Genomic DNA, 54,812 nt, shown 5'->3' with positions numbered 1-54,812 from the left:
CTCGGCGAACCAGGATCGAACTTTACCGTCAACGACATCGAAACAACGCCCGCTGATGGCGACAACGCGACTATTAGCGCCGAGATCACGAACATCGGTATCGAGGAGGGCGACCGCACCGTGACCATCGACTTCGATGAGTATGATGTCACTGCAAGCGAGGAGTTGACCCTCGACTACGGGGCAACCGGGACAGTCACCTGGACGGTCAACAAATCCGCACTGCCCTACGAGCCAAACGAGTTCGAAGTTCGGACCGGAGACGACACTGCAACAGGGACCATCATCGGAGGGGCCACCGGAGAGGTCGAAGACGCGTTCACGGTCGTCAAGGACAACGGCGTCGGGGACGATCAGATCGTCACCGACGAGGGACCGTTCACCGTCGAAGCCGTCGTCGAGAACACGTACGCCGACGAGCAGTCACGAGATGTCACGTTGACGGTTCCGGACGCCGGAATCACTATGCCCGAACCAACGACACTCGAAAGCGGCGAGCAAGAGACGGTCTCGTTTACCGTCGATCCCGACGAACACGATCTCGAGGCCGGGACGGTCTACGAGTACAACGTCACGGCCGGCGAGGAAGGCTTGAGCGAGCCCGGATCGTTCTACGTCGGCAAGCCGGGGACGAACTTCGTGCTGTCGAACGAGAACGTCACGGTCGATGAGAACGTCACTATCACGGCCGATCTGACAAACACCGGTGTCGAGTCCGGCTCGCAGACTGTGGATCTCGATCTCGAATATCTCGACGAGATGCCAGCCGAACTCGAGGAAGGGTTCTACGATGATGTCGAAATCAATGCAAGCAATGTTGAGCGGGCGTTTGGCGAGGGTGATACCGTTGAGTTAGAATTGAACGGAAGCAACCTTATCGCTGGTGAATACAATGCCACGATTAGTACAGAAGACGACTCTACAACGGTCTCGTTCGTCGTTGAGAGTGGTATCGAATCCGGACGGGTTGGACTGGGTGGTGTAGAAGATGCAACGGCTAACGTAACGGTATTGGCGTCACAGATGTCGGGTGCACCGGCCGGTGGACCGGGAACGACGGGTGAGCCGGATCAGCACGAACTGGCACCGGTAAACCTATCGGTAGTGACAGAGCGAAACGGTGTCTCGAACAAAAAATACGAATTTAGTAATAAGTATGGCGGAGATAATATTAATACGTACGATAGCTGGCAAGAAAAGGGAGATACGGACAAGGTTCCAGACCAGAATCCGTGGGCTACATCGATTAATATCGAAGAGGAATCGACGTTGACGCTCGCTGCAACTTCATCAAATCCGATACCACAGAATGCATGTAATGACTACAGTGAAGAAGACACACACCCAGATTACACTATAGGATTATTATTTGAAAGGGAAATTGAATTCGAACACACGTGGTGTGATAAGGTCGAGGAAACTTGGATTCCGGTTGATGCCACAACCGGTAAAAGTCTACAGAACGTCCGTGTCCGAAGCGCTGAGAATAACACAGTCCCGGTGCTTCAGCCGGCGAATAATATCCAATTCAGTGCGGACGAGGTCCTCGAAAAGGAAGGCCTGTGGGATAACGAGAACCAAACGCTAGATCTAGACGAAAACGAATTCGTCTTCCTATTCGAAATGACCCAAGAACCCGTTGATGATGGCGATATCGATTCACTCTGGAACCAGGCCCAGGGGAGCGGAACTGGCGATCCGAATTTCAACGATTTGATCGTCCACGTTGAAGTTGAACGTGCAAATGTCGACCCCAGCACGCCTAGTATTACAATCATGCCCGGTGGCGGCAACTTGACCGACGTTGGTACCGGTAATGGTAGCAAGACAGGCGACAGGCCCGACGAAGTCGATCCGAGTCTCGAGGGAGACGCCGACGAAGGCGCAGGGCCCGACGTCGGAACCGGGACATCTGACAACGACGTGACGGGCGGTATGACGGGTGAAACCGGCGTTGATGTCGACGCCGACCACATCGTTATCGGCTGACGGGAGCGCTGTGGCTGTCTCCCCCGTCTTCGGCTGAAACCGAGTCTACCACCCCTATATGGTTTGATCTCGATGTCGCAGGCCACTGTCGACGAAAGCGAACAGAAGCAACCGAACCCGGCTCCAAATCAAGACACACCATGCGATCACTCAGGGCCCTCAGTCTTGGATTGATACTCATCGGCGGGCTCATACTCGCCGCACCGAACGGTGCGTTCGACTTGATGAGTGCCGATCGAGGAGTGAATGTCGAAACCGCATCCGATGAAAACGCGCTTGTCGGGATCGAAAAAGAACCGATCAGTCTGGTCGAAGAAAACGGGAATATCCAATGTGACTTGCAGGAGGGGTGCGTCTATGAATATACTGATGTCGAACTTGTCAGAATCACCGATCAAACACCCTCCTCGGAACTCGAGATTACGGATGGGGAAGTTAATATATCGACTGAAACCACTGACTATCCATCCCATCAGGAGGACGAGATTACGAGGGTCAATGATGAATATATCGTCGAGGGAACGCTTTGGTGTGATGCAACGTGGTTCTTCGGATTCTATCAGGAAAGAAGCAGCACGGATCTCTCGATGGACCTCGAGACCAGCGACGGTACGATCACCGTCGAACTCGAGCGGGAGATTCCCGTTCAATGTGAGTGACTATCTCGCTGGGGTCCTGCTTCTCACTTCGAACGACCAGAGTGTGGTTCCGGAGGCGAGTTAGCCCCTTCCCGGAATTGGCCGCAGGTCGTTGTGAGCAGTGTCCAAATGGGACACAGTTGGCAACAAGCGTTATGTATCAACGACACCGATATTCGTACTGTACAGGGGGATGGCGACAACCAGCGAGAGCAAACCGGCGACAGCGGGAGAGACAGGTCAGGACGACCAGTCGCGGGAAGGCGAAATTTTCGACCTGTTGAGCAACCAGCGTCGCCGGTATGCTATCCACTACTGCAAGCGTGAGGACGAACCGGTCACGCTCGGGGATCTCGCCGAACACGTTGCCGCCTGGGAACTCGACAAAGAGGTCGAGGAGATCACCTCCGCCGAGCGAAAGCGGGTCTACACCTCATTACAACAGACCCACCTGCCGACGCTCGAGCGGGCCGACGTCATCGAGTTCGACGATCGGACGATCGAACTCACGGACGAGGCCGACGAGTTGGACGTCTATCTGGATATCGTCCCCGGCGATTCGGTCCCGTGGGGAGTCTACTATCTGGGGCTATCGGCGGTCGGCGCGGTCGTGATAGCCGGACTGTGGCTCGAGGTGATACCGACTGAAACAGTTCCCAAACTCGGCTGGGCAACGTTAATTGTTACACTGTTTACCGTGTCAGCAGTCGTTCACGTGATACAGAACCGACGAATGCGACTCGGGGAGATGAAGCGCCCGCCATAGCGATGGTTGACAAGAAAACAATGACGCGACGTACTGCATTTGGATCGATAGCTGCTGGTTTACTCCTATTAGGAGAACAAACATTCGGTTTTTCAAGTCTACAAGCAGATCGCGGGACCACAGTTACTGCAGTCGATGATGGTACTGCGCTCCTCACTATCAATGGAAAGACCGCTGACGAAACACCAGTATTCGAAAATAGATTTGAAACAGATATGCGAATTACCTTGACAGCACCGAACGAAGACAGTGCGGAGTTCGATGTCGATGATGACGGGACTTCTGTGAGCGAAGCTGATTTCACCCTTTCCGCTGGTGAGAGTAGAATAGTTAGTATGAACGCAGATACGACGGAAATCACTGTTGCAATTGAAGCCACTTTCGACGCTGGAAAGATAACTCTTCAACGTAATTTCGAAATTCCGCAGTCGAGTCAGGTCGATATTACACCGACAGTGGCAGCTAGCGGTGGGTCCGGAAAATTTGAGTTTGGCCTTGCGAATAGAGGGAGTATTGACGCAGTAATGGAAGCGATTCGTATCAATGACACTAGCACGGATGCGGATCGGGTTGCCGAAAAAGAAATATTCGTTATTAGTGAATCGGATAACGTTAACGAGAGCCCGAGACAACTCATCTCAAGCCAACTCTATATTGGTGAGAACGAGCCACTGACTGGATTTGATAACGACGATTCGGTAACGTTGCCTGCTCCAGCAGAGGGCGAAGAAGAAGGTGACGAGATAGTATTTAAGTTTGATCGGTTTGGGAAATTGAAGAATAAAAATAAAAAGTTTAAAACTGTGAAAATGAGTGGCGCGTCTGTCAATATAGAGATCGAATTTAGTGATTCAAGCAATGCTACTTTCGAACTGACTGACGGTAATTGAATCGAGTGAGCTATTCGCCAATGCGAACCCCTTTTCACCGCTGACAACAGAGTTCGATCCATGTCGACCGAATCGATCAGCGACCGACGCGAACACATTCGCTCGGTCAGCGTCACCGCGATGTCGGCGTTGCTGGGCGTCGGCGCGGCGCTTGCGTCTACTACCTGGGTCGGAACGACCGCCGAGGCCGCCCAGAACACGCAGGCGCTCGCGTTCGTCCTCGGCGCAATTTTGCTACAGTACGTCGTCATCAACGCCGCGGGGATCTACGGCGACGACGAGTTCGGGGCGAAACACTACCTCTTCGTCGCGTTCATGACCTTCTCGCTGTGGTTCGTGACGTGGGGAATCCTGCTGACGGCGGAGGTCACGGGCTAACATGGCCGACGACAGCATCGCCGTCGTAGACCTCGATCGGTGCCAGCCCGATCGCTGTGGCTACGAGTGCAAGAACTACTGCCCGCCCAACCGGACCGGGAAGGAGTGTATCACCCTGCGGGGCGAGGAGGCAGCGGAGGGCCAGCCCGAGCAGATCCACATCTCCGAGGAGATCTGTCTGGGCGAGAGCTGTGGCATCTGTGTCGAGAAGTGTCCGTTCGACGCCATCGAGATCATCAACCTCCCTCAGGAACTACAGGACGAGCCCGTCCATCGCTACGGCGAGAACGCTTTCTCGCTGTACGGTCTGCCAGCTCCACAGGAGGGACAGGTCACCGGCATTCTCGGCCCGAACGGGATCGGGAAGACCACTGCCGTCCGCATTCTGGCCGGCGAACTCGAGCCCAACCTCGGCCGTCACGAGGAGGAACCGGGCTGGGACGAGGTGCTGGAAGCCTACCGGGGGACCGAACTGCAGGACTACATCGCGGACGTCCGGGACGGCGACGTGACGATCTCGCGAAAGCCCCAGTACGTCGACCAGATCCCCGAGAGCTTCGACGGCAACACCCGCGAGCTACTGGAGCGGACCGACGAGCGCGGTGCCCTCGACTCGCTGGTCGAGCGCCTCGAGATCGGGCCGGTCATGGACCAGTCGATCGACGACCTCTCGGGCGGGGAACTCCAGCGGGTCGCCATCGCGGCGACGCTGGCACGGGACACTGACTTCTACTTCCTCGACGAGATCACGCCGTATCTCGACATCGGCCAGCGGGTTACCGCGGCGCGGCTGATCCGGGAACTCGCCGAGGAGGAGGACAAGTCGATGCTGGTCATCGAACACGACCTCGCAATCTTGGACCTGCTGGCCGACACGCTCCACGTCGCCTACGGTGAACCCGGCGCGTACGGGGTCATCACCTCGCCGAAGTCCGTCCGCAACGGGATCAACGAGTACCTCTCGGGCTATCTCGACAACGAGAACATGCGGATCCGACCGAACCCGATCGAGTTCGAGGAACACGCACCACGGAGCGTGAGCCGTGCCGATACGCTCGTCGAGTATCCCGACCTCACCAAGAGCTACGGCGACGGCGAGTTCTCCCTCGAGGTCGAGGGCGGCACGATCCGGGAAAACGAAGTCCTGGGCGTCGTCGGTCCCAACGGGATCGGGAAGTCGACCTTCGCGAAACTGTTAACAGGGAACCTCGAGCCCGACGAAGGCGACGCCGACCTCGATCTGGACATCTCCTACAAGCCCCAGTACGTCACCATCGACCAGCACATGCGGGTCGATGCGTTCCTCTCGTCGATTACCGACCAGTTCGGCTCCTCGTACTGGAACACCGAGATCGCCCAGCCCTTGCAGTTAGAGCGGATCATGGAGCAGAACCTCTCGGACCTCTCGGGCGGGGAGCGCCAGCGGGTCGCCATCGCGGCCTGTCTCTCCGATTCGGCCGACCTCTACCTGCTCGACGAACCCTCGGCCCACCTCGACGTCGAACAGCGGGTCCAGGCCACGAAGGCGATCCGGCGCTACGCCGAACAGCAAGACGCCACCGTGCTGGTCATCGACCACGACATCTACATGATGGACCTGCTCGCCGACCGACTGATGGTCTTCGACGGCGAGCCCGCCGTCCAGGGCCGTGCCGGCCAGCCCCAGTCCATGCGCGACGGCATGAACGAGTTCCTCGCGAACCTCGAGGTCACGTTCCGCCGCGACGAGCGCACGTCCCGACCGCGGATCAACAAACCCGAGTCCCAACTGGACCGCCAGCAGAAAAGCGAGGGCGAGTACTACTACGCGCCCTGACACCGGGATTCGAAGTTCGGCCTCGAGCCGGCTGCCGGCCAAAGTGTTTATACTCCAACTATTTTGGCGGAAAGCGTGTCGAACGGCTATGGACAGGGTCCGACTCTATCGGCTCTCGATCGCCGTTACCGGCGGTCTCCTCACGTCGGTCGCGTTGCTACTGCTCGCCAGACGCGGGAGCAGTACCATCGCTGGAGTACTGTTGGTCAGCGGTGTCGGACAGACGCTGGGGGTCGCAGCCGAGTCGCTCTCGACCGACGGCGTGGCCCCCGAACCCGGTCCCGTCCCGTTCTGGACGGCGATGGCGTTTACCGGCATCGGGCTCGTCGGTGCGGCCCTGTTCGTCCTGTCGTGAGAATGGGGAGCTGAGACCGGATATCGAGAAAACGGGGCGCGAGTCGAGTCAGCCCATCAGTCGCTGACAGCTGCCACAGAGGTTCTCCTCTTTGATGTCGACCTCGCGGACGGTCGGCGAGAAGTTCATCACACAGCGGTTGTTGTCGCAGTGCTCGAGGCCGTAGGTATGGCCGATCTCGTGGACGATCTCCTTGCGGACGCGGTCCTCGAAGATGTCGGCAGCGCTCTGATTCGAGAAGCCGCCGTCGCTCGAGGTCTGGAGCCGGTAGGTCGAAACGACGCTGCCGCTGCCATCGAGATAGGCGAGTCCGAAGACGTAGTTGCGCCGCCGGTAGAAGAGGTCGTGGGGGGTGATCGCGATGTTTTTCTCGCCGCGACCGACCCGTTCGGCGAGTTGGATGAAGGTCTCGGCGGAGTACTGGTTCCGGTCGGAGTCGTAGGCACCGTTGGGGACCGACTGCGAGTCGTTGATCGAGACGTCGCAGTCGTAGACCGATCGCAACGCGGCGGAGGCCGCCCGCTTGACCTCGGCGGGGACGCTGCCGACCGGCACGATATCGACGAGCATAGCAAGGGCTATGGCCGCGGGTGGCATAAACGTCCCGCCGTGGCCCACTCTCGCCGGAATCCCGACGCGTTGCTCGAGGTCCTCGCGGACTACGATCGCGTCGTCGAGATCGGAATCGGCCGCCGGACCGATCTAGCGCGAGCGCTGGCCGACCGCGGGGTCGCCGTCACCGCGACGGATGTCCACGAGCGCGACGTGCCGACGGGCGTGGCGTTCGTTCGCGACGACATCGTCAATCCCGAGCCGTCCGTCTACGCCGACGCGGACGCGATCTACGCGCGGAACCTGCCGCCCGAACTGCATTGCCCGGCCCTCGAGGTAGCCCGGACCACCGACGCCGATTTCCTGTTTACGACGCTGGGCGGCGACCCGTCTGCAGTGCCGGTCGAACGGAAAACGATCGAGACGGGGACGCTGTACGTCGCTCGAGTCCGTGGGGAGTAGGCGGCCAGTTCGTCGACCGTCTCGAGGCGAAGAATTATACGGTTACGGGACTGTTCGGCGGTCGTGAACCCGGAGACGGTTACGTACGTCCTCGCGGCGGTCGTCGCGGTCGCGGTACTGGCGACAGTACTCCTCGGGATCGGGGCACTGGTTCGGCTTCTGCTCCGGCTGCTCGCAGCGCCGGGCGTCGTCGTCCACGAACTCGCCCACGAGACGGCCTGCCGGCTCGTCGGGGTGCCCGTCCTCGAGGTCGCGTACTTCAGACTCGGGAACCCGCCTGGGTACGTCCGCCACGGCCAGCCCGAGCGCTATCGGGAGTCGTTTGTCATCAGCGTCGCGCCGTTTCTCGTCAACAGCGCCGTCGCGTTCGGCCTGTTCGTCGGACTGGCGTCGATCGTCGCGGGGCTCGACGCCGTCGGGAGCGCCCCGCGATCGACGCTGGCCGCCGGAGTGGTGCTTGGCTGGCTCGGCCTCGCGATCGGAACGCAGGCCTTTCCGAGTACCGGGGACGCGCGGACGCTCTGGAACCGCTCGCGGGCCGAGTGGCGACGATCGCCGAGCGTCCTCGTTGGGGTGCCGATCGTCGCCGTGATCTACCTCGCGAACCTTCTCTCGCGGCTGTGGGCGGACGTCGCCTACGCCGTCGCCCTGTTCGTCGCGGCGGCGTGGAGCGTCGGGCTGGTCTGAAACCGGTCGCCTTTATCCCTGCCGGCCCGTCGGGACGGATATGAACGCAGACGCCGTCGTACTGGACATTGACGGGGTACTCGTCGACGTCGCCGACTCCTACCGCCGGGCGATCGTCGAGTCCGTCGAGGCGGTCTACGACCGGACGATCCGCAAGACAGACATCCAGCGGTTCAAGGACGCGGGCGGGTTCAACAACGACTGGGAACTAACGTACGCCGCCGCGCTCTACGTCCTCGCGACCGAGGAGGGGTACGACGAGTCGCTCGAGACCTTCACCGACGGGATCGCCGCCGCGGGCGGCGGCCTCGAGGCGGCCGAAAGCGTCGTTCGCGAGGGGATCGGCGCGCGGGCGACCCAGCGCGTGACCGACCGCTGGGATCGCCAGCGGCTGCGGGACGTCTTCCAGCAGCTGTATCTCGGCGACGAACTCTACCGCGGGCTCGAGGGCGGCGAGCCCGACCTCGAGCGGGAGACGCCCGGGTTCATCCACGACGAGCCGGTGTTGCTCGAGCCCGAGACGCGGGATCGGCTGCTCGCGTCCTGGGACGTCGGCGTGCTGACCGGCCGCCCGGCGGCCGAGGCCGAGATCGCCCTCGATCGGGTGGGCCTCGACGACGCGGTGCCGGTCGCGCATCGCTTCACGATGGACGACTGGGAGGAGGGGAAACCCCATCCCCGCGCGCTGACGACGCTGGCCGAGCGGTTCGACGCCGACGCGGTCGCGTTCGTCGGCGACACGCTGGACGACGTTCGGACGGCGGGCAACGCGAGCGACGCCGATCCGAACCGTACGTACCACGGGATCGGCGTCCTCACCGGCGGCCTGACCGGCGACGAGGGGCGACGGAAGTACGAGGACGAGGGCGCGGCGGCGGTCGCCGAGTCGATCAACGCCGTCCCGGACCTGCTCGAGTAGGCGCCTCGAGGGCGAGAGAGCCGTCAGGTGCCGTCGCCGGGTACCCGGACGAACGGCAGCCGGAGTCCGCGGTCGCTCGGGCGGTCGTGATCGATCACGGCTCGTTGCTCGGTTACGGACCGCGTTCGGCCGGCTTCGAGCGTTACTCGAGCGGCTCGTCGAGCCGTCGGCAGGAATCGAACCGGTCGTCGGTCAGGTAGACGTCGCCGTCGCGAACGGTAACGGCGGTCCTCTCGAGGGCGTCGCCCCGACAGGGACCGGCCGTACAGACGCCGTCGTCGGGCTCGAAGCGCGCGCCGTGTTCGTGACAGACCAGGTGGTCGTCCCTGACGATCGCGCCGGGGCCGGGATCGAGCCGGACCTCGGGCCTGTGTGGACAGGAGTTGCGCCACGCGAGGACGTCGTCGCCGCGTCGTCGAAGGATCAGTTCGGTCCCGCGGCGGTCCCGGCGGGCCTCACAGCGAAGCGTTCCGTCGGTCGGGACGGCCGACAGCGGCGCGACGTAGCGCGGCTCCTCGCCGTCGGCTTCGGTCGCCGTCGGTTCCTCGCCGCCGCTCGAGTCGCCGTCGACGCTGAACCGAAACGTCGCGCCGTCGGTCGAGACGTCGCCCTCGTCGTCGTAGACCCGGACCGAGGTCGTCTCGTCGTCGTCCTCGAGGGTCACCCGGACGGGATCGGTCATACGCCCTCTTTTCGGCCTGCCTAAAAATATCTTCCGGGCCGGCGACGACGGGCGTGCTCGTGTCTCGAAAACGCGCGGTACCACTTTAGGGGAGCCGGGCGAAGCGGGCGTATGGACGACGCCGAAGTCACCGTCGACGTCGAGGTCGAAGTCGAAGTGGATTCGAACGAACTCGAGATCGAGGTCGGCGACGAACGCGAGTTCGAGGGCGAACTCGAGGCCGACGGACTCTCGATCGAGGTCGAAGCGGAGATCGAAGTCGAAGGCGAAGGCGGGGAAACGACGGCCGACGAGGAAGAAGCGTCCGAAACGGACGAGGAACCCGAGGCGAGCAACGACCAAGAAGAATCCGAGGCGGACGGGGAAAGCGAAGAAGACTGATTCGGCCCCGTGGTCGCCGGCCCGTCGATCACTTCTCATTTTCGCGCGTGTCGAAAGAGGCTATGTGCTGGCCTCGGTATCACGAGCCATGAGCTGGACGGTCATGCCGGAGTTCGAGTCGTACGAGCGGGCCCGCGAATCGTTCTCGTGGGACCTCCCCGACGAGTACAACCCCGCCGTCGACTTCCTCCGGAAACACGAGGACACGAGTCAAACGGCGCTGCGGTACGAGACCCCCGAGGGCGGCCTCGAGACCTACTCCTTTGCGGACCTCGACGACCGGTCGGATCGGCTCGCCGCCGCGCTCGCCGACCTCGGCGTCGGGGCGGGCGATCGGGTCGGCGTCGTAATCCCGCAGAAACCGGGGAACCCGATCACGCACCTCGCGAACTGGAAACTCGGTGCGGTATCCGTGCCGCTGACGGTCCTGTTCGGACGCGACGCCTTACAGTACCGGCTCGCGGACAGCGAGGCGAAAGCGGTCGTCGTCGATCCGAGCGTCCGCGAGACCGTCGACGAGATCCGCGAGGAGTGTCCCGCCCTCGAGGCCGTGATCGAACTCGACGACGGCGACGCGGTACGGGGCGACGCCCACTCGTTCGAGGAGTTGATCGCAGCCCACGAGCCCGGGATCGACGTCTACGACGCGACGCCCGAGACACCGACGGCGATCATGTATACGAGCGGATCGACGGGGCCGCCGAAAGGCGTTCGACACAGCCACGCGCTCTGGCTCGGGCGGGCCGCCGCGGCCGCCAACTACTTCGACGGCGGACTGGCCGACGGCGAGGCCACGCTCTGGACGCCCGCCGACTGGGCGTGGGGCGCGGCACTGGGCGGCACGCTGTTCGCGGCCTGGCACCACGGCTGCTCGGTCGTCGGCTGGCCCCGCGACGAGTTCGATCCCGACGATGTCTACGACCTGCTCGAGCGCCACGACGTGACCGAGGCGTTCATGCCCCCGACGGCGCTCCGGTTGCTGATGGGCGTCGACGACCCCGAACGGCGGTACGATCTCTCGATCAGGACGTTCGCGTCGGCCGGCGAACCGCTCACCTCGGAGGTCGTCGACTGGGTCGCATCGACGTTCGACGACGTCGCGATCAACGAGTTCTACGGCCAGACCGAACTCAACCTCGTCGTCGGGAACGCGGCGCGGTGGTTCGATACCCGCCCCGGCAGCATGGGCAAGCCCCTACCCGGCTACGAGATCGCGGTGGTAGACCCCGAGACGGGCGAGCGCCTCGAGCGCGGCGAGGTCGGTGAACTCGCGGTGAAGCCGGCCGATCGGCGGGTCTTCTTCGACGAGTACCACGGCCTGCCGGAGAAGACGGCGAACAAGCGGACCGAAGACGTCCCCGCGAGCGGAGCGAGCGGGGAGTCGGAAGAGCAACGGTCTTCCGGAAGGTGGTTCCTGACCGACGACCTCGTCGAGCGCGACGAGGACGGCTACGTCTGGTTCCACTCGCGGGCCGACGACGTGATCCTTACCAGTGGCTACCGCGTCGGACCGACGGAGGTCGAGGACGCAGTCCTCGCCCACGAGGCCGTCGAACAGGCCGGTGTCGTCGGCGTCCCCGACGAGACCCGTGGCGAGGCGATCAAGGCCTTCGTCAAGCCGGCCGTCGACGACTACGACCCCGAGGGGCTCCGCGCGGAGATCCGTGACCTGGTCCGGGACCGCCTCGCCGAGTACGAGTATCCGAAACACATCGAGTTCGTCGAGCGGCTACCGACGACGACGACCGGCAAGATCCGCCGCCGGTCCCTGCGCGAGGGCGACGGAACCGACGAGTAACCCTCGAGCGCGGTCGAACCCATCCGGCGCGGTGACAGTCACGGCCGGTTTTATTGTTGCCGAATGCCAACCACTGCGCATGTACCGCGTGTTGATGCCCGTCGATGCCAACGAGGACCGCGCAGTCGAACAGGCCGAGTACGTCGCGTCGCTGCCCGACGCGGCGGAGTCGGTCGAAGCGTACATTCTCTTCGTCTTCACCGAAAACAGCGAGAAGCTCCCGAAGGAATTCGAGAAGTTCAAGTCCGCCTCCCGGATCGGCTCGGTCCGGCGCGCGAAGGAGCGCCTCGAGGAGGCCGGCGTCGACGTGACCCTGATCGAGGACAGTGGCGACACGGAAGACGACATCCTCGAGGAGGCCGAGGGCTACGACGTCGATTCGATCGTTCTCGGCGGCCGGAAGCGCTCGCCCGTCGGAAAGGCGATCTTCGGCAGCACCACGCAGGGCGTGATCCTCAGGTCCGATCGGCCGGTCGTCGTCACCGGCGGCGGCGGGGAGTGACGTGACAGACCGTTCCCGCTCGTAGCGTCGGCTGTTTCTGCCGGCAGCCATCTTATCCGGATCGGCGTCGACTACCCAGTATGGAGATACGGGAGCCGGAACCGGACGAGAGCGAGCGGATCCGGGACGTGGTGGAGAGTTCGATGACGACCTCGTTCAGGCTCAGCCCGGGGCAGATCGACGGGATCACCGACGAGGAGTTCGCCGACGACGCCGTCAGCGAGCGACTCGAGGACGACGAGACCGTCCTCTACGTCGTCGAGACCGGCGCGGAGATCGAGGACCGAACCATCGCCGGCGTCGTCGAGGGCCGACTCGCGGACGAGTGGGGCGAGATCGACTGGCTGTTCGTCGATCCGGAACACCGCGGCAAGGGGATCGGGACGGAACTCTACGAGTCGATGACCGAGCGTCTCCGCGACCGCGGGGCCGACCACGTCCGCGTGACCGTCCTCGAGGAAAACACCGAGGGCCACGGGTTCGTCGAACGGTTCGGCCTCGAACACGACGGCGATCGGGAGGTCGAGGTCGCCGGCGAGTCGCTCGTCAAGTACGTCTATACCGAGCCGGACATCGACGTTTCCCTCCCGACGGAATCGCGTGCGGACGACGCAACGGTCACCGCCGACACCGCCGACGAGGACCTCCCCGGGACGGAGACGACCGACGGCGATCTGACCGCGACCGACGACGGGACGACGGTCTACATCGACCGCGACGAGGCCGAGTCCGGCACCGCGGCGCCGTTTTTCCACACCTACGAGGACGAGGACCGAAAACAGCAGTACGGCTATTACTGTGCGAACTGCGGCTCGCTCGAGGTCTCGATGGACAACATGGAGCGGCTCGCCTGTCCCGACTGCGGGAACGACCACGCCGAGCGGTCCAAGGAGTCGTACGACGACTCGCGGCTCTAACCGTTCTTCGCGAAGATGCTGTCGGCCGTCGCCGCGCCGACGACGCTGAATACCGAGCCGACGCTGATGGCCTTGAACGTCGTCTGTGCGACTTCGCGGGTCGTCTTGGCATCCTCGATGAAGGTGTCGGGGGCGTCCAGTAAGAGCGCGAGTACGGTCACCGCGCCGAAGGAGACGATCATCAGCGAGATAAACCGCAACGGAATCCCGGCGACCTCCTGTTCGTCGTCCAGGTCGCGGGTCGTGTCGGCGGTGTACAGCGCGCCGTAGCCGATCGCGAACACCACGATCACGGTCCCGATCGCTTGGAAGAGGTTCATGCTCGCCGCGAGCGTCCAGACCTCCTCGGTGACCACGAACGGGCCGGCGAGCAGGAACCCCCCGACGATCTGCTGGGCCGAGTCCGCGAGCCGGAAGTCCCGCGGCCGGCGCGGCCGTCGAAGTTTCATAGCGATCGATTATAGCGGAGCGGTAAAACGCCCCTGTTTGTCGAGTGACAGCACCCGGCAGCGGAACCGTTCAGACGAACAGCAACAGCGCAGCGTACCCCGCCGCTCCGATAGCGAACGCCGGGAACCGACTCTCGCGGTCGGACGGCAGCTCCTCTTTGATCACATTGAGGACGATCCCGCCGGCCAGAAAGGGCACGAACACCGAGACGAGGAGATCGGTGTCCTCGAGGGCGTATCCGACAACGACGCCGACGAGAACCGCGGCCGACAGCACCCACCGGCCACGGTGCCGATAGGTCGGACCGTGGTGGTCCCGAAGGCCGTCGTCGGTGACGAGGAAATGCAGCGCCATCGCGACGAAGAAGGGGAACAGCCCGCCGAGTTCGGGGTCCAGAAGCAGGGCCCCGACGATCGCGTTGTAGACGGCGAAAGAGCCCACGTGAATCCAGAACACCGCGGTCCCAGACCGGTCGCCGTCCGAACCGGGATCGAGGTTCGACCGCCGGGCGAACTGCTCGAGGCCGTAGAAGGCGACGAAGCCGATCAGGGCGATCAGGTAGCCAGCCGATTCGCCGGTCGCCGCCCCGCGGGCCCCGAGTGTCGTCGCGGCCGCGCCGATCTCGGGCAGGAGGTGGACGAACACGTACGCGACCGAGACGCCGCCGGCGAGAGAGAGCCACCGGCTCCGCGGGATCCGCCCGCCGACGCTCAGTCGGCCGGCGAACAGATGCACCAGCGCGAGGGCGACCGCGAGCGCGGGAGCGAGTGCCGCATCGGCGGGAAGCGGGCCGATCGAGGACACGCCACGAGGGTGTCACCACCTCCGGCCCCGTATGTCTATGGCCGGCCGGTTCAGTCGTCGGCGCTGTGGGGTTGGTCGTCGCCGGTCGACATCGCGTCGCCGACGGTCCCCGCGGTTCGGCGAACGAGGCTGCCGAGCGCCCGCCGACGGCGGACGAACAGCGCCGTCCCGAGAACGAGGTAAAGCCCGCTGTAGAGCAACAGGAGGTCGGTACTCGAGACCGGTAGCGTCACCAACTCACGGATGAGGGCGAACTCGAGCAGTACCTGCGAGAGAAACAGCGTCAACAGCGTGACCGCTTCTTTCACGGAGATCTCGAAGCGGATCAGCAGGGAGATCGCGAAGAACGATTGGGCGGCGGTCAGCCAGATCTCCGCGGACTGTTTGAAGTCGAACGCGAGGACGCCATAGCTGCCAAGCGCCAGCGAGTGAACGACCACGAGGGTCCCCGATCAGCAGCGTCCACTGGTTGAGCTTCGAGGAGATCAGGGCGTTGAAACCCGCCGTCGAGCGGGCCTTGTTGACGAGGTAGACGACGACGATCAGTTCCGGCGCTTCGGAGGCCAGCGGCGCGATCCACTGAATCATGAAAAAGGAGGGGATCCCGACGCTTTCGCCGAGCGACTCGAGGCCGTGGGCGAAGGGTTCGACGGCGGTGAAGATCATCACGCCGGAGTAAGCAAACAGCAGGAGGACGGTCGCGATCCGGGCTGGCTTCGGGAACGACTGGAGGTACGCCGGAACGCCGACGTGGTCCATGTCGGGTTCGACCTCGCCCCGAAGGATGACCGCGATGTAACAGACGTAGAGCCCGACCAGAAACAGCATGTCGAAAATATCGATCCCGTCGTTGAGCGGGACGAGAAAGGCCCACAGGGTGGCGAACAGTAGGAAGACGATCTCGAGGCCGATCTCCCGGTCGAGGACGACGACGTCCGAGAGGACCCCGTCGCGTCGCTCGACGGCGGGGTCGGTCGACGCGCCGCTCCGGTAGATCGTAAAGAGGGCGATGCCGGCCCAGCCGAGGCCGATGAGGATGCGGTTCGCGCCGGTCATATTGGCGACGGCCAAGTTGCCGGCTTCCATCCCGCGTTCGGTCCCGGCGAACACGCCAGCGTTCCAGGCATAGAGCGCGTCGACGGCGTACTCGGGTGCGACGGCCAACACGGCGAGGACGGCGATCGCGAACGCCTGTGGAACGTCTTTCTCGGCGGTTTCGGCGGCCCACGCGAGCAGGAACGCAGCACCGAGGACGGCAAGCCCTGTGAGAATCACCGTCGCGAGCGTCGAGAGCGTTCGGAGCGCAGCCGGTGCTTCGTACCCGGCCCCGACCATCGTCGCAACCCAGGAGAGGAGGTCGGTTGCCCCCACAACGGCGACCCAGGGGAGCGTGAGTGCGACCGCGACCGAAATCGCGCCGAGCGCTCGTCGGTTCATGGAAGTCGTCTAGGAACGCGTACCGATCCACCGGTGATACGTGGGACGGTGTGATGCCGGTGGTGCCTGCTATTGCTGTGGCGTCCGCTCCTCGTAGGGCTGGACGACGACGAACCCCTCGGATCCCGTAAACTCGAGCTGGTAGGTCTCGCCGGAGGACTGCCCGATCATGTTCGAGAACGCCTTGTCGACGTGGCTGCCGGGCGTCGTCCCGCTCCAGGCGACGGTCGCGCTGGGGTCGGTCCTGACCGGCGGTCGCAAGACCAGGGGCTCCCCGTGGGTGGTGATCGCGACGGTCCCCGGCCCCTCGAGGAAGACGTTGGTCAACCCACCGGCCGAGAAGCCGGCGATGCTCTCGACGGTCCTGATCTCGTAGTCGACGCTCGGCTCGAACGCGAGGACGTCGTTGCCGTTGACCGAGATCGACTGGCCGGCATCGAGTTCCAGCAGTTGGATCTTCTTCTCCTGATCGGCGAGATAGAGGTGGCCGGTGCCGGTCGCCTCCATGACCGGCGTCCCCTCCCCGGTCGCCTTCTCCTTGAGGAAGCCGGTAATGCCGCCCTCGGCCGAGGAGATCCCCTCGAAGGAGAGGTCCCCGTCGTAGGCAATCATCGATCCTGCCTTGGCGATCACGGAGCCGTCGACGGCGACGTCGAGCAGCTTGTCGCTCTCGAGTTGGAAGGCCTCGCCGCCGGCTTTCGGTTCGTTCTCGGTGACGAATTCGTCGACATCCATAGTCACTCGAGGGTTCGGAGGGGACGGTAAAATAGTTACTCATCCATCAATTCCGTGCCGCGGGACGACCGTCGACGGCACTCGAGCGATCGGCTCAGCCGTCGGTTCGAACGAGGTCGGCGGCCCTCTCCGCGATCATCGTCGTGGGCGCGTCGGTGTTGCCGCTCGTGATCGTCGGCATCACCGACGCGTCGACGACGCGCAGTCCCTCGACGCCCCGTACCCGGAGCCGGTCGTCGACGACCGCCAGCTCGTCGTCGCCCATCTTGCAGGTGCCGACGGGGTGGTACAGCGTCTCGGCGGTCTCGCGAATGTACTCGATCAATGCCTCGTCGCTTTGGACGTCCGATCCCGGCAACACCTCTTCGCCGCGGTACTCGTCGAACGGCTCGGCCCGCAGGATCTCCCGGACCAGCTTGAGCCCCTCGAGCAACACCTCGAGGTCGTCGCCCTCGGTCAGGTACTGTGGATCGATGGCCGGCTCGTCGAAGGGGTCGGCCGAGCGGAGCGTGATCCGGCCGCGGCTGTCGGGACGCAGGCGAAGGGCACCGAGCGAGAAGCCGTGACCGTCGGGGTTGTCGAAGCCGTGTTCGACGAAGTACGACGGCCCGAAGTGAAACTGGATCTCGGGGCGGTCGGCGTCGTCGGTAACGGTCGCGAAGCCGCCGGCCTCCGCGACGTTCGAGGTCAACGGCCCCCGTTTCAGGAGGAAGAACTTCGCGAGGTTCAGCAAGGAGTCCGCGTCGGCGAGGCTGATCGGTTTCTCGCACTCGTAGTTGACCCCGACCTGCAGATGGTCCTGCAGGTTCCGGCCGACGCCCGGGCGGTCCGCGACGACGTCGATGTCGTGGCGCTCGAGGTGGTCGGCCGGGCCGACGCCCGAGAGCATGAGCAACTGCGGGGAGTTGATCGCACCGGCCGCACAGATCACCTCCTCGCTCGCGTCGACCGTCGCGGGGCTGCCGTCGCCGTCGTCGCGGGCGTACTCGACGCCGACGGCCGTTTGGCCGTCGAACCGGATCCGCGTGACCCGTGCCCCCGTCACCGCGGTCAGGTTCGGCCGATCGAGGACGGGCTTCAGATAGGCGTCGGCGGCGCTGTGGCGGCGACCGTCCTCCTGGGTCACCTGATAGAAGCCGACTCCCTCCTGGTCGCCGGCGTTGAAGTCCTCGTTGTGGGACAGGCCGACCGCCTGCCCCGCTTTCACGAAGGCCTCGCTGAGTTCGTTCGGCGACCGAATATCGTCGACGTGTCGCGGGCCGCCGACTCCGTGGGAGGCCGACGGACCGCGGGCGTTGTCCTCGGCCCGCTTGAAGTACGGCAACACGTCCTCGTAGCCCCACCCCTCGTTGCCCAGTTCCGCCCAGCGGTCGTAGTCCGCGGACTGACCCCGCACGTAGATCATCGCGTTGATCGAACTCGAGCCGCCGAGCGTCTTCCCGCGGGGCCAGTAGAGTTCCCGATCGTCGAGTTCCGACTGGGGCTCGGTGTGGTAGTTCCAGTCGACATCGGACTGAAAGAGGTCCGAAAACGCCACCGGGATCGAGATTTCGCGTTGCTCGTCGGGCTCGCCCGCCTCGAGCAGCAGTACCTCGTCGCCGTCGGCCGATAGCCGATTCGCGAGTACACAGCCCGCGGGCCCCGCGCCGACGATCACGTAGTCGTAGCCGTCCCCGCTTCCCGTCATGCTACCACACACCATACAACGGAGACCTAATAGTAGTATCCCCGACGGCGGACCACGACGTGGGACGGCGGGCTCGGTCTCTCGAGCCGTTCCTGGCGGCCCTCGAGGACGGCCCCGACGCACTCGAGTGACGACCCGAGTCGAACAGCGGGGTCGAGCTTTTTCAGTCTGCTCTCCGAAGCGGTTCCGTATGACCGAGTTCCGCGGCGCGTGGGACGAAGACGACGTCGAAGCGTTCCTTCAGGAGGCGACCATCCCGATCCGGCTCGCGACCCACAGGCCCGACGGGTCGCTGTGGCCGGTCGCGCTGTGGTATCGCTACCGCGACGGTGCCCTCGAGTGTGCGACGGGTGCAAACGCCGCCGTCGTTCGGTTCCTCCGCCGCGAGCCGGCGGTTGGCTTCGACATCTCGACGAACGACGTGCCCTACCGCGGGATCAGGGGGACCGGCACCGCCGAGATCGCGCCCGACGAGGACAAAGCCGTCCTCCGGGCACTGATCGAACGCTACCTCGGCGACACGGACTCACCGCTGGCGACGCGGCTGCTCGACGACGACCGCGAGGAGGTCCGCGTTCGGATCGAGCCCCGGGAGATCTACAGCTGGGACTACAGCAAGCGGATGGGACGGGAAGCGGGCGAAGAGACGGCGTAGCGCGGGCTCGAGGCTGCAATCACGACTCGCGCCCGTTCGCGGAAACGGCGGTGACGATGCGAGCCGCGGTCGGCCGACCGCCGCCGAGGAGATCACGAACCAGTCAGTACGGCTGTCAGTTCGGTCGGCGATGACACAGCTATATTTCGATTGGTACCGTATCCCAAGCGGGCCGATGAGTTCCGACACAGCCACGCGAAAACAGCGAACGACCTGCGAGGAGTGTGGCCTGCCGTACTACGGCAGCGAGACGGATACCTGCCCGTATTGTGACCGTGCGGCCGGCGGAGTACGAGCCGACTCGTCATCGGTGGCGACCGCTCGAGACGACGACTCGTCGGTTTTCGAACGGCTATCGAACAGGATCCGAGCGGTACTCGGCTAGCGGGCCAGACGGACTGTCGGAAGTCGTTTCCAGCGCGACCGCGACGTGTGCAGTTGCACCGGGAACCCGTTCCGACGGACCGTCTCAGTCGTCCGCGCCGGGCGCGGCGACTTTCTTGCCGGCCGAATCGTCGCCACGGGGGAAGTTGTCGATCGTCTCCTCGCGGAACGCTTCCTCATCGAACTCGTAGTCGCCCTCGAGGAAGTCAAGCAGCGTGTGCGTGTCCCGCATGGCGTTCTTGAGACAGGTCGAGGCGCCCGGCGAGGGCGTGATGTTGAAGATGACGTCGTCGCCGACGATCTTGGCCTCGCCCATGTCCAGGGACTTGTTCTTCGTATCGACGATCTGGGGTCGGACGCCGCCATAGCCTTTCGCGCGTTCGATGTCCTCGAGTTCGACGCTCGGAACGACCTTTTGGACGTGGGGCAGGAACTGCTTCCGGCCGACGTTCGGGAGGTCGTAGACGAGGTTCTGGAGGACGTAGGGCAGCAGGACCCGATCCGAGAGGATGTTCGCGTAGCTGAGGAAGGCGGCCGCGTTCAGCCCGAAGACGTCGAGGAAGTCCTTGACCGTCGAGATGCGACCGCGCTCGAGGGCGGGGACGAGCTTGGCGGTCGGGCCGAACCGGGTGATCGAGTCGTCGTGGACGTCGGCGTCGCCGTGGACGGCCGCGAAGGGCAGTTTCTTCATCTGGAGCGTGTAGACCTTCCCGTTCAGGAGATCGTCGGCGAGGAAGAAACTCCCCGCGATGGGCAACAAGACCTTGTCCTGGCCGTAGCCCAGTTCCTTGGCCATCTGGAGGCTGTGGGAACCGGCGGCGACGACCGTCGCGTCACAGTCGAACCGGCCCGCGTCGGTCTCGATCGTGTAGCCGTCCAGCGTCGGCGTGATGTCCGTGACTTCGGTCCCGGTGAAGACGTCGACGTTGGCCTCCTCCTCGGCCTCCTCGACGAAGGACTTGGTCGTCTGACCGTAGTCGACGACGTAGCCGTCCGGCGTCTGCAGCGCGAGCATCTCCGTCGAGGGGTCGCGGCCCTCGACGACCTTGGGTTCGATCTCGCCGATCTCCTCGCGGTCGATCGGGCGGAGCTTCGGGAAGAGGTCGCCGAAGCCCTCGTCGTGGTATCGCTCCTCGAGTTCGGCGACTTCGTCCTCGCCGACGCCGAGTACCATCTTGCTGCGCTTGTCGTGCATCTCCCGGTCGGGGTCGTAGTTCTCGAGGTAGCCGGCGAGCAGCTCCGCGCCCTCCTTGACCTCCTCGGCTTTCTCGAGCGTGTAGTTGGTCTCGATGTCCCCGAAGTGCAGCGTCTGGGAGTTGTTCGTGTGATGCGAGTTGATCGCCGCGACCTCCGACTCCTTCTCGATCAGGGCGATCGAGTCGATGTCAGTGAACTTCGCGGTCGTGTAGAGCAGCGATGCGCCACTGATACCCCCACCGACGATGACGAGATCGTATTTACCAGACATTATTGAATCGTGTGAGTCCGTATTGCATCCCCTCGACTCCAGACGTATAACTCATATTTTTTCGATCCGTATCTCGACAGTCGTCGATATGCGTATCGACGTGGCCGGCGTTCGGTTCTATCGGCCGACCGTGCTGACACAGTATGTCGCGATAGGCCCGCCGTATCGAGTGTTTTTACCAGGTATGCATCCGCCGATACCAGGCCACTCCGCCGGCACAGCCCGTTCGTTTCGTCCCGATTCGCCCGTGAGTCCCCGACTATTCTATCGACAGTCGACGTATCGGTTCGGTCGTCGATGCCCGAGCGGTGATCCTCTCACGACGGTCACGACGGGCAGCCGTCGGGACGGGTTGGCGAACCGGGCGGAAACGACGCCGGAGTTTTATCCCGACCTGACGGGCTACTCGCTCGAGTCGACCTCCTGATAGATGATGTGACCGCAGGCCTTGCAGTGGGAGGCGTCCCGGTCGTGTGAGGACAGCCCACAGATCGGGCACGTGACGTCGACTTTCTCCCTGTGGCTCCACTCGCGGACGATCTTGCTCGCCTGCCACGGGAGGACGATGATGCCGGCCAGGATCGATGCAACCGTTATCCACCGCCCAGCGGTCGTGGTCGGGACGATGTCGCCGAATCCGACCGTCGACAGCGCCACCACGACGTAGTAGAACGCGTCGCCGAACGTGGCGACGTCGGGGTTGGCCGCCTGTTCCGCGCTGTAGAACAGCCCGGCGGAAACGAACAGCAGCACCAGTACCGTCAACAGCAACTTCAGCGCACGCAGGGCGTTGTCCGAGACCGTCCCGAAGAAGAACTCCGCGTCCTGCGTAAACCGATAGAACCGGAGGACCCGAACCACTCGAACCACCCGAAGGAACCCGATGCCGGCGACCGTCCCGACCCCCGGCAGGAGGACGACCAGCAGCGTCGGGAGGATCGCGAGCAGGTCGACCACGGTGTAGGGGTTCGTCGCCTCCGCGAGGCGGTCTTTGGCACCGTACAGCCGCAGGACGTACTCGACTACGAAGACGCCCGCGATCGCGACCTCGAGCCCCCAAAGTCGTGTCCGTAGCTCCGCGGGGAGCGGATACGTCTCGGCGACGAAGACGGCGACGAAGGCGAGGTTCAACGCGAGCAGCGCAATATCAATCGCTTTCCCCAGCAGTGTCCGGTGATCCAGCAGGTAGAACCGGACGGTCTCGCGGCGGTCGCGGCTCCCGGGCGCGGCGTCAGTAGGCATCCGACAGTCACATTCCACGAGCGAGACACGTAGGCCCTCGGATCCGCGAGGACCATCAGTTTCGATCGGAGGACCGATCCGCGATCGAGGGCGTGTCGCCTCGAGCGGGTCGTTCGTCCTCGTTTCGGCCCGGTACGGGACTGCTCGGCCTGCGTTTGCGGGGCCCACTGACAAACGACCGGTCGGTGAACGTCGCGACGGAACTAATGAGGCGATCCCTTCTTACACGGAACGAGAGGGCGTGTCCGGGCAGATCGGAGGACCGACGGCCGACGACGGGGCGACGCCGCCAGCGCCGACGAACCGACCAGCGGAGCCGTCCGGAGGTGAGCGGCTCGTGGCAGCCGATCGCCAGAACGTAACGATCGCGGAGCCGCGGCTCCCGGAATCGGGCCCGTCGCGGCGGTCACTGGGCCGGGGCGGCCGACTCGCCGCAGCGACCGCCGGCGGCACCCTGCTGGTGCTTGGGCTCAGGCGACGATCGGTCGGCGGCGTCACGGCGGCAGTCGCCGGCGGCTGGCTCCTCTATCGGGGACTCGTCGGTGGCCGAGCCGACAGCGATGCGGAGGGGACGCGTTCTGCCGGCGAGGCCGATCGAGAGGACGCGACGGCCGCGGTGGAAACGACCCGCTCCGTCACGATCGGCGCGTCGCCCGAGGCGGTCTCCGAGCGCTGGCGCGACCCCGAGACGATGTCGCGTCTCTACGGCGGCCTGCTCGAGGTCGAAGCCCGGAGCGAGGACCGGTGGCACTGGATCGCGAGCGGTCCGCTCGGCGCGAGCGTCTCGTGGGACACGCGGGTCATCGAGGACCGCCCCGGCGAGTACCTGCGCTGGGAGTCGCTCGGGAACGCGCCCGTCGACAGCGAGGGGGCGGTCCGCTTCCGCGAGGCACCGGCCGGCCGCGGGACGGAAGTGACCTTCCGCTTTCGGTTCGAGCCCCCGGGTGGCGCCGTCGGCACCGCGGTGACCGACCGCCTCGGGATCGTCCCGGAGTCGCTCGCGGCGGTCGTCCTCGACCGGTTCAAGAGCCTCGTCGAGACGGGCGAGATACCCACGCTCGAGTCGAACCCCTCCGCCCGCGGCGCGGGTGATGCCCTATGAGGGCGCTGTGCTGGCACGGCGAAGAGGACGTCCGGGTCGAGGAAGTCCCCGATCCGGAGATCGCCAACCCCCACGACGCGATCGTCGAGATCACCGCCACGGCGATCTGTGGCTCCGATCTGCACCTGTACGACGGCTACGTCCCCTCGATGCGGGAGGGCGACATCGTCGGCCACGAGCCGATGGGGGAAGTCGTCGCGGTCGGCGAGGACGTCGACACGCTCGAGGAAGGCGACCGCGTCGTGGTTCCCTTCACGATCAGCTGCGGCTCCTGTTGGTTCTGCGAGCAGGACATGTACTCGCTGTGTGATAACTCGAACCCGAACGCCGAGATGGCCCGAAAGGTGATGGGGCAGTCGCCGGCCGGGCTGTTCGGCTACTCGCACATGCTGGGCGGTTACGCCGGCGCGCAGGCGGAGTACCTACGGGTGCCCTTCGCCGACGTCGGCCCGATCACGGTCGACTCGGACCTCCCCGACGAGCAGGTGCTGCTGCTCTCGGACGTGTTCCCGACGGGATACATGGCCGCCGAGAACGCCGAGATCGACGAAGACGACACCGTCGCGGTCTGGGGCTGTGGCCCGGTCGGCCAGTTCGCCATCCAGAGCGCGTGGCTGTTCGACGCCGGCCGCGTCATCGCGATCGACCGCGTCCCCGAACGGCTCGCCATGGCCCGCGAACACGGGGACGCCGAGACGATCCACTTCGAGGAGGCGGACGTCTACGACCGGCTGCTGGCCATGACCGGCGGCCGCGGCCCGGACCGCTGTATCGACGCGGTCGGCACCGAGGCCCACGGGACCGGTCTCATGGGCCTCACGGACAAGGCCAAACAGCAGGTGAACCTCGAGGCCGATCGGCCCCACGTCCTCCGACAGGCGATCAAGTGCTGCCGGAAGGGCGGGACGCTCTCGGTCCCCGGCGTCTACGTCGGCCACGCGGACAACGTTCCCGTCGGCCCGCTGATGAACAAGGGCCTGACCGTGAATACGGGGCAAACGCACGTCCAGCGGTATCTCGAGCCGCTGCTCGCGAAGATCGAGGACGGCGAAATCGATCCCTCGTTCGTCGTCACGCATCGGGAACCGCTCGAGAAGGGACCCGAAATGTACGAGACCTTCCGCGACAAGGAGGACGGCTGTATCAAGGTCGTATTGGATCCCTGACTGGAGACGGAGTCGGCGACCGCTCGGGAAGTGCGACGAGACGGTGGGGCTGTTTCTCACCGATCGCGTCGCGCTCGGGTACCCCGCCGGATCGGCTCGTTCCTCGACGACGTCCGCCGGAATGACTACGGCCTGTTCAGCAACTGCACGGATGAGGAGTACCGTCAGCGGCATCGCCGACCGCCGCCGGCCGGTGATACTCCAGCGGCCAAGACGTATCAGCTCGGACCGAACGCAACTTATGATCCTGCTTACGGTATGACAGTCCTATGTCCGGGCCGACGAGACACGACAGCGGAGAGACTCGAGGAGAATCGTAGATGTGTACGCGACTGGTGTATCTCGGCCCCGAAGACATCGTCCTCACCGGCCGGTCGATGGACTGGCACGGCGAAATCGGGACCAACATCTGGGTCTTCCCGCGCGGCATGGAGCGAACGGGTGAAGTCGGTCCGTCATCGATGGAGTGGACCGCCGAGTACGGCAGTGTCATCGCCTCCGCGTACGATATCGCGACGACCGATGGGATGAACGAAGCCGGGCTGGTCGCGAACGTCCTGTGGCTCACCGAGTCCAACTACCCCGAGTGGGACGACGAGACACCCGGACTGTCGATCTCGCTGTGGGCGCAGTACGTCCTCGATAACTTCGCGACGGTCGCGGAGGCGGTCGAGAACCACCGGAACGAGGAGTTCACCGTCGTATCCGACGAGATCCCGGACGAGGGCCGGTTCGCGACCCTGCATCTGTCCATCTCGGACGCGACGGGTGATAGCGCCGTCCTCGAGTACGTCGACGGCGAATTAGTGATCCATCACGACCGAGAGTATCAGGTGATGACGAACTCCCCACCGTTCGACCAGCAACTCGCACTCGACGCGTACTGGTCGGCGATCGGTGGCACGGTCATGTTACCGGGAACGAATCGCCCGGCCGACCGGTTCGCTCGTGCGAGTTTCTACGTGGACGCGATCCCACAGACAGAGGACCGTCGAACTGCGACAGCGAGCGTCTTCGGCGCGATCCGCAACGTCTCCGTCCCCTACGGAATCAGTACGCCGAACGAACCGCATATCTCCTCGACACGCTGGCGCACGGTGGCCGATCATCGGGACCGACGCTACTACTTCGAGTCGGCGCTCTCACCGAACGTCTTCTGGCTGGACCTCGACGAGGTCGAGTTCGAGACCGATGCCGGCGTTCGATCGCTGTCGCTCGGTGAGAACCAGACGAACGTCTTCGCCGGCGACGTCGCCGACGACCTCGTCGAGACCGACCCGTTCGATTTTCTCGGCGTCCCCGCATCCTCGAGCTAATCCCGATTTCCAGCGCGTTGGGGGCGGGGCCGTCGACAGTCAGTCGCGGAGACGATCGACTTCGCCAGTGGGAGACTCACTCGAGGGGACAGCAGTACCACGACGGTCTCGAAGAAGTCACTCGTACTCGACTGACCCAACGTTTTGGGTCGTCACGTCCTACGTACCAGTAGATGGACGCCGAGCGCTGGTGGCCACCCTTCGTCGAGGTCGTGGCGCTGGTGTGGATCACCCTGTTCGTCGTCGACGTCGCGATCAGCGTCGACGTACTCGTCGTCTCCGACCCGGTCGCGGCGACGGTTCGCGGCGTCCTCCGATGGCTCCTCGTCGTCTTCCTCCTCGACCTCGCCGTTCTCTACCGGTGGTCGGACGAGGACCTGCGGGCGTTCGTCCGCTCGAACTGGTTCCTGATCCTCACCGTCGTCCCCTGGTTCCGCCCGTTTCGGTTGCTTCGAATCGGGCGGTCGGTCCGCGCGCTCCGACTCCTCTCCGGGTCACGCCGGGTCGGCTCGTTGCTCAACAAGGTCCGCGGGAAGTGCCGCGACCTGTGGCGCCGACTGCGCGACTGAGGGACTCGTCGCGGTCGGCAGCCACTCGTCGATCGGCCACCACGCGCTCCGCTCGTCGTCGCTGCCGACCGCCGCCGCGCGCTGATACTCGACGAACCGAACGTCGACGCTGACGGCCCGGCTCGTCCGAGCATCGATTTCGGTCTGCAAGTCGTCCGCCAGCCCCTCGTGTTCGAGGGCGCTCGAGCGTCCGACGGTCACCGTCACCGAGACCTCGTCGCTGAACACGCTCCCGTCGTTGTACTCGGTCTCGACGCCGGCGAGTTCCAGCGAGCCGTACTCCGGTTCCTCGAGGACGTCCTGCACTTCGCCGTTGACCCGCTGTTCGAAGACGAGGTGCTGGTAGGTCCCGACGGCGGTCAGCGCGACGACGACGAAGAAGACAAGGACGATGACGGCGTACGCGCCCGTACGCAGCGAGACGGTCGCGTTCTCGCGGACGTTGCGTATCACCGACGAGCGGTAGCCGAGCGCGATGAGCGTCAGATACGCGGTGAGGTTGATGAACACGATGTTCATCAGGAGCAAGACGAGTCCGCCAGCGACGATGATCGGCTCGCCCCAGGCCGTCCCGATGCCGGCCGCAGCAGCGGCGGGAACGATGGCCGCCGCGACGGCGACGCCGGCCAGCGAGACGGGGAGGTCGGTCGCGAGCGCGAGCGCGCCGGCGAACCCGGCCGCGATGGCGATGACCAGCGTCAGGAGGTTCGGCGTGGCGAAGGCGCCCACCTGCCCGACGCGACCGACGTCCAGCGTCGGCTGGAGGAACCCCGATCGTTGCAGAAACACGCTCATCGCGACCGCACCCAGGTAGGCGACGACGAGCCTCGTCACCTGCGACGTTGCGCTGTCGACGACCATCTCGCGGTCGCTGATGACCGCGCCGGCACTCGCGGAGAGCGTCGACCCCGCGAAGGGCGCGATCACCATCGCACCGACGATGACGATGGCGGAGTCCAGCAGGAGGCCGCCGACCGCCACGATCGCGCTCGCGATCGCGAACGCGAGGTAGGTGGCGGTGTCGGGGGTCAGGTCCGCGGCGCGCTCCCGGATCTCGGCGTGGGACGCACCGCGCTCCCCTTTCGGCCCCTCGACGTAGCGGTCCGTCAACTCGTCGGCGTTCGGAACGGTGGCTCGATCGACCTCCGTGACGACGGTGTAGGTGTCCTCGTCGAGTCCGGCGTCGTACAGTCGCTCGAGGACCGCGTCCACGGCCCCCGCCGGAACCGGGACGTTCGCCAGACTCCCGTCCCGGTGATCGGCCGCGTCGCTGAAGACGAATTCCACTCCATCTCGGCGAGCGTCTCCCGCACCGCGGCGCGGTCCTCGCTGGGAACGAAGACCTGCACGAGTCGCATACCGCTCGGTGGACGGACGCGCCATTTACTAACGGCCGACTACTGGCCGTACCAGGAGCGTATGGGGCCGGTACATGTTCCGGCAGTGACAGCGCCGACCGCGTGACGAGCCGGGCGAGTGTCGGTTCGGTTTTGCAGACTGTCCGCTCCGGACGAAGAGGGTTTACACCCCCTGACGCGGTAGCTAGTCGCGATGGCCGGACTCCTCCAACGCACCGCGGCGGGAATCGACAGCCTCTCGAGATCGGTCTGGGACGACTCGAGTACGCTCGAGAAGGCGATCGTCGCCGTCGTCCTCATCGCGACGGGGTTGGTGATCCCGGTCCTGCCGATCGTCCTCTTGGCTCGATACATCGCCAACTGAGTGTGGACGCCGTTGGGATGGACTGTCCGCAGAGACGTGGTCTCGACAGCCGAACAGAAACGGCGGACGAGCGTCACTGACCCAGAACCGCCTAGAAATCGACGTTGTGCTGCTCGAGACGGGACCTCTCGGTTCTGGCGGCGAGTGATAGATAGTAGCAGCCCCCAGTCGAGGTGACCAGTCTCCGGACACCGCCCCCACATTTTTATTGAGGCACGTTACCAAGCATCACACATGAACCGGAGGCGCTTTCTCACGACATCCGTGACCGCCACAACGGTTGCCGTTGCTGGATGTAGTAATCCGGACGACGATGACGATGGTGGCGGTGGTGGCGGATACGATCTCGATGAACCGAAGTAGTTTCTCTCTCGGGATCACTCCTGAGCCTCGAGGTGACAAGCATCCGCGACGCGCCCCTAGTTGCTCCCCCCTAGCTGTGACTTCTCGAAGTGTCTCAGATACCGTGAAAGTGGAGGAATCGTACGGTAAATCGATGGCCTCGGCACTCATAGGGCTCGTCACCACCGGGTGCCGAGTCCGGTTCGGAGCGAGTGGATCGTCATCGGCCACGCGAGGCTACGCGCGTCGCTTCAAAGACGGTTTGGATTAGGGTTCGCTCGAGCGGTTACGCCGCTTCGTCGCCGCCGGCGTTGGCAAAGGCCGAGTTCCACTCGTCGATCAGGTTCTCGAGTCGGCCCCCGTCGCGGTGGGAGAACGTCCGCGGGGCGCGGTCGGTCGCGGTCCGGGGGTCCTCGAGCGTACTCGAGGGTGTGGGTCGGGTGCGGTTGGGCGTCGGTTCGGCGTCGGGTTGGGTGAGGTGTTGGGTACTCATGTCGGTCGGGTGTTGGATGTCGTCGAAAATCGGTACTCGTCGGCAGCGACTGATTCAGGCGCGTACGTGTACGACCGACATTGCTTACCCCACCATACCAACCCCATGATTATAAAAGTTCGTGATAGACCTGCTCTCCGGGAGCCGAAGAGTGAAATCAACCCTCGAGGGGCGTGTTCCCAGGGCACTCACTGGGCGATCGGACTCCGATAGCTTGAGAAGCCGCCCCAGAGAGGGCTCGAGTAGCACGATGACGGGCGCTGGAGACGACGCGGTCGATGTCAGTTTCGTGGTACCGGCGCGAAACGAGGGCGACTACCTTCGGGGAGCCCTCGCGAGTCTGGCCGCGCTGGACACCGCCTACGAGTACGAGGTGTTGGTCGTCGACGGCGACTCGAGCGACGACACCCGCGAGATCGCCCGCGAGTACGACGCGGCGGTGCTACAGGAGGGCGGCGACAGCATCGCCGCGGCCCGGAACCTCGGGGCCGAGCGCGCCGCCGGCGAGTGGCTGGCCTTCATCGACGCCGACACGCGGGTCCGGGCGACGTATCTGACCGAGCTATTGGGATTCGCCGAACGCGAGGGATTGGCGGCGGCCAGTTCCTACTGCCGGATCACCGGGCCGCGGCGGGCGAAGCTCATGGAAGCGACGATCAACCACGGCTTCTCGCGGCTCGAGCGACCGATCCTGCCCGGGTTCAGCTGTCTGGTCCACCGGCGGGCGTTCGAGGACGTCGGCGGTTTTCCCGACGTCCCAAACGAGGACACGGCGTTCAGCCGGCTGCTGGCCGCCCGCTATCCGATCGGCTACCGGCGGACCGTGCTGGTCGAGAACTCCGGCCGCCGGATCGCCGACCTGGGGCTGACCGGGACGCTGGGCCACTACCTGCGACTCGACCTCGAGCGGCTCCGGGCGGCCTACTGAACGAGAACGACTCGGCGGCCAACCCGGCGTCTCAACGCGAGCCGTCGGCCCGCGGATCGGCGTAGCAGACGGCGATCTCGTCGGTCGCTGGCTCCGCCTCGGCCGCGGCGACAGTCGGTCGGGTCATGGCAGGGACGAGGCGCTAACGAGCGGTGTGGCAGCCGGGGCACGAGTGGGACGTGACCGGCACGATCATGTGGGTTCCTTATATTTCCCTCCGTGGGTACTGCAAGCGTGTCCACCGTTCCACCGGCGGCCGAGCGATTGCTCGAGGACGAGCCGTTGATGGCCCACTTCGGGACCTGCGCCGACGGGCGGCCCCACGTCGCGCCGGTCTGGTACCGCTACCTCGCCGACGAGGACGTCGTCGAAGTCGTCACGACGGGCCGGAAGTTGGCGAACGTCAGGGCGAATCCTCGGGTCGCGCTCTCGATCCAGAAAGACGACGCGGGACACGCCCGATGGACGGTGACGCTGCTGGGGACGGCGACGGTCGTCGACGACGAGGGCGAAACCGACGCGGCCCGCCGCCGGATCAACGCGAAGTACGACGCCGAGCAGGACGCCTACGCCGACAACCGGCTGGTCCGGATCGACGTCGGCTCGGCGACCTACCGAACCTACGACGACGCCCTCGAGTGAGACGGGGGCGCGTGATTAGGCCTCGAGCCGTTCTCGAGCCGCCGCCACGACCAGCGGGAGCGTGATCGTCGCGTCGGCGTAGACCGAGACGTTGTCGGCGTCCTTCTCGAGTTTGCCCCACGAGCGGGCCTCGTCTAACGTCGCGCCGGAGAGGCCGCCGGTCTGTTTGGGGTCCATCGTGAGTTGGACGGCGTAGTCGTAGGCGTCGGGCGAGACCAGCATCGTCTGGAGGGTGAAATTCTTCGGGACGCCGCCGCCGACGACGAACGCGCCGGCCTCCTCGGCCTCGAAGGCGATGTCGGTCAACGGCGTCATGTCGGCAAGCGCGTCCAAGGTGAACGCACCGGTCTGGGAGTACATCCACGCCTGCAGTCCCAGCACGGAGTCCTGGACAGCCGGACAGTAGATCGGCACGTCGTTCTCGGAGGCCGCGGCGGCGATGCCAGCGTCTTCGTCGACGTCCTCTCGCTCGTTGATCTCGGCGTTGGCCCGACCGAGTTCCTCGGTGAGCCGCTGGATCGAGACGGCCCCCTCCTCCTCGCACTCGGCCTCGAGGACGGGGAAGACCTCCTCGCGGAGATGCGACTCGAAGTCGGCGAAGAACTCCTGTGGGAGATAGACGTTGTAGATGCGGTCGACGCCCTCGTCGCGCAGGGTCTCGTCGTGTTCGCGCTCGGTTTTGCCCTCGGCGTGGACCGCGCCGTGGTGGTGTTTGCCGCCGATGGCCTCGATGGAATCGTGGGTGAGGTTCGCGCCGGTCGTCACGAGGACGTCGATGTAACCGTCCCGGATCAGGTCGGCGACGATCGCGCGCATCCCCGTCGGAACCATCGCGCCCGCGAGGCCGAAGAAGACGGTCACGTCGTCGTCGAACATCGACTCGGTGACGTCGACGGCCTCGTGGAGGTCGGCCGCGCCGACGCCGGCGTCCCCGTACTCGTCGGCGAGTTCGCCGACGGTCATCCCTGCCCGGACCTCGGCGTGGCCGACAGGGTCGTGCGAGAACGTCTCCCGCTCGGGCTCGTGGTGACCGTCGGCGTCGCCGTCGTGATCGTGGTCGTCGCTCATGTCCACGCGTCCGCGGGCCAGCGGTTTCAACGTCGCGATTCGCGTCGTTTCGTGGGCCGTCGACGGCTCGAGAGGTGGCCGCAATTTCCCTTTAGCGGTCCACGGACTCGAGGGGCTACGCGGCGACCCGCTGCCAGTAGTCGACGGTGCGATACAGGAGATAGAGAACGGCGTTGAGCAGTCCGGTCAGCGCGAAGAGCGCACCGAGTTGCGGGCCGATCGCCGTGAAGAGGCTGCCGGGGCCGCCGACGTTGCCGATTCCGTAGGCGAAAACGGCGGCGATAGCGCCCCAAACGAGGAGGATCGCGGCGATTCTGGCACCGTCTTCCACGTAGGTCGAAACCGAGAGTGGCGTCGATGGTGAAGTCACGAGGCGTCGTTTCGACGGTCGTGACATAACGGTAGGATACCTGAAAGAGGTATTTTACCCATCACGGACGCGTCGACCGGCCTCGAGTCGAATCACGACAGCAGCGAGCGTAGCGCCGTCGCGATCAGCGCGACGAGCAGCACGATCGCCGTTACCCGGAGGACGATCGCGGGTCGCCGTCGGTTCGTCGGCAACAGTTCCGCGATACCAGACAGCGCCGTCGCGCCACCGAGAACCAGCAACGGGAGCGAACCGCTGTCGTACAGGAGTTCGAAGCACGCATAGATCCCGAAGAAGGCGAGCGAACTACCGATGGATACCCGCGCCTCCTCCCAGCCGCCCGGTTCGGAAAAGAACTCTTCGATATGAATCTCCATAGACACGAATGCCGGCCGCTCGAACGAAAAAGTATGGCCGCGTCCGCGTTCGCAACTGCCGATTGGGATCGGTTCGTCGGCTCACGCATTGGTTCCGACAGGTGCGGGTCTCCTATCGACGGACGGCGGTCAGAGCCCCGTCGGGACCTCGAGGTACGTCGTCTCGAGACCCCACTCCCCGACGAGTTCCTGCAGCGATCGCACGCCGAAGGTCTCGGTCGCGTAGTGACCCGCGAGGAAGACGTGGATGCCGGCCTCTCGGGCTTCGTGGTAGACCTTCCCTTTCCCCTCGCCGGTCACGAGCGCGTCCGCGCCGGCGGCGACGGCCTCGTCGAGCCAGTCGGTGCCGCTGCCGGTGACGATCGCCACGTCCGCGATCTCGTCGGGGCCGAAGTCGAGGTGCTGGACCGACTGGCCGCCGGTCTCGAGGGCCGACTCGAGGCGGTCCCGCAGGTCAGCAGGCGCGTAGGGGTCGGCCGCCGTCCCGCGCTGGCCGATATGCTCGGGCCCGAGTTCGCCGAAGGGCGCGCGGTTCTCGAGGTCGAGCAGGTCGGCGACGCCGGCGGCGTTGCCCAGTTCCGGGTGGCCGTCCAGCGGGAGATGCGAGACGTACAGCTCGAGGTCGTTCTCGATCAGGGGGGCGATCCGGTCGTAGGTCCGGCCGGTCACGCGGTCGAAGCCGCCCCACGAGAGCCCGTGGTGGACGACCAGCAGGTCCGCGTCGGCGTCGATCGCCCGATCGAACGTCTCCTGGACGCCGTCGACGGCGAACGCGACCCGTTCGATCTCGGCTTCCTCGGGGCCGATCTGGAGTCCGTTCGCGCTGGCGTCGACGTCGGCGTAGTCGGCGGTGCGCAGTTCCTCGTCGAGTCGATCGACGACGCTCGAGAGTTGCATAGCCGTTCGTTCGGCGGTGATCGCCTTGTATCCGGCTGGTTCCGACCGTCCCACAGCGGACCCCGACTCGAGTCGGACGGATCGGGAGTGGATCGAAAACAGCGAGCGAGGACCGCTACATTAGGTAGAAGATCGGGAACAGGAACACCCAGACGATGTCGACGAAGTGCCAGTAGAGCCCGAAGTACTCCACCGGCCGGTGATCCGTGAGGTAGGCGTCGACCGAGAGGGTCCGATAGATCATGAACGCGGCAATGAGCAGCCCGAGGATGACGTGGAAGGCGTGCAGCCCGGTCGTGACGAAATACAGCGAGTACTCGAGATCGGAGAACCAGTAGATCCCGTGGGAGAACTCGTAGCTCCACTCGTAGCCCTTGATGCCGAGAAACAGGAGCCCGAGCGCGAGCGTGGCACCCATCGACGCCAGCAGGCCGCGCTTGTTCTCGCGTTCGGCCATCACCAGCGCCAGCACGACCGTGAAACTCGAGGTCAGCAGGACGTAGGTGTTGACCAGGCCGATGGTCGCCGACGGCGGGACGGTCTCGAAGCTCCCCCAGCCGTTGTGGATCCGCATGAAGATATACGCCCCGATGACGGCACCGAAGACGACCACGTCCGAGGCGAGGAAGAACCAGACGCCGGTCTTGGTCGTCCCGACGCCCTCGAACGGCCAGCGTTCGGCGATCACCATCTCGGGTGCGTCGAACCGCTCGCGGCCGTACTCGAAGAGCGAGTAGCCGAGGATCGCGACGCCGATCACCGAGACCACGGGGTAGATGACGGTCTGTGAGCCGGCAACCGAACCGGAAAACTCCGCCCCGCGTTCGGCCGCGAACGAGGCCACATACGGCGTCAGCCCGGACAATCCCAGGAACGTGACGAACATCCCGAGGCCGATTCCGAACGGCCAGATGCTCGCGTGGTCCTCGTGATCCCCCTCGAGCGAGTCGATCTGATCGGCCCGTTCGTGGGTGGCTGCCCCGCCATCGGCCGCCGTCGTGTCGTCGACGAACTCGAGCGTGCCGGAGGCGTAGCTGGGGCGGTCGGGCCAGTTCTCGAGCGGCGGCGGCGAGGTCGTCGCCCACTCGGCGGTCCGGGCGTACGCCCACGGGTTATCGGGCGCGTCGGGCCCCGAGATCAGACTCTTCCCGAGCGTGACGAGAACCAACAGGACCGACGTCCCGAGGACGAACGCGCCGACGGTCGCCAGCTGGTGATAGAGCTGTGCGCCCTCGCCGTAGTGAAAGACCCGCCGGGGCGTCTCCCAGGCGATGAACATCGGGAAATACAGCAGGTTGAAGCCGAAGAAGTAGACGGCGAAGCTGAGTTTCCCGAGTCGCTCGGAGTACATCTTCCCGGTCATCTTCGGCCACCAGTAGTAGAGGCCGCCGATCAGCGCCGTGACTCCGGCGACCATCACGTAGTGGAAGTGGGCGACGACCCAGTAGGTGCCACGGAACTCGTAGTCTAACACGACCGCACCGAGGAACACGCCCGTGATGCCGCCGATGATGAACAACACGAGCGCCCCCATCGTGAAGAGAAACGGCGTGGTAAACCGCACGCGGCCCTTGACCATGGTGTAGATCAACGAAAACACCATCAGATCGAACGGCAGCGAAATCCCGATGGTCGTGGCCATAAACAGCGTCTTGATCGGGAGGTTGATCGTCGTCAGGAACATGTGATGCATCCAGACGAGAAAGGACTGGACCGCGACCAGCACCATCGCGATGATGACCCACTTGCGGCCGACTAACCGCCGGCCCGTAAACGTCTGGACGGTCTCGAACATGATCCCCAGCGCGGGGAAGAAGACGATGTACACCTCCGGATGGCCGAAGAACCAAAAGATGTGGCCCCACAGCAGGCTCGAGCCCTGATCGGTGCCGAAATATTGGGTCAACAGGAGCCGGTCGGTCAACAGCAGAATCAGCGCGGCCAACAGCGCCGCGAAGGCAAACAGCATCATCCAGACCGTCAGGAGCGTCCCCCACGTGAACAGCGGCATGTTCCAGAGCCCGAGCCCCTCGGCGCGACGGGTGTGGATCGTCGTCAGGAAGTTCACCGTGCTAAGAGTCGTCGACATGACGAACAGCGTCAGGGCGAGGATCGTCGTGTTCCCACCCATCGTCAGCGTGTAGCCGGGGTTGTAGATCGGGACGTTCAGCGGGGCATACATATACCAGCCGTTGGCCCACGTCGTCCCCTGGAAGAACGAGAACAGGACGAGAAGTCCCGAGAACAGGTAAAACCAGTAGCTCAACGCGTTCAGCCGGGGAAACGCCAGATCGTTCGCGCCGATCTGTAAGGGGACGAGGTAGTTCGCGAACGCGAAGCCGAGCGGCGAGATGAACCAGAACACCATCAGGAGGCCGTGGATCGAGACCGACTGATTGTACTGGGTGTTCGTCAGGAGGCCGGTACCGCCGGCTTTCCACAGGTGTGCGCGGAACAGCAACGCGAGGATCCCGCCAGCCAGGAGGAAGAAAATCGCCGTCACCAGATAGAGGATGCCGACGTCCTTGTGGTTGGTCGTAACCAGCCACCGCTTGACCGTCGTTCGCGGCGGGAAATCGCTCATCGGGTCACCTCCCGATCGATCCGTCGGGCGGTATCACTGACGGCGACGTGATCGAAAACGGTCGCGACGTGCCGGAACCGACGAAACGGCGAGGGCGCGACGGAGACCATACCGCTACCTCAGTACGATTCGTCGTATCAAGGTGTCCGGTGCGCCTGCAGGCGATACTTGTATCCGCCGACGGCCGTTCGCGTGACGGCGGCGCTATCGGTCGCCGGCAACCGGCCCCAGCCGCGGGTAGTCGGCGATGATCCCGTCGACGCCGGCGGCCGCGAGCCGGTCGAACTGGACCCAGGTTCGCACCGTCCAGACGTTGACCGCCCGCCCCGCCTCGTGGGCCCGCTCGAGGAGGGCGACCCCGGAGCCGTCGTTCGCGTCCCCGACCGTCGCCGGCTCGTCCGACTCGGGGTCGAGAATCGCGGTGTGGGGCGGGTGAATCGCTTCGCAGTCGTATCGGCTCGCGATCTCGAGGCCGGCCGCGAGGTCCGTGCCGACCAGCGGGGCGGCGGCGTAGTCGGCGACCTCGCGCAGCGCCGCGATCGCGCCCTCACAGAACGAGGAAAACAGCAGGTCGCCGCCGAAGGCCTCGCAGTCGGCGACGACGCGTTCGACGAACGGCCGCCACGTCCGGCGACGCTGGTCGCGATCGTCCGGAGGCAGTGCCTCGCCGGTTCGCAGATCGGCGGTGCCCGGACTCTTCAGTTCGACGTTGACCCCGACCGACTCGGGGACCGCCTCGAGCAGGGCGGCGAGAGAGGGGATCGTCGCGTCGGTTCCCAGCACTCGCGTCGCTCGGAGGTCCTCGAGCGGCGTCTCCCGGACGAGACCGGTCGCGTCGGTCAGGGGGCGGCCGTCGCGGGTCCCGTCGAGGCGCTCGTCGTGGACGACGACCGGGGTCCCACAGGCGGCCGGTCGGACGTCGATCTCGAGCATTGCCGTCCCGTCGCGTTCGGCGGCGCGTTCGGCAGCAGCGATCGTGTTTTCGGGCGCGACGCCGGCGTAGCCGCGGTGGGCAATGACGGCAGGGCGGACCATACCGAATCGTGAACGGGGCGGCTAATGTAAACTGCGCTACGGGACGACGTGGCAGTTCCCGGCCCGGCGTTGATGCGTGTGCCCCGCCAATCGCCGGTATGACCGAACCCACGCTTGCGGACGTCGAACGCGCGCTGGAGCGCGCCGCCGACCTCGAGACCGAGGACGCCGTGTCGGTCCTGCGGACCGCCCGGCAAGACGTCCGGGACCTGGCGAACAACCCCGATATCGACGAGGACCGGCGGACGGCCCTCGAGCGCCGCCTCGCACAGCGGATCCGCGAGGTGCGAGAGCGCGACGCCTACGACGGCGGGCTGGGGTCGGCGATGAACCCGGCAGAAGACGACGCGCCGTAGCGGTGCGATTGCGGCCGTCTACGGCGGACTCGCCGGCGTCCGAGAACCCGGCGAGATCGGCCGCGCTCCGGCCCTTTTATTCGGGTGCCGTCCGGAGGCGTTGGTATGCGAATCGCACTACTTGGCGGCACGGGCGACATCGGCGAAGGACTCGCGTTGCGCTTTGCACGCGATACGAGCCACGAGATCCTCATCGGCTCGCGCGACCCCGAAAAGGCCCGCGACGCGGTCGCGGACTACGAAGCCGAACTCGAAGCCCGCGATGCCGACGCCGAGCTGAAGGGCTTCGACAACGAGATGGCGGCCGACCGCGCCGATATCGTCATCCTCAGCGTCCCGCCGTACTACGTCGGTGACACCGTCGAGGCGGTCGCGGACAGCCTCGATTCGGACTCGATCCTCGTGACTCCCGCGGTCGGGATGCAGGGCGACGAGGACGGCCTGCACTACCACCCGCCCGACACCGGCAGCGTCACCGAACTCGTCGCACAGCGAGCGCCCGACGAGGTGCCGGTCGTCGGTGCCTTCCACAACCTCGCGGCCGACGCCCTCTCGAACCTCGAGGACGATCTGGACCTCGATACGCTCGTCGTCGCCGACGACGACGACGCCAAAGCGACCGTCCTGACGGTCGCCAACGAGATCGACGGCCTGCGCGCGCTCGAGGCCGGGCCGCTTGCCAACGCCGCGGAGGTCGAGAGCGTCACGCCGCTTGTCATCAACATCGCGAAGTACAACGAGGACATGCACGACGTCGGCGTCAAGTGGATCTGAGCTGGGCCGCCAGCGGCTCGGTGTGACGCCTGGATTCGACCGAGACGAGCGGAGAGTCGGAACTATCGGCGGTCGAAGCCGCGAGAAACCGGTGATCGTCCCTACGCGCCGGCCGACTCGAGGGCGTCCTCGATGTCGTCGCGCTGGGTGACGCCGACGAAGCGCTCGACGATGCCGTCGTCGTTCTCGATGATCAGGGTCGGGAGCGAGCGAACCTGGTACTCGTTGGCGACGTCCTGTTGTTCGTCGACGTTTACCTTCTCGACTTCGAATCGGCCCTCCCAGTCGTCCTCGAGCTCTTCGAGGATCGGGTCCTGGGTCTTGCAGGGGCCACACCAGTCCGCGTAGAAATCCTTCAGTGTGACAGTCATGCGGTCATCGCTAGTTGCCACGCGCCGCGCATAAGGGTTTCCCACCGATAACCGATTGCCGGGATCGGTGACGCGAGCGAGGACGACACCGGCCGGAACCGGAGCGGGCAGCCGCCGAGAGACGGAATTCCTGCCTCGAGCGAACCCGCCCGAAAGCGCGGGCCGGAGTCGGTCGAAAGGTTTAGTTCCGGGGGGGACATAGGAACGGGTATGGACAAAGGACAGAACACCGGCGGGCTGATGTCCAGTGCCGGATTGGTCCGGTACTTCGACTCCGAGGACTCGAACGCCATCCGAATCGACCCGAAGACGGTCATCGCCTTCGGCGTCATGCTGGGCGTCGTGGTCCAGTTGCTGACGCTCGTCTCGTAACGCATCTCCCGCGTTCTTCCAGCATCGCCTCGAACAGCGACCGCACTGTCGGAGCCCCTCGCAGGGAGGGGGTCGGTAGCGGATCGGCCACAGTCGCCAAACCGGAATCGGCAGTCCGAATCGGTGCTATCGCTGGGAGTCACGGAGGACCAGCGGTTCGATGGCGAGCGTTCGCTTGGCGACCGTCACGATGCGGATGACGTAGGCCGCAAACAGCAGAAACGGCACGAGTGTCGCGGTAAACGCCGCGCCGATCGCCCACGTGATGTTCGCCACGCCGATCGTTCTCCCGGGGAACGTGCCCGCGTCGACGACCGTGAGCATGACCCCCGCGATGACCAGCGCCGGAATCGCCGCGTAGAGGATCATCTGTGAGAGCGTGATGAGTTCCCACTCGAAGTACAGCGTCTTGACGTGTTCTCGCGCCGGTCCGAACAGGCTGAGCGACGTCTTCAGCTCCTCCAGATCGGACAGCGATTCGTCGCTCAGGCTGTCTTCGAACTCGTTTGCGATCCGTTCGACCTGAAAGATCTTCCAACCGTAGTTGAAGTTCAACGCGGCGGAGAGGACGTCGAAGCCCCCGAACGTCGCGCCCTCGAGCTGATCGGTGACCAGTTCGGCATTGCCGACGAGACTGTCGGTGAACTCCTCGACCTCCGCACGGAGTCGATCGTCGTCGCTGTCGGCGACACTGTCGCGAAGCGTCTTCGCTCGCAGTTCGGCCACGAAGACGAGCTGGCGGAGGAACTCCGACGGATCCGCCGGACTGGGCGACCCGATGAGTTCCTCGGTGTAATCGCGGAAGTCCATCGCATTCTCCATCCGGTCGCGCTGGTCGCCGAGCGGACCGTTCTCCTGGGAGAGTACCAGCTGGCCGATGGTGACGACGAGCGTGGTACCGGTGATGATCGCCCCGATCATCGTCGAGAACATCGTCTCGATAGTGTCGCCGGTCTGCAGCTGTGGGTGCAGGGGCGACGGCGTGAGGGTGACGAACGCCACGAACGAGACGAACACGCCCAGTGCCAGGACGGCGGTCACCTGCAGCCGAGAGGCACCGAGCAGGAGCCAGATTTTGAGCCGACTTTCGCCGGCGCGTTCGCGCATCGTGTTCGCCGTCCCGATGTCGGAGTCGCCGGCCGTCTCGACGTCGGAGACGCCGGCCATTCCGTTCTCGGCGTCATCGGTGCCGGTCACGGCGAGTCACCCGTCATCGGCACCGGTAGTCGTCTCGGCGGGGCGTTTGAATACCAGATACTTGGTCCCGCCACCCGTGTAGTCGATCGTCTCGACGAGTTCCCAGCCGTCAGCGCCGTACTCGTTCAGCGCCGCTTGCGGGTCCTCGGCCTCCTTTTTCGTTTCGCCGCGGGACGGCCTGAGCGTCCTGTACTCCCATCGGCGCGCGTCGGATCGGCTCATCTCCGGTTCGTCACACGTGTCCGAGGGCAGTAAGGATGGGGCAGACATGTCACGATCGGTCGAAGCGGACGCCGCGGCCGAGTCGGTGGCGCGACGTTTTTGACTCCCCCCTCCGTAGCCGCGGCCATGTCACTGACTGCGGGCGTCGTCGCGGTCCAGGGCGACGTCGAGGAACACGCGGCCGCCATCGAACGCACCGCGCGGGCCCACGACCGCGAGGTCACCGTCCGCGAGATCCGCGAGTCGGGGATCGTCCCCGATTGCGACCTGCTCGCGATGCCCGGCGGCGAGTCGACGACCATCTCCCGACTGATCCGGAACGAGGGGATCGCCCCCGAGATTCGTGACCACGTCGCCGCCGGGAAGCCGCTACTGGCGACCTGTGCCGGCCTGATCGTCGCCTCGAGCGACCCGAACGACGACCGGGTCGACCAGCTCGGCCTGCTCGACGTGAGCGTCGAGCGCAACGCCTTCGGCCGCCAGAAGGACAGCTTCGAAGCGCCCCTCGAGGTCGCGGGGCTCGACGAGCCGTATCCGGCGGTGTTCATCCGCGCGCCGGCCATCGATTCGGTCGGCGACGCCGAGGTCTTGGCCTCGTGGAACGACCGGCCGGTCGCCGTGCGACAGGGGCCGGTCGTCGGTACCGCGTTCCATCCGGAACTGACCCCCGATAGCCGGATTCACGGCCTCGCGTTCTTCGAGAACGAGGGCGCAAGGGTGCCGGGCATCGAGGAGGCACAGTAGCCGTCCGGGTCCCGGTGGCGCTCGCGTCCGGTGTCGCCCGTTTCGGCCGCCGTTGACGGTCCCGCGTGCATGCATTCGCGACCGGACCTGTTTTCTCCCTCCTACCCGAGGGTAGGGGTATGCAGGCATCCATCGACGCGGTTCGGGTCGCGGGGACCCCGGAGGGACCGGTCCCGGTCGTCGTCCTTACCGTCGAGGGCGAAGACGACGTCGTCCCGATCTTCATCGGGTTCAGTGAGGCGACCAGCATCGCCCGCGGGCTCGAGGCCGAGGATATCGGACGGCCCCTGACCCACGACCTCCTGCTCGATGTCATGGAGGAACTGGGTAGCCGAATCGACCGCGTCGTCGTCACCGAGATCGAACAACGCGAGAGCGGGCAGGGCGGGACCTACATCGCCGACCTCCACCTCGAGACGCCACGGGGGGAGACGGTCGTCGATGCCCGGCCGAGCGACTCGCTTGCGCTTGCGGCCCGGACCGACGCCGGCATCGAGATCACCGAGGACGTGTTCGCGGACAGCCGAGACGACAGGGAGAAGTTCGCCGACCTCGAAGACATCCGCAACGTGTCGGGTGAGATGTAGATGGAGGAGACGCTCGAGGAGTTGTTCGCCGTGATCGAGGACCGCAAGGAAACGTTGCCCGAGGACTCCTACACCGCCTCGCTGTTCACTCACGAGAAAGGCGAGAACGCGGTCTTGGAGAAGCTCGGCGAGGAGACGACCGAACTCGTGCTGGCTGCGAAAGACGACGACCACGAGGAGATCGCCCACGAGAGCGCCGACATCGTCTATCACCTGCTTGTCCTGCTGGCGATGAAGGACGTGGAGCTGTCGGACCTCGAGGCGGAACTCGAGGCGCGGCGCTGAGCCCGCGACCGCGCCATCGCCGGTTACTTGCATTCGCCGAACACAGCTTCATTCTCCTGTCCGGTGTCCGTTTGATCGATGGCGCTCCAACAACTACAGAACGCGCACTCGGACGACCAGATGCAGGAATGTATCGACAACTGCCTCGAGGCCGCGCAGGTCTGTGAGTGGTGTGCCGACGCCTGTGCGGGCGAGGGCGATGACATGGCCCGCTGTATCCGACTCTGTCGGGACGTGGCCGATATCGCCTCGCTGCACGCACGCTTTATGGCCCGCAACTCCGGCTACCACGGGGAGCTTGGCGAGATCTGTGCGGACCTCTGCGAGGAGTGTGCCGAGGAGTGCGAACAGCACGACCACGACCACTGTCAGGCCTGTGCGGAGGTCCTGCCGAAGTGTGCCGAGAGCTGCCGGGAGATGGCCGCGGCCTGAAGCGGGAGTCGAGACGGCTTTTTTCAGTTACTGACCGCGGCCCCGACCACGCCGGCGATCGCGCTCTCGATGGCCATCACGAGCGAGACGGCGACGGCGAGCGCGAAGATCCCGATCCCGGCGGCCCCCGAGATCGCGCCGCCGACGGGACCGAGCGCCAGCCCGGCCAGACCGACGGCGACGCCGATCAACAGGCCGCCGATGATTCCGCCCAGCGAGCCGGCGAGCAGACCGTGCCAGAAGCCACGTCCCAGCCCGCCGCCGGCCATGTAGCCGGCGACGAACCCGCCGGCCAGCCCCGCGACAATCTGGCCGATCCCGGGGACCACGAGGCCGACGATTCCCACCACCGTCACGACGACGAAGCCGACGAACACCGCGCGCCAATCTGTCATGGCTCCCCGTAGGCAGGCGGCAGGGATAAGCTGACGGCGGCCAACGGACGCCCTTTTATGGTCGCGGCTCCTACTGCTGCCCATGATTTTCGAAGACCTTCCGACGACGCCCACGTCGGAAGAGTTGATCGACAAGGCGTTCTCGCGGGCGGCGCGGGCCGGCAAGGCCAAGGGCGGCCTCGAGGCCCAGCAGTCGATGCTCCAGACGGCGGCGAACATCATCTCGGACAACTTAGAGAACGTGGTGACGGCGTGGCCGGACTTCGAGTACGACGCCCACCCGTTCTACTACGAGCTGGCGGACGCGATCGTCGACGTCGACCGGCTCCGACAGGCGCTATCGGAAGTGATGTGGGCCAGCCGGAAGGCCCGCGAGATCCACGAGGAGTACCAGCCGCGGCTGCGCAAGACCGACGTGGACACTGCGCGCAAGCACCGGAAACAGGCCTTCGCCCGACTCGCCGACATCGTCGAACAGGTCGAGGACCACCTGCTCTACATCAACGAGTCGCGCAACGACCTGCGGGACCTGCCCGAGATCAACCCCGACGAGCCGACGATCGTCGTCGCCGGTTACCCCAACGTCGGCAAGTCCTCGTTCGTCAACGACGTTACCAGCGCCCGCGGCGAGACCGCCTCCTACCCGTTCACGACGAAGGGGATCGGCGTCGGTCACTTCGAACGGGACCACATCCGCTACCAGATCGTCGACACTCCCGGGCTGCTCGACCGGCCGCCGGAGGAGCGCAACGAGATCGAATCGCAGGCGGTCAGCGCCATCGAACACCTCGCTGACTGTATGCTCGTCATGCTCGATCCCTCGGGGGAGTGTGGCTACCCGATCGGCTCACAGCTCGAGCTACGGGACGCGATCGCGGCCCGGTTCGAGGAGATCCCCGTCCTCACGGTCGCGAACAAGATCGATCGGAAGGAAGTCTGGAACGAGTCGCTCGAGGCCCTCGACGCCGACTACACCATGAGCGTCGAAACCGGCGACGACGTCGAGACGGTCCTCGACGCAGCCGTCGCCGCGATCGACTACGAGCCCGAACTGCCGTTCGACGGGTAGCGCGGGGACCGATCTTCGACTGCACGTCCCTCGACTCGGTGAACCGTGAGCGAACGGCTCGCTCGAGAACGGACCCGTCGTGACGACGGTCGCGGCGTCGCCGCGGACCCCGGTCACGAGCAGCCGGGTTCGTCGGGCGACCACTCGCAGGCGTCGCCCGCCGTCAGGTCGTTCTCTTCGATGTGTGCCGAGAGACAGGCGTAGTTACAGAAGTGAGTCGGCGAGCCGCAGTCGTCGGTGCAGTCGCGGACGCAGATCGGATCGTGATCGAAGATCCGCGAGCCACAGTAGGCACACTCCTCGTTCGCGTCCGGCGTCGTGACGGTCGTGGGCATATTCGCGCTACGAGAGCGAGTACCGAAAGGGTTTCCAGCACTCGAACTCGCCAGCGGTTCCCGCCTCGCCGCCCGTCAGCCGGTGCCCCGTTCGGTGACTTCGACGTACCTGACTTCGACGGCGACCGAGCCGTCGGCGTGGTCGTTGATCCGCTCGTGGAGGGTATCGGCCAGTGCGGGCGCGGACTCGCCAGGTGGCCCGCCGATGGTGACGATCACCCGTTCTGGATTCCGGAACGGGTAATTATCGTCCATCACGACTTCGAACTCGAGCAGCTGATAGTCCTCGTATTGCTCCTGGGAGAGGACTCCCTCGACCTCGTCGCGGGCGTCCTGTTCGAAGTTCCCCGACTCGTAGGAGGCGTAGGTGATGCCGCCGAGAAAGACCGCGAAGACGAGGACGATGACGACGAGCCCGGCGATCCGCTTACGGAGTCGCTGTTCGGTCTCGCCGAGCGAGAACAGGTTCTCCGGACGGTAGCCGGCGTACCACAGCGTCACCAGCCCGGCGAGATTGACCGACAGCAGATTGACCAACACCAGCACCGTCGCACCGATCGCCGATGTCGGCTGACCCCACGCGATAGCGATGCCCGCGACGCCGGCCGGCGGGATCAACGCCGCCGCGATCATGACGCCGACGAGGGCGACCGCAGTCCCCGTCGCGATGCTGACGACCCCCGCGACACCGGCCCCGAGCGCGATCGCCAGCGACAGCAGGTCCGGCGCGAGCCGCTCGGAGATCTCCCCGACGCTCGAGAGGACGAGGTCCGGCGGCACGATGTTCAGCGACCGGACGACCAACGCGAAGATCGCCGCGGCCACGATCGCGACGACGACGCCGATGATCTGATAGGTGACGCTCTCGACGAACATGTCCTCGTCGTCGATTACCGTCCCGACGCTCGCGCCGAGCGCCGGCCCGATTAGGGGCGCGATCACCATCGAGCCGACGACGACCGCCGGCGAATCGAGCAAGAGCCCGGCGGTCGCGACGACGGCGCTGATGACCGTCATCACCACGTAGACGGGAAAACTCGGCGTCAGATCGTCGGCTTCGGCCTGCAGTTCCTGCCGGGAGATGCGGTCCGAACCGACATCGCCGTTCTCGTACTCGTCACGCAACGCCTGAAACCGCCGCGAGACGACCGTCTCGGCGTCGACGACGACGGTGTAGGCGTCCTCCTCGATCCCCGCATCCTGAATCTCGTCCAACACCGGCTCGACGGCCGCGTCCGGCAGCGGGAAGTACATGACTCCCGTATACGACCGGCTGCTGGTCTCGTCGGTCACGACGTAGTCGATCCCCCGATCGTCGAGGATCGAGAGGATCGTCTCCCGCTTGCCCGTCGGGATCGTCAACTGTACGAGCCGCACGGGAGGCTCTGACGAACCCCGGCCTCATAACTCCGGGCATTCCGCCCTATCTCGTCGGTCGGATCGACTCGAGCGACGGCCCGATCACCGCAAAAGGTTATTGTAGGACAGCCAACAATCTCCGGTATGAAGCGCCGGATGGCCCTCCCGCTGGGCATCGTCATGCTCGGGCTTGTCAGTGCATACGTTGCCGCGTTCGGTCCGCGCGTGTTCACCGGACCGCTCGCCGGGGCCCTCCTGGCCGGCTTCGTCCTCTCGGCGGTTCTCATGATCGTCGGCGGTCTCGTCGACTCCGCGTCGGTCGGCGGCCGAGCCGTCCCGTGGAACGCCTTCGTCGGCGTCGGCGACGTCCTCCTCGCGGCCGTCGTCACGCTGTCGGCGGTTCGATCCGCCCTCGTCGACGGCGACACGGCGTCGTGGATCTTCGCCGCGGCGATGCTGGCCGGCGGCACGTCGATGGCCTGGTTCGGCGTCCAGACCGCCCGCGACAGTCGCCACGTCGACCTCGAGGCGACGCCCTCGAGTCGCCGACTCGTCGCGATCGCCGCCCTCGTCGCCGTCTCGGTCGGCATCGGGGCGTTCGTTGCGACGAGCGTGTAGTCTCGACCATTACGCCTCGGACGGGTCCCGAGAGCGGCCGGGCCCAGTTACAACGCCTATAAACGTCACACCGGCCTACGGATGGCCATGATCGAGTTCGATACGCGACCGAACCGGGACGCCGAGGTGGCCCTCGTCGGTCGTTCGAACGTGGGCAAGTCCACGCTCATGCGCGAACTGACCGGCCACAGCTTCGACACCGGCGGCAAACCCGGCGTCACCCGCTCGCCCAACCACTACGACTGGGCCCCCGAGGACTTCGTCATCACCGACCTCCCCGGCTTCGGCTTCATGAGCGGCGTCGACGAGGACCTCCGCGAGGAGATCAAAACCGAGATCGTCCACTACTTAGAGGACTACGCCGACAACATCCTCGTCGCCGTCCTCGTCGTCGACGGCAAAAGCGTCATCGACATCATCGACCGCCACTCCGGCCCCGACGAGATCCCCTACGACGTCGAGATGTTTCACTTCCTGCGCGATCTCGATATCCCCACCGTCGTCGCCGTCAACAAGATGGACAAGGTCGACGACGAGGACGAGCGCCTCGACGCGCTCTGTGATCGGCTCGGCCTCTACCCGCCGTGGAAACAGTGGCAAGACACCATCGCCCCCATCAGTGCGAAAAAGGGCCAACTCGAGCCGCTCAACGACGCCGTCCGGAACCAGCTCCACGAGCAACAGCGGGACGACCTGTTCAAGTTTTTCTGACCAACCTTTTGCTCTGCGTGCGGTCGCAAAGCGACCGCACTCGGCAAAACGTTGATGAAAAGCACTCCTCCTTCCGTTCGTTCCTTTCAGTCACTCACATCAGTCGTCGGCCCGCTCGCTCACCCTTCGGGTTCGCTCACGGTGGGTATCGGGTAAGCGCCTGCCCTCCCCCGGATCACGCGACTCTCGCAGTCGCTCGAGCCGCGCTCTCGGCCATCGACCTCGTAATCGCGATCAGACCACGCGGTTGTGGAACGCCTCGCCGGTCTCGAGCCGATCGACGTTCTCGCGGACGATATCGCCGATGTCCCGGAAGTAGTCGCGGGTATAGGCCGCACAGTGGGGTGAGATGATCACCTCGTCCATCCCCCACAGCGGGGACGACTCGGGCAGCGGCTCCTCCTCGAAGACGTCCAGCGCTGCGCCGGCGAGGGCATCTGCCTCGAGCGCGTCGATCAGCGCCGGTTCGTCGACGACCGACCCACGGGCCACGTTCACGAAATAGGCGTCGTCGCGCATAGCGTCGAACGCCGCGGCGTCGAAGAGGTGGTGCGTTTCGTCGGTCAGCGGGACGGTGACGATCACGAACTCGACGTCCGCGATCGCCTCGAGCAGCCGGTCGTTGGCGTAGACCTCGTCGAAACCGGGGACCGGATCGCCCGAGCGCCGGACCCCCCGCAGGTCCACGCCGAGCGCACCCAGCGTCTCCGCGACGCCTTTGCCGAGGGTGCCGGTGCCGACGACGCAGGCCGTCGATCCCGGCAGCGTGAAGGCCGCATCCCATTCGGGGCGGTCCCAGCGACGCTCCCGCTGGTTCGCGACGTGAACGTGCAACCGGCGGGCGAACATGAGGAGATAGCCCGCGACCGTCTCGCCGACCGTCCGGTCGTGGATCCCCGTGCTGTTGGTCAGGACTACGCCCGCATCCTCGAAGGCGTCGAACGGGAACCGATCGACCCCCGCCTGGATCGAATGAACCCAGTCAACCTCGAGGACGGCCTCGCGATACTCGAGGGTGACGACCGCGTCGCAGGCGGTGATCCCGTCGTCGCCGATCACCGACACCGCGACCGGCAGGTCGGCGAGGTAGTCGGCCAACTCCGCCGGCGGAAAGACCTGCGCGACGGACTCGTGAATCCCGAGCCGCTCGAGTTCGAACTTCATGGGCGTCGCTACGTGAGAATCGGGGTTGAACGTTTGGCACCCGGAAGGCGGTTCGGAACGAATGAGTGGCGGCTCGGGGAAAAACCCTCGTCACAAGGGGCTCGGAGGGGGTAACTTTTCGTCACGGCCGCCGGTGGGGACTACTCAACCGAGTGGTTTCGGTCTGTCGTTTCCCGCGCCGCCGGGCCACCGCCGTCGCGCCAGGTCTCGAGATCGCGCAACTCCGTTGCGACGGCCTCGATTTCGGCGGGCTCGAGTACCCCGCGCTCGGTCACCACCTCGGTCACGCAGTCGGCCGGCGTCACGTCGAAGGTCGGGTTCAGGGCGTCGATCGGGGCGTCGCCGTCGTACACGGCCGAGCGGTCGCCGGACTCGAGGTTGACGGCCTCGCTGGTCGAGACCTTGGCCGTGGCGGCGACGACCGACACCGGGACCCCCTCGCGAGCGGCGGCGACCGCGAGCGTGCGGGTCCCGGTCTTGTTCACCACCGAGCCGTCGGGGAGGACGGTGTCGGCACCGACGACGACCCGGTCGACGTCTTCACGCGCGAGGACGGCCGCGACGGCCGCGTCGGTATGGACCGTCACGGTGCAATCGGTCGTCGCCGCCAGCCGTTCGGCGACGTCGATCCCCTCGCGGGCGGGGCGGGACTCCGCGACGAAGATCCGGGATGGATCGCCCGTCTCGAGCGCTTCGAGGACGGTCCCCGACCGCGAGAGGGTCGCGACGCTACCGCCGAGCCGATCGGCGGCGATCGCCGCGGTTTCGGTATCGGCCGCGAGGGCACGGTCGATCGTCGACAGCGCCGACTCGAGGACGGCGGGCGCGCCCCAGTCGTCGCCGTCGGCCCCGGTAGCGCCGGCCATCGCCCGGTTGACCCGGTTCCGGAGGACGGCCATCGACGGGCGGGCTTCGAGCAGTCGGCCGGCGAGTTCGGCGAGTTCGTCCCGCTCGCCCACGGGATCCGCTCCGGATTCCCCCCGTTCCGCGACGAGCAGCCCCGCGCGATCGCGCAGTACCTCGAGCGCGCGCAGCGAGAGGGCAGCGGCCCCGTGTTCGTCGTCGGCCGCGATCGACCGGACCGTCGGTGCGACCCGCTCGTAGGCGGTCCACAGTTTCGGGACCGGCTCGCGGTCGTCCTCGAGGATCGCAGTCGCCGGGACCCACTCGGCGGCGTCGTGTTCCTCGCTCAACTCGACCTCGCGGGTGTCACAGTCGAACAGGTACGGGTGGACGACCCACTCGCGCTCGAGATCGGAATCCTCGAACTCGACCGGCCGTCCGGACCGAACGAACGAGACCGTCTCGCCGGGCTCGAGGCCGGTCTCCTCGCAGATCTCCGTGCGGACCTGTTCGTCGGGGTCGCCCTCCGCGAACCCGGAGACGCCGCCCCACTGGCCCCGGTAGGTGCCGACGGCGTCGCTGCGGCGCAAGCAAAGAACGTCACTCCGATGGCGGAGGAACGCGGTGACGACGTGAGCCGGGTCGTCGCTCGGGGTATCGGTGTCCGGGCACATACGATGGCCCACGGCGACCGGGAACGTGTCGCTTTCGAACGCGCCACTGGGACCGCGAGGGACTCGCCCCGAACCCGTCCGCGAGGCGAGCGGCGACTCAGCACGACTCGAGCGGGACGGACGACGGGTCGGCCGCTGACGAACGCTTTTCTGAACTGGCGGCCGAACGGACGGCCATGACGCGTCTCGCAATCGTTTCCGATACCCACGTCCCCACTCGAGAGTCGGAGGTTCCCGCATGGGTCGTCACCGAGATCGAGGCCGCCGACCACACCATCCACGCCGGCGATTTCGAGTCGGTCGGGGCCTACGAGCGGTTCGTCGACCTCGCGGGTGGCGAGTTGACTGCCGTGCTGGGAAACGTGGATCCGGCGACGCTCGACGTGCCGAGGACGGCCACCCTCGAGGTCGACGGTGTGACGTTCGTCGTCACCCACGGCGACGGATCGTCGGGTAGCTGGCGGGAACGAGTCGTCGAGACGGCCCGCGAGAAAGCGGGCGCGGACGCCGACACGACGCTCGTCGCCGTCGCCGGTCACACCCACGCAGTAGTCGACGAGACCGTCACGTTCGACGAGTCTCGCCCGGCCGACGAGGATCGCGTCCGGATACTCAATCCGGGGAGCGCCACCGGCGCTGCGCCCACGACTCGCGAGACGATGTTCGTCGCCACCGTGACCGACGGCACCCTTGCGATCGAGCATCGAACCGGAGCGGTCGGTTCGTCTCGAGAACGGGAGCGGGAGTATCGAACGATGGACGAACTATAAACCGACGGCAGCACAATCCGACGCGTATCGATGGGACCTCCCGAACGAACAGCCGCCGACTCCGGATCGGACACCCGGATCGGCGTCGACGTCGGCGGCACCTTCACCGACGTGGCGCTCTCGCTCGACGACCGGCTCGTCACCGCGAAGGTACCCTCGACCGACCCCCAGCACGTCGGCGTCCTCGAGGGGATCGAGAAGGCCTGCGACGACGCCGGCATCGAGCCCGGCGAGATCGACGGCTTCGCCCACGCGATGACCGTCTCGGTCAACGCCCTCCTCGAGCGCGGCGGCGCGGAGACGGCGCTCGTGACCACCGAGGGGTTCCGTGACGTCCTCGAGATCGGCCGGCAGGACCGGCCCGATCTGTACGATCTCGAGGCCGAGAAGCCGGAGCCGCTGGTGCCCCGCGACCGGCGGTTCGAGATCGACGAACGGACGACCGCCGATGGGCTCGAGCGACCGGTCGACGAAAGCGAGGTCCGCGAACTGGCGGCGACGCTGCGCGAGCGCAACGTCGAGGCGGTCGCAGTCGCACTGTTGCACGCCTACGCGGATCCCGAAAACGAGCGGGTGGTCGCCGAGACGCTGCGCGAGGAACTTGCCGTGCCGGTTTCGGCGTCCCACGAAGTACTCGCGGAGTTTCGCGAGTTCGAGCGGACGTCGACGACCGCGGTCGACGCCTACGTCCGCCCGGCGATCGATACCTACGTCGGCCAGCTGGTCGACGAGGCCGGCGACGCCGGCATCCCCGCACCGCGGATCATGCAGGCCAACGGTGGGATCGCCGATCCCGAAACCGTGTGCGAACATGCCGTCACGACGACGCTGTCAGGCCCCGCCGCCGGCGTCGTCGGTGCCGCGGCGACCGTCGACGACGACGACGTCGAGGGGCTCGTGACCTTCGACATGGGCGGCACCTCGAGCGACGTGAGCCTCGTCCGGGACGGTCGGGCAGAACGGACGACCGATGCCGAAATCGATGGACTGCCGATCCGGACCCCGATGGTCGACGTCAACACCGTCGGCGCGGGCGGCGGCTCGATCGCGTGGATCGATTCGGGCGGCGCGCTCCGTGTCGGCCCGGAATCGTCGGGCTCCCGGCCCGGCCCCGCCTGCTACGGCCGTGGCGGGACTGAACCGACCGTCACGGACGCCAACGTCGTACTGGGTTACATCGGCCCCGAGACCGCACTGGGCGGCGAGATGACCCTCGACGTCGAGGCAGCCCGCGATGCGCTCGGCCGACTGGCCGACGAAGCGGGCCTCGAGGGACCCCTCGAGGCGGCACAGGGCGTCTACCGGGTGGCGAACGCGACGATGACGCGGACGATCCGCTCGGTGACCGTCGAGCGCGGCCACGACCCCCGCGAGTTCGCGCTCGTGGCCTTCGGTGGTGCGGGACCGATGCACGCCGCGGCACTGGCCGATTCGCTGTCGGTCGATCGCGTCGTCGTTCCGCGACCGGGCGGGGTGCTGTCGGCCTTTGGCCTGCTCGCGGCCGACGAGAGCTACGACGCCGTACGAACGGTCGGCGTCGACCTCGAGGGCGCGGACCCGACGATGCTCGAGGCCGTCTACGACGACCTCGTGGCCGACGTCCTCGCGGACGCGTCCGATCGGGACGCGGCACGAGTCGAGCGGGCCGCCGACTGCCGGTATGCGGGCCAGAGCTTCGAGTTGACGGTCCCCGTCGGCGAGACGTTCGACGCGGCGGCGGTCACAGACCGCTTCCACGAGGCCCACGAGCGGACCTACGGCTACGCGATGGACGAATCGATCGAGGTCGTCAACCTCCGTACGACGGCGACGATTCCGGGGAGCGAACCGGGGATCAGCCACGAGGGCAGCGGTGCTGCCGTCGTCGGCACCCGAGAGGCACACTTCCCCGAGGCCGGCGCACGCGAGACGACGGTGTACGACTGGGAGCGACTCGAGACCGGCGCGTCGGTCCCGGGGCCGGCGGTACTCGAGCAGGCGGAGAGTACGACGGTCGTCCCCCCGAACTGGGACGGCGAGATCCTCGCCGACGGAACGCTCGTCATGACAAGCGGAGGTGAGTCGCGATGACGGACGTGAGCGGGGGTATCGATCCGGTGACTCTCGAGGTCCTGCGTAACCAACTCGAGAGCGTCGCCGAGGAGATGGGCCAGACGCTGATCCGGGGCGCGTACTCGCCGAACATCAAGGAACGGCGGGACTGCTCGACGGCGCTGTTCGACGCCGAGGGCCGGATGGTCGCGCAGGCCGAACACATCCCGGTCCACCTGGGCGCGATGCCGGCCGCCGTCGCGGCCGTCCGCGAACACGACCCACAGCCCGGAGACGTGTTCGTCCTCAACGACCCCTTCACCGGCGGGACGCACCTGCCGGACGTGACGATGGTTTCGCCGATCGCCCCCGGTCGGGATGACGACGAGGACGGGGACTCCGACGGTGAGATCGTCGGCTACGCCGTCTCTCGAGCCCACCACGCCGACGTGGGCGGGATGACTCCCGGCAGCATGCCCGCCGGCGCGGAAGAGATCTACCAGGAGGGGCTGCGGCTCCCGCCGACCCGGCTCGTCGCCGGCGGCGAGCCCCGGGAGGAGGTCCGCTCGCTCGTCCTCGCGAACGTCCGCGACCCCGACGAGCGCCGGGCGGACCTGCGCGCCCAACAGGCCGCCAACGAACGGGCCGCGGAACGGCTCGCCGACCTCTTCGACGACCACGGCCGCGAGACGGTTCTCTCAGGGTTCGACGCCGTGATCGATTACTCCCGCGAGCGGCTCGCAGACGAGATCGCGGCCCTACCAGACGGCACCTACGAGGCGACCGACGTCCTCGAGGGCGACGGCGTGACCGACGAGGACGTCGAAATCGCGGTCGCGGTGACGATCGACGGCGAGTCGATCGATGTCGACTTCTCGGGAACGGCCGCGCAGGTCGCGGGCAACCTCAACGCACCGCTGGCGGTCGCGACGAGCGCCGTCTATTTCGTGGTGCGCTGTCTCACCGACCCCGAGATCCCGCCGAACCACGGCTGTTACGAGCCGGTGCGCGTCAGCGCGCCCGAGGGATCGCTACTGAATCCGACCGCGCCGGCCGCCGTGGTCGGCGGCAACGTCGAGACCAGCCAGCGGGTCACCGACGTGGTCTTCACCGCGCTGGCCGAGGCCGCCCCCGATCGCGTCCCCGCGCAGGGACAGGGCACGATGAACAACCTCACCATCGGCGCGCGGGACGGCTCCTTCGCCTACTACGAGACGATCGGCGGCGGCTTCGGCGCGCGCCCCGAGCGCGACGGCATGGACGGCGTCCAGGTCGGCATGACCAACACGCTCAACACGCCCGTCGAGTCCCTCGAGACGGAGTATCCGCTCCGGGTCGAGCGCTACGCGCTCCGTGAGGGCAGCGGCGGTCGCGGCCGCCATCGGGGCGGCGAGGGCCTCGAGCGTTCGGTGACCGTCGAAACGCCGGCGACGGTGTCGCTGCTGACCGAGCGCCGCCGCCACGCGCCGAAGGGCGTCGCCGGCGGCGAGGACGGCGCGACCGGCGAGAACCTGATCGATGGCGAAGCGGTGCCCGCGAAGACGACGGTCGACGTCGACGCCGGGACGACTGTCACCGTACGGACGCCCGGCGGCGGCGGGCACGGCGACCCCGAGGAGCGCGAGGAGTAGGGGTTCGAGTATCGTACGCCTCCAAGCGGTCGGAAAGTCGAACGGCAGCCCGACCGCTGTCACCGCGTTCGCGGAGGCAGGGGATTCCGAGAGGGAGGTCAAGCGGACGACCGGTTCGCGTCGGAACTGCGCTTCAGAGCGTCCCGTCCCAACTTTATCGCATATGCACCGACTACGAGAGAGAGAAGAGCATATACCGCTGGTAATTCGTCCGTGTAGAGAATGACGCCGCCGGATAGTACGACGGGAATTCCCAATGAGAAATGCATGTGATGTTTTTTCGGCCCCTCTATTGCGAGCAGGAGAGACGAGATCACCAGCCCCGAATACAGCAGTTTGAGAGAGAGCGGTTGTGACGGCTCGTAGAGAATAGCGGTACTCGCTAGAAGGAACAGGGAAGCCAAGATCTGAGGGACGCGTACCGCGTTCGGAACCATCTTTTTGATATTGATGTCGTACTTTCAAATATTAAACCGCTCCTATAGAGAATGTCGATTATTCTATCAGCAGTATAGCGGTGAGACCGGAGAGCGCGCCGACGGTGTCAGCTTCCCCGTGGAAAATGTCAGAATCGCCCTCGAGCCAGCCATCAGTGACTCCATTCTCCGGTGACGGTGCCCTTTTGACGCCGCTTCCCCACCCACCGGTATGGAACTCAACGGCGTGG

Annotated in this window: 61 protein-coding genes and 2 pseudogenes (2 of these 63 cut by a window edge); 37 read left to right on the top strand and 26 right to left on the bottom strand. The window is 65.7% G+C overall.

What is annotated here, in order from left to right; translation table 11 throughout:
* The 7 genes from NP511_RS11825 to NP511_RS11795 form a co-directional block, all read left to right on the top strand.
* Positions 1–1,989, top strand: the 3' portion of a protein-coding gene (locus NP511_RS11825; protein ID WP_233274337.1) for a DUF7289 family protein. It extends 1,164 nt beyond the left edge of the window; only the last 1,989 of its 3,153 coding nucleotides appear in the window; its start codon lies beyond the left edge, outside the window; the stop codon is at positions 1,987–1,989.
* 140 nt (positions 1,990–2,129) lie between these two features.
* Positions 2,130–2,648 carry a hypothetical protein gene (locus tag NP511_RS11820; RefSeq protein ID WP_049965642.1) on the top strand — a complete coding sequence of 173 codons (519 nt, stop codon included), beginning with the start codon at positions 2,130–2,132 and terminating at the stop codon, positions 2,646–2,648.
* A gap of 172 nt (positions 2,649–2,820) precedes the next feature.
* A complete protein-coding gene (locus tag NP511_RS11815) occupies positions 2,821–3,393 on the top strand; it encodes a DUF7344 domain-containing protein (RefSeq protein WP_049965641.1) in 573 nt (190 codons plus the stop codon).
* A gap of 2 nt (positions 3,394–3,395) precedes the next feature.
* Positions 3,396–4,283 carry a hypothetical protein gene (locus tag NP511_RS11810; RefSeq protein ID WP_136396890.1) on the top strand — a complete coding sequence of 296 codons (888 nt, stop codon included), beginning with the start codon at positions 3,396–3,398 and terminating at the stop codon, positions 4,281–4,283.
* Between the two features lie 60 nt (positions 4,284–4,343).
* Positions 4,344–4,661: an EMC6-like membrane protein gene (locus tag NP511_RS11805; RefSeq protein ID WP_006648039.1), complete on the top strand. Its 318-nt coding sequence runs from the start codon at positions 4,344–4,346 to the stop codon at positions 4,659–4,661.
* A 1-nt stretch (position 4,662) separates the two neighbouring features.
* Complete coding sequence (locus tag NP511_RS11800; RefSeq protein ID WP_049965640.1) at positions 4,663–6,477, top strand: ribosome biogenesis/translation initiation ATPase RLI; 1,815 nt, start codon at positions 4,663–4,665, stop codon at positions 6,475–6,477.
* 88 nt (positions 6,478–6,565) lie between these two features.
* A complete protein-coding gene (locus NP511_RS11795; protein WP_049965638.1) occupies positions 6,566–6,832 on the top strand; it encodes a hypothetical protein in 267 nt (88 codons plus the stop codon).
* 48 nt (positions 6,833–6,880) lie between these two features.
* Here the strand turns inward: NP511_RS11795 and NP511_RS11790 are convergent, their stop codons facing one another.
* Complete coding sequence (locus NP511_RS11790) at positions 6,881–7,402, bottom strand: archaemetzincin family Zn-dependent metalloprotease (RefSeq protein ID WP_006648042.1); 522 nt, start codon at positions 7,400–7,402, stop codon at positions 6,881–6,883.
* Positions 7,403–7,441: 39 nt separating this feature from the next.
* On the opposite strand from NP511_RS11790, the gene NP511_RS11785 reads away from it, so the two are divergent.
* The 3 genes from NP511_RS11785 to NP511_RS11775 all read left to right on the top strand — a co-directional run bounded on the left by NP511_RS11785 (position 7,442) and on the right by NP511_RS11775 (position 9,452).
* On the top strand, positions 7,442–7,846 hold the full coding sequence (locus NP511_RS11785; RefSeq protein WP_211249109.1) for a UPF0146 family protein: 405 nt from the start codon (positions 7,442–7,444) through the stop codon (positions 7,844–7,846).
* 63 nt (positions 7,847–7,909) lie between these two features.
* Positions 7,910–8,533 (top strand): metalloprotease family protein, encoded by a 624-nt coding sequence (locus NP511_RS11780; RefSeq protein WP_084158278.1) that lies wholly within the window; start codon positions 7,910–7,912, stop codon positions 8,531–8,533.
* Positions 8,534–8,573: 40 nt separating this feature from the next.
* Positions 8,574–9,452, top strand: coding sequence for a TIGR01548 family HAD-type hydrolase (locus NP511_RS11775; protein WP_049965636.1), 879 nt, complete (start codon positions 8,574–8,576; stop codon positions 9,450–9,452).
* A gap of 142 nt (positions 9,453–9,594) precedes the next feature.
* On the opposite strand, the gene NP511_RS11770 is transcribed toward NP511_RS11775, so the two are convergent.
* Positions 9,595–10,134, bottom strand: coding sequence for a Rieske (2Fe-2S) protein (locus tag NP511_RS11770; RefSeq protein WP_049965635.1), 540 nt, complete (start codon positions 10,132–10,134; stop codon positions 9,595–9,597).
* A gap of 111 nt (positions 10,135–10,245) precedes the next feature.
* Between NP511_RS11770 and NP511_RS11765 the strand changes: the two genes are divergently transcribed.
* The 4 genes from NP511_RS11765 to NP511_RS11750 all read left to right on the top strand — a co-directional run bounded on the left by NP511_RS11765 (position 10,246) and on the right by NP511_RS11750 (position 13,732).
* On the top strand, positions 10,246–10,515 hold the full coding sequence (locus NP511_RS11765) for a hypothetical protein (protein ID WP_049965634.1): 270 nt from the start codon (positions 10,246–10,248) through the stop codon (positions 10,513–10,515).
* Positions 10,516–10,603: 88 nt separating this feature from the next.
* The gene (locus NP511_RS11760; protein WP_049965633.1) at positions 10,604–12,313 is read left to right on the top strand and encodes an acetate--CoA ligase; all 1,710 of its coding nucleotides are present in this window, start codon (positions 10,604–10,606) and stop codon (positions 12,311–12,313) included.
* Positions 12,314–12,392: 79 nt separating this feature from the next.
* Positions 12,393–12,815: a universal stress protein gene (locus NP511_RS11755; protein ID WP_006648050.1), complete on the top strand. Its 423-nt coding sequence runs from the start codon at positions 12,393–12,395 to the stop codon at positions 12,813–12,815.
* A gap of 80 nt (positions 12,816–12,895) precedes the next feature.
* Positions 12,896–13,732, top strand: coding sequence for a GNAT family N-acetyltransferase (locus tag NP511_RS11750; RefSeq protein ID WP_049965632.1), 837 nt, complete (start codon positions 12,896–12,898; stop codon positions 13,730–13,732).
* On the opposite strand, the gene NP511_RS11745 is transcribed toward NP511_RS11750, so the two are convergent.
* The 5 genes and pseudogenes from NP511_RS11745 to NP511_RS11725 form a co-directional block, all read right to left on the bottom strand.
* The gene (locus NP511_RS11745; RefSeq protein ID WP_049965631.1) at positions 13,729–14,181 is read right to left on the bottom strand and encodes a DUF2391 family protein; all 453 of its coding nucleotides are present in this window, start codon (positions 14,179–14,181) and stop codon (positions 13,729–13,731) included. The genes NP511_RS11750 and NP511_RS11745 overlap by 4 nt on opposite strands.
* A 70-nt stretch (positions 14,182–14,251) precedes the next feature.
* Positions 14,252–14,986 (bottom strand): hypothetical protein, encoded by a 735-nt coding sequence (locus NP511_RS11740; protein ID WP_049965629.1) that lies wholly within the window; start codon positions 14,984–14,986, stop codon positions 14,252–14,254.
* Positions 14,987–15,036: 50 nt separating this feature from the next.
* Positions 15,037–16,423 (bottom strand): annotated as a pseudogene (locus tag NP511_RS11735) (sodium:calcium antiporter).
* Positions 16,424–16,492: 69 nt separating this feature from the next.
* The gene (locus tag NP511_RS11730) at positions 16,493–17,158 is read right to left on the bottom strand and encodes an AIM24 family protein (protein ID WP_006180382.1); all 666 of its coding nucleotides are present in this window, start codon (positions 17,156–17,158) and stop codon (positions 16,493–16,495) included.
* Between the two features lie 94 nt (positions 17,159–17,252).
* The gene (locus NP511_RS11725) at positions 17,253–18,845 is read right to left on the bottom strand and encodes a GMC family oxidoreductase (RefSeq protein ID WP_049965628.1); all 1,593 of its coding nucleotides are present in this window, start codon (positions 18,843–18,845) and stop codon (positions 17,253–17,255) included.
* Between the two features lie 190 nt (positions 18,846–19,035).
* Between NP511_RS11725 and NP511_RS11720 the strand changes: the two genes are divergently transcribed.
* Together NP511_RS11720 and NP511_RS11715 are read left to right on the top strand one after the other, a co-directional pair.
* A complete protein-coding gene (locus NP511_RS11720; protein ID WP_049965627.1) occupies positions 19,036–19,500 on the top strand; it encodes a pyridoxamine 5'-phosphate oxidase family protein in 465 nt (154 codons plus the stop codon).
* A gap of 175 nt (positions 19,501–19,675) precedes the next feature.
* Positions 19,676–19,885: a hypothetical protein gene (locus NP511_RS11715; protein ID WP_049965626.1), complete on the top strand. Its 210-nt coding sequence runs from the start codon at positions 19,676–19,678 to the stop codon at positions 19,883–19,885.
* A gap of 84 nt (positions 19,886–19,969) precedes the next feature.
* Here NP511_RS11715 and NP511_RS11710 read toward each other — a convergent pair whose 3' ends face one another.
* Positions 19,970–21,352, bottom strand: a complete 1,383-nt coding sequence (locus NP511_RS11710) for an FAD-dependent oxidoreductase (RefSeq protein WP_006180386.1) — start codon at positions 21,350–21,352, stop codon at positions 19,970–19,972.
* 402 nt (positions 21,353–21,754) lie between these two features.
* The gene (locus tag NP511_RS11705; protein WP_049965624.1) at positions 21,755–22,594 is read right to left on the bottom strand and encodes a potassium channel family protein; all 840 of its coding nucleotides are present in this window, start codon (positions 22,592–22,594) and stop codon (positions 21,755–21,757) included.
* Positions 22,595–22,931: 337 nt separating this feature from the next.
* Between NP511_RS11705 and NP511_RS11700 the strand changes: the two genes are divergently transcribed.
* The 4 genes from NP511_RS11700 to NP511_RS11685 all read left to right on the top strand — a co-directional run bounded on the left by NP511_RS11700 (position 22,932) and on the right by NP511_RS11685 (position 26,747).
* Positions 22,932–23,696 (top strand): SRPBCC family protein, encoded by a 765-nt coding sequence (locus NP511_RS11700; RefSeq protein ID WP_233274336.1) that lies wholly within the window; start codon positions 22,932–22,934, stop codon positions 23,694–23,696.
* Positions 23,693–24,862 (top strand): zinc-dependent alcohol dehydrogenase, encoded by a 1,170-nt coding sequence (locus tag NP511_RS11695; protein ID WP_049965622.1) that lies wholly within the window; start codon positions 23,693–23,695, stop codon positions 24,860–24,862. The genes NP511_RS11700 and NP511_RS11695 overlap by 4 nt, the downstream gene beginning before the upstream one ends.
* A 320-nt stretch (positions 24,863–25,182) precedes the next feature.
* On the top strand, positions 25,183–26,178 hold the full coding sequence (locus tag NP511_RS11690; RefSeq protein ID WP_049965621.1) for a linear amide C-N hydrolase: 996 nt from the start codon (positions 25,183–25,185) through the stop codon (positions 26,176–26,178).
* Between the two features lie 173 nt (positions 26,179–26,351).
* The gene (locus tag NP511_RS11685; RefSeq protein ID WP_049965619.1) at positions 26,352–26,747 is read left to right on the top strand and encodes a hypothetical protein; all 396 of its coding nucleotides are present in this window, start codon (positions 26,352–26,354) and stop codon (positions 26,745–26,747) included.
* Here the strand turns inward: NP511_RS11685 and NP511_RS11680 are convergent.
* A pseudogene (locus NP511_RS11680) lies at positions 26,673–28,105 on the bottom strand (DUF389 domain-containing protein). The gene NP511_RS11685 and the pseudogene NP511_RS11680 overlap by 75 nt on opposite strands.
* 193 nt (positions 28,106–28,298) lie before the next feature.
* Between NP511_RS11680 and NP511_RS11675 the strand changes: the two are divergent.
* Entirely contained in the window at positions 28,299–28,469 is a 171-nt protein-coding gene (locus NP511_RS11675; RefSeq protein ID WP_162834894.1) for a hypothetical protein, read from the top strand.
* A 628-nt stretch (positions 28,470–29,097) separates the two neighbouring features.
* Here the strand turns inward: NP511_RS11675 and NP511_RS11670 are convergent.
* On the bottom strand, positions 29,098–29,304 hold the full coding sequence (locus tag NP511_RS11670) for a hypothetical protein (RefSeq protein ID WP_006180396.1): 207 nt from the start codon (positions 29,302–29,304) through the stop codon (positions 29,098–29,100).
* Positions 29,305–29,554: 250 nt separating this feature from the next.
* Here NP511_RS11670 and NP511_RS11665 point away from each other — a divergent pair, with 250 nt between their 5' ends.
* Together NP511_RS11665 and NP511_RS11660 are read left to right on the top strand one after the other, a co-directional pair.
* The gene (locus NP511_RS11665; RefSeq protein WP_049965618.1) at positions 29,555–30,232 is read left to right on the top strand and encodes a glycosyltransferase family 2 protein; all 678 of its coding nucleotides are present in this window, start codon (positions 29,555–29,557) and stop codon (positions 30,230–30,232) included.
* A gap of 234 nt (positions 30,233–30,466) precedes the next feature.
* Positions 30,467–30,874: a pyridoxamine 5'-phosphate oxidase family protein gene (locus NP511_RS11660; RefSeq protein ID WP_049965617.1), complete on the top strand. Its 408-nt coding sequence runs from the start codon at positions 30,467–30,469 to the stop codon at positions 30,872–30,874.
* A 15-nt stretch (positions 30,875–30,889) separates the two neighbouring features.
* Here the strand turns inward: NP511_RS11660 and NP511_RS11655 are convergent, their stop codons facing one another.
* From NP511_RS11655 to NP511_RS11630, 6 genes are all read right to left on the bottom strand, one after another.
* Complete coding sequence (locus NP511_RS11655; protein ID WP_049965616.1) at positions 30,890–31,942, bottom strand: deoxyhypusine synthase; 1,053 nt, start codon at positions 31,940–31,942, stop codon at positions 30,890–30,892.
* A 115-nt stretch (positions 31,943–32,057) separates the two neighbouring features.
* Entirely contained in the window at positions 32,058–32,312 is a 255-nt protein-coding gene (locus NP511_RS11650; protein WP_136396888.1) for a hypothetical protein, read from the bottom strand.
* A 92-nt stretch (positions 32,313–32,404) separates the two neighbouring features.
* The gene (locus NP511_RS11645; RefSeq protein WP_049965614.1) at positions 32,405–32,689 is read right to left on the bottom strand and encodes a DUF8011 family protein; all 285 of its coding nucleotides are present in this window, start codon (positions 32,687–32,689) and stop codon (positions 32,405–32,407) included.
* A gap of 129 nt (positions 32,690–32,818) precedes the next feature.
* On the bottom strand, positions 32,819–33,586 hold the full coding sequence (locus NP511_RS11640) for a Nif3-like dinuclear metal center hexameric protein (RefSeq protein WP_049965613.1): 768 nt from the start codon (positions 33,584–33,586) through the stop codon (positions 32,819–32,821).
* 115 nt (positions 33,587–33,701) lie between these two features.
* Positions 33,702–36,170 carry a cbb3-type cytochrome c oxidase subunit I gene (locus NP511_RS11635; RefSeq protein WP_006648074.1) on the bottom strand — a complete coding sequence of 823 codons (2,469 nt, stop codon included), beginning with the start codon at positions 36,168–36,170 and terminating at the stop codon, positions 33,702–33,704.
* A 204-nt stretch (positions 36,171–36,374) separates the two neighbouring features.
* Positions 36,375–37,205: a glycerophosphodiester phosphodiesterase gene (locus tag NP511_RS11630; protein ID WP_049965611.1), complete on the bottom strand. Its 831-nt coding sequence runs from the start codon at positions 37,203–37,205 to the stop codon at positions 36,375–36,377.
* Between the two features lie 98 nt (positions 37,206–37,303).
* Here NP511_RS11630 and NP511_RS11625 point away from each other — a divergent pair, with 98 nt between their 5' ends.
* Both NP511_RS11625 and npdG read left to right on the top strand, forming a co-directional pair.
* Positions 37,304–37,561 (top strand): hypothetical protein, encoded by a 258-nt coding sequence (locus tag NP511_RS11625; protein ID WP_049965610.1) that lies wholly within the window; start codon positions 37,304–37,306, stop codon positions 37,559–37,561.
* A 105-nt stretch (positions 37,562–37,666) separates the two neighbouring features.
* Complete coding sequence (gene npdG, locus NP511_RS11620; RefSeq protein ID WP_049965609.1) at positions 37,667–38,335, top strand: NADPH-dependent F420 reductase; 669 nt, start codon at positions 37,667–37,669, stop codon at positions 38,333–38,335.
* A 101-nt stretch (positions 38,336–38,436) separates the two neighbouring features.
* Here the strand turns inward: npdG and NP511_RS11615 are convergent, their stop codons facing one another.
* Entirely contained in the window at positions 38,437–38,706 is a 270-nt protein-coding gene (locus NP511_RS11615; protein WP_006648078.1) for a thioredoxin family protein, read from the bottom strand.
* 210 nt (positions 38,707–38,916) lie between these two features.
* Between NP511_RS11615 and NP511_RS11610 the strand changes: the two genes are divergently transcribed.
* Entirely contained in the window at positions 38,917–39,078 is a 162-nt protein-coding gene (locus NP511_RS11610; protein ID WP_006180413.1) for a preprotein translocase subunit Sec61beta, read from the top strand.
* A gap of 126 nt (positions 39,079–39,204) precedes the next feature.
* Here the strand turns inward: NP511_RS11610 and NP511_RS11605 are convergent, their stop codons facing one another.
* Positions 39,205–40,245, bottom strand: a complete 1,041-nt coding sequence (locus NP511_RS11605) for a DUF7972 family membrane protein (protein ID WP_049966878.1) — start codon at positions 40,243–40,245, stop codon at positions 39,205–39,207.
* A gap of 36 nt (positions 40,246–40,281) precedes the next feature.
* Positions 40,282–40,497, bottom strand: coding sequence for a Sp36 family protein (sp36, locus tag NP511_RS11600; RefSeq protein ID WP_006180416.1), 216 nt, complete (start codon positions 40,495–40,497; stop codon positions 40,282–40,284).
* 126 nt (positions 40,498–40,623) lie between these two features.
* Between sp36 and pdxT the strand changes: the two genes are divergently transcribed.
* The 4 genes from pdxT (at position 40,624) to NP511_RS11580 (ending at position 42,545) form a co-directional block, all read left to right on the top strand.
* On the top strand, positions 40,624–41,241 hold the full coding sequence (pdxT, locus tag NP511_RS11595; RefSeq protein ID WP_049965608.1) for a pyridoxal 5'-phosphate synthase glutaminase subunit PdxT: 618 nt from the start codon (positions 40,624–40,626) through the stop codon (positions 41,239–41,241).
* A gap of 119 nt (positions 41,242–41,360) precedes the next feature.
* Positions 41,361–41,828, top strand: coding sequence for a bifunctional nuclease family protein (locus NP511_RS11590; protein WP_015298668.1), 468 nt, complete (start codon positions 41,361–41,363; stop codon positions 41,826–41,828).
* The gene (gene hisE, locus NP511_RS11585; protein WP_049965607.1) at positions 41,829–42,113 is read left to right on the top strand and encodes a phosphoribosyl-ATP diphosphatase; all 285 of its coding nucleotides are present in this window, start codon (positions 41,829–41,831) and stop codon (positions 42,111–42,113) included.
* A 78-nt stretch (positions 42,114–42,191) separates the two neighbouring features.
* Positions 42,192–42,545 carry a four-helix bundle copper-binding protein gene (locus NP511_RS11580; protein WP_049965606.1) on the top strand — a complete coding sequence of 118 codons (354 nt, stop codon included), beginning with the start codon at positions 42,192–42,194 and terminating at the stop codon, positions 42,543–42,545.
* A gap of 23 nt (positions 42,546–42,568) precedes the next feature.
* Here the strand turns inward: NP511_RS11580 and NP511_RS11575 are convergent, their stop codons facing one another.
* Positions 42,569–42,940, bottom strand: a complete 372-nt coding sequence (locus tag NP511_RS11575) for a DUF5518 domain-containing protein (protein ID WP_049965605.1) — start codon at positions 42,938–42,940, stop codon at positions 42,569–42,571.
* An 82-nt stretch (positions 42,941–43,022) separates the two neighbouring features.
* Between NP511_RS11575 and NP511_RS11570 the strand changes: the two genes are divergently transcribed.
* On the top strand, positions 43,023–44,009 hold the full coding sequence (locus NP511_RS11570) for an NOG1 family protein (protein WP_006648089.1): 987 nt from the start codon (positions 43,023–43,025) through the stop codon (positions 44,007–44,009).
* Between the two features lie 113 nt (positions 44,010–44,122).
* On the opposite strand, the gene NP511_RS11565 is transcribed toward NP511_RS11570, so the two are convergent.
* Together NP511_RS11565 and NP511_RS11560 are read right to left on the bottom strand one after the other, a co-directional pair.
* Positions 44,123–44,344, bottom strand: coding sequence for a hypothetical protein (locus NP511_RS11565; RefSeq protein ID WP_006648090.1), 222 nt, complete (start codon positions 44,342–44,344; stop codon positions 44,123–44,125).
* A gap of 75 nt (positions 44,345–44,419) precedes the next feature.
* On the bottom strand, positions 44,420–45,721 hold the full coding sequence (locus NP511_RS11560) for a TIGR00341 family protein (protein WP_049965604.1): 1,302 nt from the start codon (positions 45,719–45,721) through the stop codon (positions 44,420–44,422).
* A 126-nt stretch (positions 45,722–45,847) separates the two neighbouring features.
* On the opposite strand from NP511_RS11560, the gene NP511_RS11555 reads away from it, so the two are divergent.
* Both NP511_RS11555 and engB read left to right on the top strand, forming a co-directional pair.
* The gene (locus NP511_RS11555) at positions 45,848–46,321 is read left to right on the top strand and encodes a DUF7994 family protein (protein ID WP_049965603.1); all 474 of its coding nucleotides are present in this window, start codon (positions 45,848–45,850) and stop codon (positions 46,319–46,321) included.
* A gap of 87 nt (positions 46,322–46,408) precedes the next feature.
* Positions 46,409–47,032 carry a GTP-binding protein EngB gene (engB, locus tag NP511_RS11550; RefSeq protein ID WP_049966877.1) on the top strand — a complete coding sequence of 208 codons (624 nt, stop codon included), beginning with the start codon at positions 46,409–46,411 and terminating at the stop codon, positions 47,030–47,032.
* 234 nt (positions 47,033–47,266) lie between these two features.
* On the opposite strand, the gene ddh is transcribed toward engB, so the two are convergent.
* Both ddh and NP511_RS11540 read right to left on the bottom strand, forming a co-directional pair.
* A complete protein-coding gene (gene ddh / locus NP511_RS11545; RefSeq protein WP_049965602.1) occupies positions 47,267–48,196 on the bottom strand; it encodes a D-2-hydroxyacid dehydrogenase in 930 nt (309 codons plus the stop codon).
* Positions 48,197–48,336: 140 nt separating this feature from the next.
* Entirely contained in the window at positions 48,337–49,713 is a 1,377-nt protein-coding gene (locus NP511_RS11540) for an eIF2B alpha/beta/delta subunit family protein (RefSeq protein ID WP_049965601.1), read from the bottom strand.
* Positions 49,714–49,889: 176 nt separating this feature from the next.
* On the opposite strand from NP511_RS11540, the gene NP511_RS11535 reads away from it, so the two are divergent.
* The 3 genes from NP511_RS11535 to NP511_RS11525 are packed head-to-tail and all read left to right on the top strand — an operon-like array spanning position 49,890 to position 54,145.
* The gene (locus tag NP511_RS11535) at positions 49,890–50,483 is read left to right on the top strand and encodes a metallophosphoesterase family protein (RefSeq protein ID WP_049965600.1); all 594 of its coding nucleotides are present in this window, start codon (positions 49,890–49,892) and stop codon (positions 50,481–50,483) included.
* Positions 50,484–50,513: 30 nt separating this feature from the next.
* Entirely contained in the window at positions 50,514–52,553 is a 2,040-nt protein-coding gene (locus NP511_RS11530) for a hydantoinase/oxoprolinase family protein (RefSeq protein WP_049965599.1), read from the top strand.
* A complete protein-coding gene (locus NP511_RS11525) occupies positions 52,550–54,145 on the top strand; it encodes a hydantoinase B/oxoprolinase family protein (protein ID WP_049965598.1) in 1,596 nt (531 codons plus the stop codon). Before NP511_RS11530 ends, NP511_RS11525 begins: the two co-directional genes overlap by 4 nt.
* A gap of 98 nt (positions 54,146–54,243) precedes the next feature.
* Here the strand turns inward: NP511_RS11525 and NP511_RS11520 are convergent, their stop codons facing one another.
* The gene (locus NP511_RS11520; RefSeq protein WP_049965597.1) at positions 54,244–54,582 is read right to left on the bottom strand and encodes a hypothetical protein; all 339 of its coding nucleotides are present in this window, start codon (positions 54,580–54,582) and stop codon (positions 54,244–54,246) included.
* Between the two features lie 211 nt (positions 54,583–54,793).
* Here NP511_RS11520 and NP511_RS11515 point away from each other — a divergent pair, with 211 nt between their 5' ends.
* Positions 54,794–54,812, top strand: partial view of a coenzyme F420-0:L-glutamate ligase gene (locus NP511_RS11515; protein ID WP_049965596.1) — the start only. It continues 752 nt past the right edge of the window; only the first 19 of its 771 coding nucleotides appear in the window; it begins with the start codon at positions 54,794–54,796; the stop codon falls past the right edge of the window.

The organism is Natrinema thermotolerans (genome assembly GCF_031165565.1).
Lineage (GTDB): Archaea > Halobacteriota > Halobacteria > Halobacteriales > Natrialbaceae > Natrinema > Natrinema thermotolerans.
The sequence above is the reverse complement of the archived record's forward strand: the minus strand, read 5'-3'. Positions and strand labels throughout refer to the sequence as shown.

Bases quoted from the DNA above. Each gene is read 5' to 3' on its own strand.
- NP511_RS11640 (WP_049965613.1), bottom strand. From the start codon at position 33,586: ATGCAACTCTCGAGCGTCGTCGATCGACTCGACGAGGAACTGCGCACC.
- NP511_RS11745 (WP_049965631.1), bottom strand. From the start codon at position 14,181: ATGAAACTTCGACGGCCGCGCCGGCCGCGGGACTTCCGGCTCGCGGAC.
- NP511_RS11775 (WP_049965636.1), top strand. From the start codon at position 8,574: ATGAACGCAGACGCCGTCGTACTGGACATTGACGGGGTACTCGTCGAC.
- NP511_RS11645 (WP_049965614.1), bottom strand. From the start codon at position 32,689: ATGGAGATTCATATCGAAGAGTTCTTTTCCGAACCGGGCGGCTGGGAG.
- NP511_RS11565 (WP_006648090.1), bottom strand. From the start codon at position 44,344: ATGCCCACGACCGTCACGACGCCGGACGCGAACGAGGAGTGTGCCTAC.
- NP511_RS11755 (WP_006648050.1), top strand. From the start codon at position 12,393: ATGTACCGCGTGTTGATGCCCGTCGATGCCAACGAGGACCGCGCAGTC.
- ddh (WP_049965602.1), bottom strand. From the start codon at position 48,196: ATGAAGTTCGAACTCGAGCGGCTCGGGATTCACGAGTCCGTCGCGCAG.
- NP511_RS11765 (WP_049965634.1), top strand. From the start codon at position 10,246: ATGGACGACGCCGAAGTCACCGTCGACGTCGAGGTCGAAGTCGAAGTG.
- NP511_RS11770 (WP_049965635.1), bottom strand. From the start codon at position 10,134: ATGACCGATCCCGTCCGGGTGACCCTCGAGGACGACGACGAGACGACC.
- NP511_RS11610 (WP_006180413.1), top strand. From the start codon at position 38,917: ATGGACAAAGGACAGAACACCGGCGGGCTGATGTCCAGTGCCGGATTG.
- hisE (WP_049965607.1), top strand. From the start codon at position 41,829: ATGGAGGAGACGCTCGAGGAGTTGTTCGCCGTGATCGAGGACCGCAAG.
- NP511_RS11625 (WP_049965610.1), top strand. From the start codon at position 37,304: ATGACCGAACCCACGCTTGCGGACGTCGAACGCGCGCTGGAGCGCGCC.
- NP511_RS11555 (WP_049965603.1), top strand. From the start codon at position 45,848: ATGAAGCGCCGGATGGCCCTCCCGCTGGGCATCGTCATGCTCGGGCTT.
- NP511_RS11760 (WP_049965633.1), top strand. From the start codon at position 10,604: ATGAGCTGGACGGTCATGCCGGAGTTCGAGTCGTACGAGCGGGCCCGC.
- NP511_RS11590 (WP_015298668.1), top strand. From the start codon at position 41,361: ATGCAGGCATCCATCGACGCGGTTCGGGTCGCGGGGACCCCGGAGGGA.
- NP511_RS11715 (WP_049965626.1), top strand. From the start codon at position 19,676: ATGAGTTCCGACACAGCCACGCGAAAACAGCGAACGACCTGCGAGGAG.
- NP511_RS11705 (WP_049965624.1), bottom strand. From the start codon at position 22,594: ATGCCTACTGACGCCGCGCCCGGGAGCCGCGACCGCCGCGAGACCGTC.
- NP511_RS11570 (WP_006648089.1), top strand. From the start codon at position 43,023: ATGATTTTCGAAGACCTTCCGACGACGCCCACGTCGGAAGAGTTGATC.
- NP511_RS11815 (WP_049965641.1), top strand. From the start codon at position 2,821: ATGGCGACAACCAGCGAGAGCAAACCGGCGACAGCGGGAGAGACAGGT.
- NP511_RS11795 (WP_049965638.1), top strand. From the start codon at position 6,566: ATGGACAGGGTCCGACTCTATCGGCTCTCGATCGCCGTTACCGGCGGT.
- NP511_RS11655 (WP_049965616.1), bottom strand. From the start codon at position 31,942: ATGAGCGACGACCACGATCACGACGGCGACGCCGACGGTCACCACGAG.
- NP511_RS11535 (WP_049965600.1), top strand. From the start codon at position 49,890: ATGACGCGTCTCGCAATCGTTTCCGATACCCACGTCCCCACTCGAGAG.
- NP511_RS11580 (WP_049965606.1), top strand. From the start codon at position 42,192: ATGGCGCTCCAACAACTACAGAACGCGCACTCGGACGACCAGATGCAG.
- NP511_RS11750 (WP_049965632.1), top strand. From the start codon at position 12,896: ATGGAGATACGGGAGCCGGAACCGGACGAGAGCGAGCGGATCCGGGAC.
- pdxT (WP_049965608.1), top strand. From the start codon at position 40,624: ATGTCACTGACTGCGGGCGTCGTCGCGGTCCAGGGCGACGTCGAGGAA.
- NP511_RS11725 (WP_049965628.1), bottom strand. From the start codon at position 18,845: ATGACGGGAAGCGGGGACGGCTACGACTACGTGATCGTCGGCGCGGGG.
- engB (WP_049966877.1), top strand. From the start codon at position 46,409: ATGATCGAGTTCGATACGCGACCGAACCGGGACGCCGAGGTGGCCCTC.
- NP511_RS11615 (WP_006648078.1), bottom strand. From the start codon at position 38,706: ATGACTGTCACACTGAAGGATTTCTACGCGGACTGGTGTGGCCCCTGC.
- NP511_RS11520 (WP_049965597.1), bottom strand. From the start codon at position 54,582: ATGGTTCCGAACGCGGTACGCGTCCCTCAGATCTTGGCTTCCCTGTTC.
- NP511_RS11605 (WP_049966878.1), bottom strand. From the start codon at position 40,245: ATGGCCGGCGTCTCCGACGTCGAGACGGCCGGCGACTCCGACATCGGG.
- npdG (WP_049965609.1), top strand. From the start codon at position 37,667: ATGCGAATCGCACTACTTGGCGGCACGGGCGACATCGGCGAAGGACTC.
- NP511_RS11730 (WP_006180382.1), bottom strand. From the start codon at position 17,158: ATGGATGTCGACGAATTCGTCACCGAGAACGAACCGAAAGCCGGCGGC.
- NP511_RS11675 (WP_162834894.1), top strand. From the start codon at position 28,299: ATGGCCGGACTCCTCCAACGCACCGCGGCGGGAATCGACAGCCTCTCG.
- NP511_RS11630 (WP_049965611.1), bottom strand. From the start codon at position 37,205: ATGGTCCGCCCTGCCGTCATTGCCCACCGCGGCTACGCCGGCGTCGCG.
- NP511_RS11635 (WP_006648074.1), bottom strand. From the start codon at position 36,170: ATGAGCGATTTCCCGCCGCGAACGACGGTCAAGCGGTGGCTGGTTACG.
- NP511_RS11810 (WP_136396890.1), top strand. From the start codon at position 3,396: ATGGTTGACAAGAAAACAATGACGCGACGTACTGCATTTGGATCGATA.
- sp36 (WP_006180416.1), bottom strand. From the start codon at position 40,497: ATGAGCCGATCCGACGCGCGCCGATGGGAGTACAGGACGCTCAGGCCG.
- NP511_RS11540 (WP_049965601.1), bottom strand. From the start codon at position 49,713: ATGTGCCCGGACACCGATACCCCGAGCGACGACCCGGCTCACGTCGTC.
- NP511_RS11670 (WP_006180396.1), bottom strand. From the start codon at position 29,304: ATGAGTACCCAACACCTCACCCAACCCGACGCCGAACCGACGCCCAAC.
- NP511_RS11720 (WP_049965627.1), top strand. From the start codon at position 19,036: ATGACCGAGTTCCGCGGCGCGTGGGACGAAGACGACGTCGAAGCGTTC.
- NP511_RS11530 (WP_049965599.1), top strand. From the start codon at position 50,514: ATGGGACCTCCCGAACGAACAGCCGCCGACTCCGGATCGGACACCCGG.
- NP511_RS11575 (WP_049965605.1), bottom strand. From the start codon at position 42,940: ATGACAGATTGGCGCGCGGTGTTCGTCGGCTTCGTCGTCGTGACGGTG.
- NP511_RS11690 (WP_049965621.1), top strand. From the start codon at position 25,183: ATGTGTACGCGACTGGTGTATCTCGGCCCCGAAGACATCGTCCTCACC.
- NP511_RS11665 (WP_049965618.1), top strand. From the start codon at position 29,555: ATGACGGGCGCTGGAGACGACGCGGTCGATGTCAGTTTCGTGGTACCG.
- NP511_RS11805 (WP_006648039.1), top strand. From the start codon at position 4,344: ATGTCGACCGAATCGATCAGCGACCGACGCGAACACATTCGCTCGGTC.
- NP511_RS11685 (WP_049965619.1), top strand. From the start codon at position 26,352: ATGGACGCCGAGCGCTGGTGGCCACCCTTCGTCGAGGTCGTGGCGCTG.
- NP511_RS11820 (WP_049965642.1), top strand. From the start codon at position 2,130: ATGCGATCACTCAGGGCCCTCAGTCTTGGATTGATACTCATCGGCGGG.
- NP511_RS11790 (WP_006648042.1), bottom strand. From the start codon at position 7,402: ATGCTCGTCGATATCGTGCCGGTCGGCAGCGTCCCCGCCGAGGTCAAG.
- NP511_RS11800 (WP_049965640.1), top strand. From the start codon at position 4,663: ATGGCCGACGACAGCATCGCCGTCGTAGACCTCGATCGGTGCCAGCCC.
- NP511_RS11710 (WP_006180386.1), bottom strand. From the start codon at position 21,352: ATGTCTGGTAAATACGATCTCGTCATCGTCGGTGGGGGTATCAGTGGC.
- NP511_RS11525 (WP_049965598.1), top strand. From the start codon at position 52,550: ATGACGGACGTGAGCGGGGGTATCGATCCGGTGACTCTCGAGGTCCTG.
- NP511_RS11695 (WP_049965622.1), top strand. From the start codon at position 23,693: ATGAGGGCGCTGTGCTGGCACGGCGAAGAGGACGTCCGGGTCGAGGAA.